The 55,907-nt window shown below is 72.4% G+C and carries 51 protein-coding genes, 1 tRNA gene, 2 rRNA genes and 1 pseudogene (2 of these 55 cut by a window edge); 43 read left to right on the top strand and 12 right to left on the bottom strand.

Going from position 1 to position 55,907, the window contains the following annotated elements:
* A 23S ribosomal RNA gene (locus AD017_RS01040) occupies positions 1-1,724 on the top strand; it begins 1,379 nt to the left of the window's first position.
* Positions 1,725-1,858: 134 nt separating this feature from the next.
* Positions 1,859-1,975, top strand: a 5S ribosomal RNA gene (gene rrf / locus AD017_RS01035).
* A 1-nt stretch (position 1,976) separates the two neighbouring features.
* Here rrf and AD017_RS33150 read toward each other — a convergent pair.
* Positions 1,977-3,641 (bottom strand): hypothetical protein, encoded by a 1,665-nt coding sequence (locus AD017_RS33150; RefSeq protein WP_082539051.1) that lies wholly within the window; start codon positions 3,639-3,641, stop codon positions 1,977-1,979.
* A 165-nt stretch (positions 3,642-3,806) separates the two neighbouring features.
* Here AD017_RS33150 and AD017_RS01030 point away from each other — a divergent pair, with 165 nt between their 5' ends.
* The 10 genes from AD017_RS01030 to AD017_RS00985 all read left to right on the top strand — a co-directional run bounded on the left by AD017_RS01030 (position 3,807) and on the right by AD017_RS00985 (position 15,337).
* Positions 3,807-5,186 (top strand): lipopolysaccharide assembly protein LapB, encoded by a 1,380-nt coding sequence (locus AD017_RS01030; protein ID WP_082539050.1) that lies wholly within the window; start codon positions 3,807-3,809, stop codon positions 5,184-5,186.
* On the top strand, positions 5,183-6,202 hold the full coding sequence (locus tag AD017_RS01025; protein ID WP_060572334.1) for an HAD hydrolase-like protein: 1,020 nt from the start codon (positions 5,183-5,185) through the stop codon (positions 6,200-6,202). The genes AD017_RS01030 and AD017_RS01025 overlap by 4 nt, the downstream gene beginning before the upstream one ends.
* 266 nt (positions 6,203-6,468) lie before the next feature.
* Positions 6,469-6,675 (top strand): hypothetical protein, encoded by a 207-nt coding sequence (locus tag AD017_RS01020; RefSeq protein ID WP_010226912.1) that lies wholly within the window; start codon positions 6,469-6,471, stop codon positions 6,673-6,675.
* A 2-nt stretch (positions 6,676-6,677) separates the two neighbouring features.
* Positions 6,678-7,502, top strand: a complete 825-nt coding sequence (locus AD017_RS01015; protein WP_060572332.1) for a TlyA family RNA methyltransferase — start codon at positions 6,678-6,680, stop codon at positions 7,500-7,502.
* Positions 7,499-8,410 (top strand): NAD kinase, encoded by a 912-nt coding sequence (locus tag AD017_RS01010; RefSeq protein ID WP_010226916.1) that lies wholly within the window; start codon positions 7,499-7,501, stop codon positions 8,408-8,410. The genes AD017_RS01015 and AD017_RS01010 overlap by 4 nt, the downstream gene beginning before the upstream one ends.
* 100 nt (positions 8,411-8,510) lie before the next feature.
* A complete protein-coding gene (gene recN / locus AD017_RS01005; protein WP_060576168.1) occupies positions 8,511-10,355 on the top strand; it encodes a DNA repair protein RecN in 1,845 nt (614 codons plus the stop codon).
* Between the two features lie 130 nt (positions 10,356-10,485).
* The gene (gene steA / locus AD017_RS01000; RefSeq protein ID WP_029239821.1) at positions 10,486-11,661 is read left to right on the top strand and encodes a putative cytokinetic ring protein SteA; all 1,176 of its coding nucleotides are present in this window, start codon (positions 10,486-10,488) and stop codon (positions 11,659-11,661) included.
* Positions 11,658-12,575, top strand: coding sequence for a copper transporter (locus AD017_RS00995; protein WP_060572330.1), 918 nt, complete (start codon positions 11,658-11,660; stop codon positions 12,573-12,575). Before steA ends, AD017_RS00995 begins: the two co-directional genes overlap by 4 nt.
* 24 nt (positions 12,576-12,599) lie before the next feature.
* Entirely contained in the window at positions 12,600-14,375 is a 1,776-nt protein-coding gene (locus AD017_RS00990) for a CTP synthase (RefSeq protein ID WP_075294904.1), read from the top strand.
* 323 nt (positions 14,376-14,698) lie between these two features.
* The gene (locus AD017_RS00985; protein WP_010241415.1) at positions 14,699-15,337 is read left to right on the top strand and encodes an NUDIX hydrolase; all 639 of its coding nucleotides are present in this window, start codon (positions 14,699-14,701) and stop codon (positions 15,335-15,337) included.
* Positions 15,338-15,352: 15 nt separating this feature from the next.
* On the opposite strand, the gene AD017_RS00980 is transcribed toward AD017_RS00985, so the two are convergent.
* Positions 15,353-16,342, bottom strand: coding sequence for a DUF1707 domain-containing protein (locus AD017_RS00980; RefSeq protein ID WP_060572326.1), 990 nt, complete (start codon positions 16,340-16,342; stop codon positions 15,353-15,355).
* A 109-nt stretch (positions 16,343-16,451) separates the two neighbouring features.
* Here AD017_RS00980 and AD017_RS00975 point away from each other — a divergent pair, with 109 nt between their 5' ends.
* From AD017_RS00975 to AD017_RS00890, 18 genes and pseudogenes are all read left to right on the top strand, one after another.
* A complete protein-coding gene (locus tag AD017_RS00975; RefSeq protein ID WP_010241418.1) occupies positions 16,452-17,444 on the top strand; it encodes an LLM class F420-dependent oxidoreductase in 993 nt (330 codons plus the stop codon).
* 4 nt (positions 17,445-17,448) lie between these two features.
* Positions 17,449-18,372 (top strand): site-specific tyrosine recombinase XerD, encoded by a 924-nt coding sequence (locus AD017_RS00970; protein WP_010241420.1) that lies wholly within the window; start codon positions 17,449-17,451, stop codon positions 18,370-18,372.
* Positions 18,373-18,425: 53 nt separating this feature from the next.
* Positions 18,426-19,109, top strand: coding sequence for a hypothetical protein (locus AD017_RS00965; protein ID WP_145982617.1), 684 nt, complete (start codon positions 18,426-18,428; stop codon positions 19,107-19,109).
* Positions 19,110-19,299: 190 nt separating this feature from the next.
* Positions 19,300-20,184, top strand: a complete 885-nt coding sequence (locus tag AD017_RS00960) for a ParA family protein (RefSeq protein WP_010241425.1) — start codon at positions 19,300-19,302, stop codon at positions 20,182-20,184.
* A gap of 2 nt (positions 20,185-20,186) precedes the next feature.
* Positions 20,187-21,056 (top strand): annotated as a pseudogene (locus AD017_RS35940) (ScpA family protein); the annotation flags it as partial.
* Between the two features lie 739 nt (positions 21,057-21,795).
* The gene (gene scpB / locus AD017_RS00950) at positions 21,796-22,587 is read left to right on the top strand and encodes an SMC-Scp complex subunit ScpB (protein ID WP_060576167.1); all 792 of its coding nucleotides are present in this window, start codon (positions 21,796-21,798) and stop codon (positions 22,585-22,587) included.
* Between the two features lie 4 nt (positions 22,588-22,591).
* The gene (locus AD017_RS00945) at positions 22,592-23,353 is read left to right on the top strand and encodes a pseudouridine synthase (RefSeq protein WP_010241431.1); all 762 of its coding nucleotides are present in this window, start codon (positions 22,592-22,594) and stop codon (positions 23,351-23,353) included.
* Entirely contained in the window at positions 23,353-23,715 is a 363-nt protein-coding gene (gene aroH / locus AD017_RS00940; RefSeq protein ID WP_010241432.1) for a chorismate mutase, read from the top strand. The genes AD017_RS00945 and aroH overlap by 1 nt, the downstream gene beginning before the upstream one ends.
* Positions 23,716-23,818: 103 nt before the next feature.
* Entirely contained in the window at positions 23,819-24,493 is a 675-nt protein-coding gene (gene cmk / locus AD017_RS00935) for a (d)CMP kinase (protein WP_033200533.1), read from the top strand.
* On the top strand, positions 24,490-25,179 hold the full coding sequence (locus AD017_RS00930; RefSeq protein WP_060572322.1) for a 1-acyl-sn-glycerol-3-phosphate acyltransferase: 690 nt from the start codon (positions 24,490-24,492) through the stop codon (positions 25,177-25,179). Before cmk ends, AD017_RS00930 begins: the two co-directional genes overlap by 4 nt.
* Positions 25,180-25,268: 89 nt before the next feature.
* Positions 25,269-26,678, top strand: coding sequence for a ribosome biogenesis GTPase Der (der, locus tag AD017_RS00925; protein ID WP_060576166.1), 1,410 nt, complete (start codon positions 25,269-25,271; stop codon positions 26,676-26,678).
* The gene (locus AD017_RS00920; RefSeq protein ID WP_227012627.1) at positions 26,678-27,667 is read left to right on the top strand and encodes a zinc-binding dehydrogenase; all 990 of its coding nucleotides are present in this window, start codon (positions 26,678-26,680) and stop codon (positions 27,665-27,667) included. The genes der and AD017_RS00920 overlap by 1 nt, the downstream gene beginning before the upstream one ends.
* A 13-nt stretch (positions 27,668-27,680) precedes the next feature.
* Positions 27,681-27,923: a hypothetical protein gene (locus AD017_RS00915; RefSeq protein WP_010231558.1), complete on the top strand. Its 243-nt coding sequence runs from the start codon at positions 27,681-27,683 to the stop codon at positions 27,921-27,923.
* 51 nt (positions 27,924-27,974) lie between these two features.
* Positions 27,975-30,998: an AAA family ATPase gene (locus AD017_RS00910; RefSeq protein ID WP_060572319.1), complete on the top strand. Its 3,024-nt coding sequence runs from the start codon at positions 27,975-27,977 to the stop codon at positions 30,996-30,998.
* Between the two features lie 95 nt (positions 30,999-31,093).
* Complete coding sequence (locus AD017_RS00905) at positions 31,094-31,825, top strand: DUF5995 family protein (protein WP_060572317.1); 732 nt, start codon at positions 31,094-31,096, stop codon at positions 31,823-31,825.
* Positions 31,822-32,595 (top strand): LuxR C-terminal-related transcriptional regulator, encoded by a 774-nt coding sequence (locus tag AD017_RS00900; RefSeq protein ID WP_227012626.1) that lies wholly within the window; start codon positions 31,822-31,824, stop codon positions 32,593-32,595. Before AD017_RS00905 ends, AD017_RS00900 begins: the two co-directional genes overlap by 4 nt.
* Positions 32,596-32,622: 27 nt before the next feature.
* Positions 32,623-32,696, top strand: a tRNA-Pro gene (locus AD017_RS00895).
* Between the two features lie 387 nt (positions 32,697-33,083).
* Positions 33,084-33,494, top strand: coding sequence for a hypothetical protein (locus tag AD017_RS00890; protein WP_202968962.1), 411 nt, complete (start codon positions 33,084-33,086; stop codon positions 33,492-33,494).
* 9 nt (positions 33,495-33,503) lie between these two features.
* On the opposite strand, the gene AD017_RS00885 is transcribed toward AD017_RS00890, so the two are convergent.
* Positions 33,504-34,049 carry a site-specific integrase gene (locus AD017_RS00885; protein WP_238592049.1) on the bottom strand — a complete coding sequence of 182 codons (546 nt, stop codon included), beginning with the start codon at positions 34,047-34,049 and terminating at the stop codon, positions 33,504-33,506.
* Positions 34,050-34,414: 365 nt separating this feature from the next.
* Positions 34,415-35,455 (bottom strand): hypothetical protein, encoded by a 1,041-nt coding sequence (locus tag AD017_RS00880; protein WP_060572310.1) that lies wholly within the window; start codon positions 35,453-35,455, stop codon positions 34,415-34,417.
* A 56-nt stretch (positions 35,456-35,511) separates the two neighbouring features.
* Between AD017_RS00880 and AD017_RS00875 the strand changes: the two genes are divergently transcribed.
* A complete protein-coding gene (locus tag AD017_RS00875) occupies positions 35,512-36,117 on the top strand; it encodes a TetR/AcrR family transcriptional regulator (RefSeq protein WP_060572307.1) in 606 nt (201 codons plus the stop codon).
* A 338-nt stretch (positions 36,118-36,455) separates the two neighbouring features.
* Complete coding sequence (locus AD017_RS00870) at positions 36,456-37,100, top strand: hypothetical protein (RefSeq protein ID WP_060572305.1); 645 nt, start codon at positions 36,456-36,458, stop codon at positions 37,098-37,100.
* A 485-nt stretch (positions 37,101-37,585) separates the two neighbouring features.
* Here AD017_RS00870 and AD017_RS00865 read toward each other — a convergent pair whose 3' ends face one another.
* Both AD017_RS00865 and AD017_RS00860 read right to left on the bottom strand, forming a co-directional pair.
* Positions 37,586-38,227 carry a TetR/AcrR family transcriptional regulator gene (locus tag AD017_RS00865; RefSeq protein WP_060572302.1) on the bottom strand — a complete coding sequence of 214 codons (642 nt, stop codon included), beginning with the start codon at positions 38,225-38,227 and terminating at the stop codon, positions 37,586-37,588.
* Between the two features lie 20 nt (positions 38,228-38,247).
* Positions 38,248-38,562, bottom strand: coding sequence for an ANTAR domain-containing protein (locus tag AD017_RS00860; protein WP_145982616.1), 315 nt, complete (start codon positions 38,560-38,562; stop codon positions 38,248-38,250).
* A gap of 301 nt (positions 38,563-38,863) precedes the next feature.
* On the opposite strand from AD017_RS00860, the gene AD017_RS34240 reads away from it, so the two are divergent.
* Both AD017_RS34240 and whiA read left to right on the top strand, forming a co-directional pair.
* Positions 38,864-39,067 (top strand): hypothetical protein, encoded by a 204-nt coding sequence (locus tag AD017_RS34240; protein ID WP_145982615.1) that lies wholly within the window; start codon positions 38,864-38,866, stop codon positions 39,065-39,067.
* Positions 39,068-39,226: 159 nt separating this feature from the next.
* Positions 39,227-40,183 (top strand): DNA-binding protein WhiA, encoded by a 957-nt coding sequence (whiA, locus tag AD017_RS00855; RefSeq protein WP_060572297.1) that lies wholly within the window; start codon positions 39,227-39,229, stop codon positions 40,181-40,183.
* 60 nt (positions 40,184-40,243) lie between these two features.
* Here the strand turns inward: whiA and AD017_RS00850 are convergent, their stop codons facing one another.
* Together AD017_RS00850 and AD017_RS00845 are read right to left on the bottom strand one after the other, a co-directional pair.
* Complete coding sequence (locus AD017_RS00850; RefSeq protein WP_145982614.1) at positions 40,244-40,447, bottom strand: hypothetical protein; 204 nt, start codon at positions 40,445-40,447, stop codon at positions 40,244-40,246.
* A gap of 7 nt (positions 40,448-40,454) precedes the next feature.
* Positions 40,455-41,078: a hypothetical protein gene (locus AD017_RS00845; protein ID WP_060572293.1), complete on the bottom strand. Its 624-nt coding sequence runs from the start codon at positions 41,076-41,078 to the stop codon at positions 40,455-40,457.
* A 296-nt stretch (positions 41,079-41,374) separates the two neighbouring features.
* On the opposite strand from AD017_RS00845, the gene AD017_RS00840 reads away from it, so the two are divergent.
* Entirely contained in the window at positions 41,375-42,187 is an 813-nt protein-coding gene (locus AD017_RS00840) for a serine/threonine-protein kinase (RefSeq protein WP_060572291.1), read from the top strand.
* A 289-nt stretch (positions 42,188-42,476) separates the two neighbouring features.
* Positions 42,477-42,818, top strand: coding sequence for a hypothetical protein (locus tag AD017_RS00835; protein WP_075294933.1), 342 nt, complete (start codon positions 42,477-42,479; stop codon positions 42,816-42,818).
* 454 nt (positions 42,819-43,272) lie between these two features.
* On the opposite strand, the gene AD017_RS00830 is transcribed toward AD017_RS00835, so the two are convergent.
* Positions 43,273-44,190, bottom strand: a complete 918-nt coding sequence (locus AD017_RS00830) for a hypothetical protein (RefSeq protein WP_060572287.1) — start codon at positions 44,188-44,190, stop codon at positions 43,273-43,275.
* Positions 44,191-44,205: 15 nt separating this feature from the next.
* Positions 44,206-44,535 carry a helix-turn-helix transcriptional regulator gene (locus AD017_RS00825; RefSeq protein WP_060572285.1) on the bottom strand — a complete coding sequence of 110 codons (330 nt, stop codon included), beginning with the start codon at positions 44,533-44,535 and terminating at the stop codon, positions 44,206-44,208.
* 315 nt (positions 44,536-44,850) lie between these two features.
* Here AD017_RS00825 and AD017_RS00820 point away from each other — a divergent pair, with 315 nt between their 5' ends.
* The gene (locus AD017_RS00820; protein WP_060572284.1) at positions 44,851-45,354 is read left to right on the top strand and encodes a carbonic anhydrase; all 504 of its coding nucleotides are present in this window, start codon (positions 44,851-44,853) and stop codon (positions 45,352-45,354) included.
* A 1,606-nt stretch (positions 45,355-46,960) separates the two neighbouring features.
* On the opposite strand, the gene AD017_RS00810 is transcribed toward AD017_RS00820, so the two are convergent.
* Both AD017_RS00810 and AD017_RS00805 read right to left on the bottom strand, forming a co-directional pair.
* Entirely contained in the window at positions 46,961-47,461 is a 501-nt protein-coding gene (locus tag AD017_RS00810; protein WP_060572280.1) for a polyketide cyclase, read from the bottom strand.
* Positions 47,462-47,578: 117 nt separating this feature from the next.
* A complete protein-coding gene (locus AD017_RS00805) occupies positions 47,579-48,802 on the bottom strand; it encodes a CdaR family transcriptional regulator (protein ID WP_060576165.1) in 1,224 nt (407 codons plus the stop codon).
* A 177-nt stretch (positions 48,803-48,979) separates the two neighbouring features.
* On the opposite strand from AD017_RS00805, the gene AD017_RS00800 reads away from it, so the two are divergent.
* From AD017_RS00800 to AD017_RS00780, 6 genes are all read left to right on the top strand, one after another.
* Positions 48,980-50,437 carry an AMP-binding protein gene (locus AD017_RS00800; protein ID WP_349675485.1) on the top strand — a complete coding sequence of 486 codons (1,458 nt, stop codon included), beginning with the start codon at positions 48,980-48,982 and terminating at the stop codon, positions 50,435-50,437.
* A 113-nt stretch (positions 50,438-50,550) separates the two neighbouring features.
* Complete coding sequence (locus tag AD017_RS00795; RefSeq protein ID WP_060572278.1) at positions 50,551-52,374, top strand: DUF3556 domain-containing protein; 1,824 nt, start codon at positions 50,551-50,553, stop codon at positions 52,372-52,374.
* On the top strand, positions 52,371-53,042 hold the full coding sequence (locus AD017_RS00790) for an SDR family NAD(P)-dependent oxidoreductase (protein ID WP_255358476.1): 672 nt from the start codon (positions 52,371-52,373) through the stop codon (positions 53,040-53,042). The genes AD017_RS00795 and AD017_RS00790 overlap by 4 nt, the downstream gene beginning before the upstream one ends.
* Complete coding sequence (locus tag AD017_RS37300; RefSeq protein WP_349675491.1) at positions 53,005-53,142, top strand: SDR family oxidoreductase; 138 nt, start codon at positions 53,005-53,007, stop codon at positions 53,140-53,142. The genes AD017_RS00790 and AD017_RS37300 overlap by 38 nt, the downstream gene beginning before the upstream one ends.
* A gap of 86 nt (positions 53,143-53,228) precedes the next feature.
* Entirely contained in the window at positions 53,229-54,641 is a 1,413-nt protein-coding gene (locus AD017_RS00785) for an NAD(P)/FAD-dependent oxidoreductase (RefSeq protein WP_060572276.1), read from the top strand.
* Positions 54,642-54,644: 3 nt separating this feature from the next.
* Positions 54,645-55,907, top strand: partial view of a PEP-utilizing enzyme gene (locus AD017_RS00780; protein WP_145982613.1) — the 5' portion only. Its footprint extends 237 nt past the window's final position; the window shows 1,263 of its 1,500 coding nt (coding positions 1-1,263); the start codon lies at positions 54,645-54,647; its stop codon lies off the right edge, out of view.

Raw genomic sequence — 55,907 nt, 5'->3', positions numbered from 1 at the left:
AGTGAGAATCTCTGCCGCCGGATGACCAAGGGTTCCTGGGCCAGGTTGTTCCGCCCAGGGTGAGCCGGGACCTAAGGCGAGGCCGTCAGGCGTAGTCGATGGACAACGGGTTGATATTCCCGTGCTCGTGATAGTGCGTCCATGCCGGGGCCGGTGATGCTAACCATCCGAACCCACCTTCGCTCCTTCGGGAGTGTTGTTTGTGGGGGAGCGTGGGATCCGATCCGGTAGTAGGCAAGTGATGGGGTGACGCAGGAGGGTAGCTCCGCCACGCGGTGGTTGTCGTGGTGTAAGCCTGTAGCCCGAGTCCTAGGTAAATCCGGGGCTCATTGAGGGTGAGAGGTGATGCGTAGCCGATTGAGGCGAAGAGGGTGATCCCATGCTGTCGAGAAAAGCCTCTAGCGAGTGCTGTTGCGGCCCGTACCCCAAACCGACACAGGTGGTCAGGTAGAGAATACCGAGGCGATCGAGCGAACTGTGGTTAAGGAATTCGGCAAAATACCTCCGTAACTTCGGGAGAAGGAGGGCCATCTGCCTTGAAGCCCCTTTGCGGGCTAGGGGTGGGTGGTCGCAGAGACCAGGCCCAAGCGACTGTTTACTAAAAACACAGGTCCGTGCGAAGTCGCAAGACGATGTATACGGACTGACGCCTGCCCGGTGCTGGAACGTTAAGAGGACCTGTTAGCTCCTTTGGGGGCGAAGCGGAGAATTTAAGCGCCAGTAAACGGCGGTGGTAACTATAACCATCCTAAGGTAGCGAAATTCCTTGTCGGGTAAGTTCCGACCTGCACGAATGGCGTAACGACTTGGGCGCTGTCTCGACCACAGACTCGGCGAAATTGCATTACGAGTAAAGATGCTCGTTACGCGCGGCAGGACGGAAAGACCCCGGGATCTTTACTATAGCTTGGTATTGATGCTCGGTTCGGCTTGTGTAGGATAGGTGGGAGACTGTGAAGTCGTCACGCTAGTGGCGGTGGAGTCGTTGTTGAAATACCACTCTGGTCGAATTGGGTGTCTGAACCTCGGGCCATGATCTGGTTCAGGGACAGTGCCTGGTGGGTAGTTTAACTGGGGCGGTTGCCTCCTAAAGAGTAACGGAGGCGCCCAAAGGTTCCCTCAGCCTGGTTGGCAATCAGGTGTTGAGTGTAAGTGCACAAGGGAGCTTGACTGTGAGACTGACGGGTCGAGCAGGGACGAAAGTCGGGACTAGTGATCCGGCACCTCCTGGTGGAAGGGGTGTCGCTCAACGGATAAAAGGTACCCCGGGGATAACAGGCTGATCTTGCCCAAGAGTCCATATCGACGGCATGGTTTGGCACCTCGATGTCGGCTCGTCGCATCCTGGGGCTGGAGTAGGTCCCAAGGGTTGGGCTGTTCGCCCATTAAAGCGGTACGCGAGCTGGGTTTAGAACGTCGTGAGACAGTTCGGTCCCTATCCGCCGCGCGCGTTGGAGACTTGAGGAAGGCTGTCCCTAGTACGAGAGGACCGGGACGGACGAACCTCTGGTGTGCCAGTTGTCCCGCCAGGGGCACGGCTGGTTGGCTATGTTCGGGAGGGATAACCGCTGAAGGCATCTAAGCGGGAAGCCTGTTCCAAGATGAGGTCTCCCACCACCTTGAGTGGGTAAGGCTCCCAGTAGATGACTGGGTTGATAGGCCGGAGATGGAAGCCTTGTGAGGGGTGGAGTTGACCGGTACTAATAGGCCGAGGGCTTGCCACAACATGTTGTTCGCATCCACTGTGTGACCCTGAGTCCACAACCCGTTGGTTGTGTGGTCTCTGTTTCCTGGGTCTTCTTGTGTCCCACCGTGGTGTGGGGTGTGAGGGGGTGTGGGGATGTAATTGGATAGTGTTGTCGGTGGTTATGGCGGTAGGGGAACGCCCGGTCCCATTCCGAACCCGGTAGCTAAGCCTTCCTGCGCCGATGGTACTGCACTCGACAGGGTGTGGGAGAGTAGGTCGCCGCCGACATTCAACCTCTGAAAGGGGAGTCCGCAACGGTGCTGTCACCGAGCGGGCTCCCCTTTTTTCTTGTGCGCGTCCGCTCCCGACTCGTTCGTGGAGCGGTTCGCCCGGTGCGGTCGGCGACCGCGGAAGCGACGGTGTTCGTTTGTACCCTGACCACGTGACGGACGGGGATCGTCCCGGCAACGGCGGGGGAGGCAACGAAGGTCGGCGGGGCGAGCGCTCGGCCGGTCGTGGAACGGGTACCGGCTCCGGGTGGTCGCGTCCCGACGACCGGCGACGGGGCGGCGACGCCGGCGGGGACCGCGGTCGGCGACGGGACGGCGACGACCGTCCGCGCCGCGACGACCGCGGCGGGGACCGGCCGCGATACGACCGTGACGGTGCGCGTGGCCGGGGCGGCGATCGTCCTGACGGCGGGCGCTCGTGGTCGGGGAGGCCCGACCGGGGTGCCGGCCGTGGCGAGCGCGACGACCGACGACCGCGCGACGACCGTTCGGACGGCGACCGGCGGGGACGGGACGACCGCCCGTCCGGTGACCGCCGGAGTGGCTCTGGCGGCCGATTCTCCGGCGACCGGGGCGGTAGCTCCTACCGTGGACGCGACGACCGTTCTGCGCGCGAGCGTGACGGTGCGGGGCGTCGGCCCGATCGCGATCGCGACGACCGCGGCGGTCGTTCGTACGACGATCGGGGACGGGGCGACTCGTTCCGCGGCGGCGACAGGCGTCCCTCCGGCGGTGACGACACTCGCCGTCGAAGCTTCCGTGACGACGACCGGGGCGGCCGTCCCGGTCGCGACGCAGGTGGCCGTCGGGACGATCGTGGTGGCTGGAACAGCGGCGACCGGGACGACCGGCGCGGTGCCCCCCGCAGCGGTGGACGGTCGTTCGGCGACGACCGTCGCGGCACCGGCCGTGACGACGACCGTGGCGGGCAGTCGTACCGGCCCCGTGACGACCGCGACCGCTCGGGCCGCTCCGAGGGAGGCCGGGACGACCGCGGTGGCCGTCCGTTCCGTGATCGTGATGACCGGGGCGGGCGTCCCACTCGTGATCGTGACGACCGTGGCGCGCGTCCCGGTCGTGACCGCGAGGACCGCGGTGGTCGGCCGGTCCGCGGCCGTGACGACCGTGACGACCGCGGTCGGCGCTCGTACGGCGACCGGGACGACCGCGGTGGCCGCTCGTTCCGGGACCGTGACGACCGGGACGACCGCGGTGGGCGTCCGTCCGGGTACCGCGACGACCGGGGTGCCGGCCGTCCGTCCCGTGACCGCGACGATCGGGGCGGTCGGTCCTTCCGCGGCGACGACCGTGGCGGCCGTCCGTTCCGCGATCGGGACGATCGTGGCGGCAGGCCGACCGGCGCCCGGGACGACCGGGACGACCGGGACGACCGGGACCGCCGTCCGTCCCGTGACCGCGACGACCAACGTGACGATCGTGGTGGTCGTCCGTTCCGTGGCCGCGACGACCGGGACCAGCGAGGTGGTCGCCCGTCCCGCGATCGCGACGACGCCCGTGGCGCCCGTCCGTTCCGCGACGGTGGAGACCGCGACCTGCGCGATGCACGGCCCGCCGACAGGGACGACCGTCCCGTCGAGGACCGCGCATCCGCGTCTCGGCCCGGCAGTGCCGACCGGCCGTCCGAGGGCGACCTCGGTGGCCACGCCGGGGCTGCGCCCGAGGAGAGGGCTCCTGCCGTCGAGGACGTCCCGGACTCCGCTCCGGCGATCGTTCCGGCCGTCGAGCAGGAGGCCGTCGCCACGCCCGTCGAGGACTACCGGGCGGTCGCGGGGGTACCGGACGACGGGGCCGCGGAGCCTGCCTCCGAGATGACCGACGTCCGGGCGGACGACGGTGCCGACGTGTCCCGCGGTCCGGAGCCCGGTACCCGTGACGACCACGTCGCCGACGACGTCCCGCCGGCGCGTGACCGGGCCGAGCGCCCGGCGCGCGGGCCGCGTGACGAGCGGCGCGGGGACGACCGGCGCGGGGACGACCGGCGCGGGGACGACCGGCGCGGGGACGACCGTCCGCGTGGCCGCCGCGACGACCGCTCGGGCGATCGCCGCGACCGGCCGGGTGCCGGCCGTGACGGCAGGCAGGAGCGCCGCCGGGTGATCCCCGAGTCGGCCGAGCGGACCTTCGTGGCCGAGCCCGACCTCCCCGCGTCGATCACGCCGTCGGACCTCGACGGCAGCGTGCGCCGGGACCTGCGCGGGCTCCAGAAGGAGACCGCGGAGTCGGTGGCGCGGCACCTGGTGGCCGCGGGCGTCCTCGTCGACGAGGACCCGGAGCGGGCGCTCGAGCACGCGCGGTACGCGCGGCGCCGGGCGTCCCGTATCGCGGTCGTCCGGGAGGCCGCCGGGATCGTCGCCTACCACGCCGGTGAGTGGAACGAGGCGCTCGGAGAGTTCCGGGCCGCCCGCCGGATGGGTGGTGGCCCCGGGCACGTCCACGTCATGGCCGACATCGAGCGGGCACTCGGCCGTCCCGAGCGGGCGATCGACCTCGCCCGGAGCCCGGAGGCGCGCGATCTCGGGGCCGAGGAGCGGATCGAGCTGCTCATCGTCGCCGCCGGAGCGCGGCGCGATCTCGGTGAGGTGGACGCTGCCGTCGTCGGACTGCAGGTGCCGGAGCTCGACGCCGCGAGGCGTGACCCGTGGAGCGCGCGGTTGTTCTACGCCTACGCCGACAACCTCCTGGCCGCCGGCCGGGAGTCGGAGTCCGTGCAGTGGTTCGTGCACGCGCACGACGCCGACATCGACGGGCAGACCGACGCGGCCGCCCGGATCGCCGAGCTCACCGGGGACGAGCTCCCCGGCGTCGACGACGACGGGATGACCATCGGCTGGGAGGACGTCCCCGTCGACGAGGTCGTCGAGGAGCCCGGTGCCGAGGATGCCGGTGTCGAGGACGCGACGGTCCCGGCGCCCGAGGCCGTCTCGGAGCCGGCGGCACAGGTCGGTGACACTGCGGAGGTCGGTGACACCGCGGACGTCGGTGACACCGCAGAGGCCGATGACACGGCGGAGGTCGGCGTCGCGGCGGAGGCCGAGGACTCCCCGGAGGCCGGCGACGCCCCCGGGATCGGCGACGGCCCCGGGATCGGCGACAACCCCGAGGGAGGCGACGACCACGCGGTCGACGGCACCTCCGATGCCGACGAGCACGACCGCCCGTCGGACGGCACCGAGGCGGACCGGCCGTGACCGACGACCTGCTGTCCCGGCACGACGTCCTCCTCGCCGACCTGGACGGCACCCTGTACCGGGGACCCGACGTGGTCCCCGGTGCGGTGGAGGCCGTGCGGAGCGCCGAGCTCCGCGGCGTCCCGACGGTGTACGTCACCAACAACGCCTCGCGCAGCCCGTCGACCGTCGCCGGGCACCTCGCGGACCTGGGGTTCCCGGCGCGCGTGGCGGACGTCCGCACCAGCGCCCAGGCCGGTGCCGCGATGCTGGCCGAACGCCTGCCGTCCGGGGCGACGGTGCTCGTCCTCGGTACCCCGGCGCTGGCCGACGAGGTCCGGGAACGGGGCCTCGTGCCGACCGGCACGGGGGAGGGGGCCGACGCCGTCGTCCAGGGGCACTCGCCGGACACCGGATGGCGGCAGCTGACCGAGGCCGTCCTCGCGATCCGGGCGGGAGCGCTCTGGGTCGCGACGAACGTCGACCTCACGCTCCCGACCGAGCGCGGCCCCCTGCCGGGGAACGGCTCGATGGTGCAGGTCGTGCGGAACGCCTCCGGTGTGGAACCGGCCGTCGCCGGCAAGCCGGGCGCGCGCCTGCTCTGCGAGGGGCAGGGCGACGCCGACCGGCCGCTGGTGCTCGGCGACCGGCTCGACACCGACATCGAGGGCGCGAACGCCCTCGGTGCGCCGTCGCTGATGGTCCTCACCGGCGTCAGCGGTGCCGCCGACCTGCTCGCCGCGCCTCCCGCACTGCGTCCGACCTACATCGGGGCCGATCTGGCTGCGCTCACCCGGCACCCGGACGAGCTCGTGCCCGGCGCCCGGGACGGCTGGCGGGCCGAGATCGACGGCGATGCCCTCGTGCTGTCCGGTGACGGCCACGGCGACGAGCCCGTCGTGGACGCGCTCCGGGTGCTCTGCGCCGCCGCATGGGAGCACGGCACGCACCGGGTCACCGCCTCCGGAGACGTGGCCGCGGGCGTGCTGCACGAACTGGGCCTCGCAGACCGGCGAGCGGACCGACGAGCGGACTGACGAGCGGATCGACGGTCGGCCCGAGGACCGGCCACGAGTGGTGGTCTGACGACCGCCCCGGCGACCCCTCGACGGGCGGCTCGATGGGCGGGCCGACGCGGCCCGGTGATCCACGGGCGGTGCCGCCGCGGCGACCGGATGCCGGTGCGCCCGAGGCCGTCCGGCGCACCGGTGACCGCGACCTGTCCGTCGGGTCGGCCGTCGCGTCCGGCCGTCGGTGGGGTCGGCTACCGTGACGACGAGTCCCCCGTCCCCGGAGATCATCGATGAGCGTCCCCACACCCGGCCCGCGCCCGGGTGACCCGCGTCCGCCGGAGCAGCGTCCGGTCGCCGACCTGCGCGCCGACGTCGACGAGGCCGTCGCCGGCCTCGACTCCCTCGCCGAGCGCCCGGTGTCCGAGCACCCGGAGGCGTTCGAGCGGGTGCACTCGGCGCTCGGCCGGGCGCTCACCGCCGGGTCGGAGCGGGGCTGAGGGTGGCGCCCACCCGATCCCGCCTGGACGCCGAGCTGGTCCGGCGCCGGCTCGCCCGCTCCCGCGGCCAGGCCGCGGAGCTGATCGCCGCCGGCCGCGTCTCGGTCAACGGCATGCCCGCCGGGAAGGCCGCCACCGTCGTCGACCGGGACGCGCCCGTCGTCGTCCGCCCGGACGACGACGGCGAACCCGAGTGGGCCTCACGCGGCGCGAAGAAGCTGCTCGGCGCCCTCGACGCGTTCACCGGCGTCGACCCCGCCGGTCTCCGCTGCCTCGACGCCGGCGCCTCCACCGGGGGGTTCACCGACGTGCTGCTCACCCGCGGTGCGCGCGAGGTGGTCGCCGCCGACGTCGGATACGGCCAGCTGGTGTGGCGGCTGCAGTCCGACGAGCGCGTCCACGTGCACGACCGCACCAACGTCCGCGCGCTCGAGCCGGACGCGATCGGGGGTCCGGTGGACCTGACCGTCGCCGACCTCTCCTTCATCTCGCTGCGCACCGTCCTGCCCGCACTGACCGCCTGCACCGCGCCCGGCGGTGATCTGCTGCCGATGGTCAAGCCCCAGTTCGAGGTGGGGAAGCAGCGGCTCGGGTCCGGCGGCGTCGTGCGCAGCCCGGAGCTGCGGACCGAGACGTTGCGCGAGGTCGCGGCCACGGCCGTCGACCTGGGGCTGGTCGTGCTCGACGCGACGGCCAGCCCGCTGCCGGGGCCCTCCGGCAACGTCGAGTACTTCCTGCACCTGCACCGCCCAGGCGCCGGAGGGGCCACGACCGCACCCGACCTGGAGCCGCTGCTGACCGGTGCCGTCGCGGGAGGGCCGGCATGAGGGAGATCCTGCTCGTCCTGCACACCGGGCGTCCGGCGAACCGCAAGACCGCGCTGAACGTCATGAACGAGCTCGCCCGGCTCGGGCTGCGGGTCCGGGTGCTCGCCGACGAGTGGGCGGAGCTGGGCGCCGATCCCGACGTGCCGGAGGACTTCACCCCGGTGCAGGTCCCGGGCAGTCCGGAGTGCGCCCGCGGTGCCGAGGCGGTGCTCGTCCTGGGCGGCGACGGCACGCTGCTGCGCGCCGCCGATCTCGCCCGCCCGGCCGGGGTGCCGCTGCTCGGCGTCAACCTCGGGCACGTCGGATTCCTCGCCGAGGCCGAGGAGGACACCCTCGACGAGGCCCTGGAGAAGCTCGCCGCCGGCGACTACGAGGTGGAGGAACGCACCACGCTGGAGGCCGTCGTCCGGTCGAACGGCACCGTCCTGGGCCGCACCTGGGCGTTGAACGAGGCCGTCGTCGAGAAGAACACCCGCGGGCGGATCCTGGAGGTCGTCCTGGAGGTCGACGGCCGGCCGGTGTCGTCGTTCGGGTGCGACGGGGTGCTCTGCTCGACGCCGACCGGGTCGACCGCCTACGCCTTCTCCGCGGGCGGGCCGCTGATCTGGCCGCAGGTGCAGGCGCTGCTCGTCGTCCCCAGCAACGCGCACGCCCTGTTCGCCCGGCCGATGGTCATCGCACCGGACAGCGCGGTGGCGATCGAGGTGTCCGCCGACGGCCCGTCGGCGGTCCTCGACTGCGACGGCCGTCGCACCGTCTCGGTGCCGCCCGGCTCCCGGGTCGAGCTCAGCCGGGCGACCGAGCCGGTCCGGATGGTGCGGCTCGCCGCGCAGCCGTTCGCCGACCGCCTGGTCCGGAAGTTCGATCTCCCCGTCCGCGGCTGGCGCGGCCGGGGATCGAACACCTGATCGACCGTTCGGCGCACGGAGCCGACCGCGCGAACATCCGTTCGGTCTCGTGGCGCGTCGAGCATGGTGCCCGTCGGTCTTCGAACGTATGGTCGCCCGCATGTTGTCCGAGATGCGGATCCAGGGACTCGGCGTGATCGACGACGCGACCCTGGAGCTCGACCCGGGCCTGACCGTGCTCACCGGCGAGACAGGGGCCGGTAAGACCATGGCGGTGACGGGGCTGAACCTGCTCGGTGGCGGTCGCGCCGAGTCGTCGCGGGTGTCCGCGGGCGCGCGGCGGGCCGTCGTGGAGGGGCGGTTCACGGCGTCCCCCGGTGCGCTCGCGCTGGCCGAGGAGGTCGGCGCCGAGGCGGACGACGACGGCACGCTGATCGCCGCCCGCACCGTCTCCGCCGACGGGGGGTCCCGCGCGCACCTGGGTGGCCGGTCGGTGCCGAACGGCGTGCTCGGCCGTCTCGCCGAGGCCCAGCTCGCCGTGCACGGGCAGAACGACCAGCTCCGCCTGCTGCGCGGCTCGGACCAGCGCGCGTTGCTCGACCGCTTCGCCGGTGACCCGGTCGCGACGCCCCTCGCCGCCTACCGGGCGGTGCGCGCCGAGTGGCTGGAGATCGTCACCGAGCTGGCCGAGCGCCGCGACAACGCGCGCCGGCTCGCCCAGGAGGCCGACATGCTGCGGCACGGCCTCGCCGAGATCGACTCCGTCGACCCGCAGCCCGGTGAGGACCGTGCGCTCGTCGACCAGGCCCGCCGGATGGTGGAGGCCGACGACCTGCGCTCCGCCGCGGAGGGGACCCGGATGGCGCTGTCCGGCTCCGACGACGGCGAGACCCCCGGGGCGGTCGGCCTCGCGGGGCAGGCCAAGGGACTGGCCGAGGGCAGCGACGATCCCGCGCTGGCCGGGCTGGGGCCGCGCCTGGCCGAGGCGATCGCCGTGCTGGCCGATGCGGCCGCCGAGGTGTCGGTCTACCTCGACGGGCTCGACGCCGACCCGGAGCGGCTGTCCCAGGTGCTCGCCCGGCAGGCCGAGCTGAAGTCGCTCACCCGCAAGTACGCGGCCGACACCGACGGTGTCCTGGACTGGGCCGCGACGGCGCGCGACCGGCTCGCCGGGCTGGACACCTCCGACGAGGCGCTCGCCGACCTGGCCCGCCGCCGCGACGAGCTGGCCCGCGACCTGGCCGGCCACGCCGCCGAGGTCACCGCGGCACGCACCGAGGCGGCCGGGCGGCTCGCCGAGGCGACGACCGCCGAACTCGCCGGGCTGGCCATGAAGGACGCGCAGCTGCAGGTCGGTGTCGCGCCCCGGCCCGCTGGTGACGGGGGGCCGTCCCTCGTCGTCGGCGGACGCGAGTGTCACGCCGGCAGCGGCGGGGTCGACGAGGTGGAGATCCGCCTGGTCCCGCACGCCGGGGCGAGCGCGCAGCCGCTGCACAAGGGCGCCTCCGGCGGTGAGCTCTCCCGGGTGATGCTCGCCCTCGAGGTCGCACTGGCCGGTTCCGACCCGGTTCCGACGATGGTCTTCGACGAGGTCGACGCCGGCGTCGGTGGCCGGGCCGCGGTCGAGATCGGGCGCCGCCTCGCCCGGCTGGCCGCCCGCCACCAGGTGATCGTCGTGACACACCTGCCGCAGGTCGCGGCCTACGCCGACCGGCACCTCGTGGTGCACAAGGCCTCCGGTGAGGAGGGTGTCACCCGCTCCAGCGTGACGCGGCTGTCCGAGGAGGAGCGGACCCAGGAGCTGGCCCGCATGCTCGCCGGGATGGACGACACCGACACCGGGCGCGCGCACGCCGAGGAGCTGCTCGCCGCGGCCACCGCGCACCGGCAGGCCGACCGCGCCGCCGAGCAGCCGGCGGACCTGGCCCAGGCCCGGTCGCGGCGGGCCGGCGCGACACGCGGCGGGAGCGGCACCCGGCGCCGGAAGGTCGCACAGGCCGGGTGACGGGCTCGCGTCGCCGTCGCGACAGGGTGTCCCGTCGCGGGTCGGGCGTCGTGCCTCGGGCGGTGACACTGTGGTCACGCTGCGGCGTGCCTGCACCGTCCCGGGCCTCCCGGGTGTCACAGTGCCCGCCATGAAGCTGTCCGGCCTGCTGCACCGAACGCGACCGGAGCTGCCGGGGCTGACCGGCCCGGCCCGCACCGACCGTCGTACCGAAGCCCTGCTGCGCCGGCTCCGGCCCGGTGACATCGTCGTCCTCGACCAGGTCGACCTCGACCGCGCCACCGCCGACGCACTGGTGGCCGCGCGGGTCGCGGCGGTCGTCAACGCGTCGCCGTCGATCTCCGGCCGGTTCCCGAACCTGGGCCCCCAGGTGCTGGTCGAGGCCGGGGTCCCGCTCGTCGACGACTGCGGCACCGAGATCATGCGTTCGGTCAAGGACGGCGCGAAGGTCCGGCTCCACGAGGGAGTCCTGTACTCCGGGGAGCAGCCGCTCGGCGAGGGCCGCGAACAGACCGAGGACACCGTCGCCGACGCCCTCGACGAGGCCAAGCAGGGGCTCACCCACCAGCTCGAGGCGTTCGCCGCGAACACCACCGAGTTCATGCGCCGTGAGCGGTCCCTGCTCCTCGACGGCCACGGGGTCCCGGAGATCGACATCGCGCTCGACGGGCGCCCCGTGCTCGTCGTCGCCGCCGGTTTCGAGTACGCGGGGGTGCTGAAGCGGCTGCGGGCCTACATCAAGGAGTACCGGCCGGTGCTGGTCGGCGTCGGTGCCGGTGCGGACGCGCTGGTCAACGCGAAGTACCGGCCCGACCTGATCGTCGCCGACCCGTCGGAGGTGTCGAACCAGGCGCTGACCAGCGGGGCCGACGTCGTCGTGCCGGCCTTCCCGGACGGGCACGCCCCCGGTCTGCACCGCGTGCAGGACCTCGGCGCGAGTGCGGTCACCTTCCCGTCGATGGCCAACCCGGAGGACCTCGCGCTGCTGCTGGCGCACCACCGTGGCGCCAGCATGATCGTCACCGTGGGGCTGTCGGCGTCGATGGCGGAGTTCCTCGACCGCGGCCGGTCCGGCAGCAACGCGTCGACGTTCCTGACCCGGCTGCAGGCAGGCGGGTCGGTCGTCGACGGCGAGATGATCGCGCAGATGTACCGGAGCCGGACGTCGTTCGCGCCGCTGCTCCTGCTGATCGCCGCGGCACTCGTCGCCGTCGTGGTGGCGGTGCTCGTCTCCGGCGCCGGGCCCGCGGTGCTGGAGTGGGCCGGTGGGCTGGTCGAGACCGTGCGGTCCTGGTTCCCGGCGTGATCTCGCGGCGCTACCACCGGATCGCCCTGGTCGCCGTCTTCGTGCTGGCACTGGCCGCCGGGGTCGCCGTCGCGACCGTCGGGCTGCCGCAGCGGATCGCGAGCACGGTCGCGTCGACCACCGGCACCGGTGAGATCGACCAGCTGCGCACCGAGCGGGACACGCTCGCGGCGCAGCAGCGGGCGAGCGACGAGTTCACCGCGCGCACCGCGCCCGGGCTGGTCAGGGAGAAGCTCGCCGGGGTTCCCGTCACCGTCGTCGCGCTCGGGGCCGACCCGGCCGACACGCGCGCCGTCGCCGAGCTGATCACCACCGCCGGTGGCAGCGTCGCGGGCGAGGTCGTGCTCACCCCGGCGGTCACCGACCCGGCCCGCGCCGACCAGCTGCGGGACCTGTCCGCGCGGCTGCTGCCCGCCGGGGCGCAGCTGCCGGCGTCGTCGGACGCCGGAGCGCTCGCCGGTGGCCTGCTCGGCTCCGCGCTGCTCGCCCCGCAGGGCGGGGCCGCGCCGGACCCGCAGCAGGCCGGTGCGGTCGTCGCCGGGCTCGCCGGGGGTGGCTTCGCCGAGACGCCGGAGGGGGAGCTGTCCGCCGGGCGGCTCGCCGTCGTCGTCACCGGCGGCGCGTTCGGCGGTGTCGACGCCGCGGGGTCCGCGGCGACCGCCGCCGGGCTCGCCGACGAGCTGGACCGCCGCGGCGCCGGGGCGGTGCTCGCCGGACGGGACGCCGGCCCGTCGTCGGCCGTGGGGGCCGTCCGCGCGGACGCCGGCCAGGGACCCGGACCGTCGACCGTCGACGGCGTCGGCACCTCGGCAGGCCGGGTCGCGACCGTCCTCGCGCTCGCCGAGCGCAACGCCGGACGGGCCGGTCAGTACGGCTCCGGCGCGGGTTCCACGGGCCCGGTTCCGACCCTCTGAGCGCGATCGGTAGGCTGAAGCTCCGTGCAGACTCGCGCCACCCGTCATCTGTTCGTCACCGGTGGGGTCGCATCCTCGCTGGGTAAGGGCCTCACCGCTTCGAGCCTGGGCCAACTGCTCACCGCTCGCGGGCTCCGCGTCACCATGCAGAAGCTCGACCCGTACCTCAACGTCGATCCCGGAACGATGAACCCGTTCCAGCACGGCGAGGTCTTCGTGACCGAGGACGGTGCGGAGACCGACCTCGACGTCGGTCACTACGAGCGCTTCCTGGATCGCGACCTGCAGGGCCGGGCCAACGTCACCACCGGCCAGGTGTACTCCGAGGTGATCGCCAAGGAGCGCCGCGGCGAGTACCTGGGCGACACCGTGCAGGTCATCCCGCACATCACGAACGAGATCAAGGACCGCGTCCTCGCGATGGCGGAGCCCGACGCGGAGGGCATCGCGCCGGACGTCGTGATCACCGAGGTCGGCGGCACCATCGGCGACATCGAGTCGCTGCCGTTCGTCGAGGCCGCCCGCCAGGTGCGGCACGAGGTCGGCCGGGACAACTGCTTCTTCCTGCACGTCTCGCTGGTGCCGTACCTGGCGCCGTCGGGCGAGCTGAAGACGAAGCCGACCCAGCACTCCGTCGCCGCGCTGCGCAACATCGGTATCCAGCCGGACGCGCTCGTGCTCCGGGCCGACCGGGAGATCCCGGGGGCGATGAAGCGCAAGATCTCGCTGATGTGCGACGTCGAGCTCGACGGCGTCGCGGCGTGCGCCGACGCCCCGTCGATCTACGACATCCCGAAGGTGCTGCACGGCGAGGGCCTCGACGCCTACGTCGTGCGCCGGCTCGGCCTGCCGTTCCGCGACGTCGACTGGACCGTCTGGGGCGACCTGCTGGAGCGTGTGCACCACCCGCAGGAGACCGCGACGATCGCGCTCGTCGGGAAGTACGTGGACCTGCCCGACGCGTACCTGTCGGTCACCGAGGCGCTGCGTGCCGGCGGGTTCGCCCACCACGCGAAGGTCGCCGTCCGCTGGGTCCCGTCGGACTCCTGCGAGACGCCGGCCGGCGCGGCCGAGGCGCTCGACGGCGTCGACGCCGTTCTCGTGCCCGGCGGTTTCGGCATCCGCGGCATCGAGGGCAAGCTCGGGGCGATCACCCACGCCCGCACCCGCGGCATCCCGACCCTGGGACTGTGTCTCGGCCTGCAGTGCATGGTGATCGAGGCGGCGCGCAGCATCGCCGGGCTCGACGGGGCGAGCTCCTCGGAGTTCGACCCGGACACCGAGCACCCGGTGATCTCGACGATGGCGACCCAGCGCGACGTCGTCGCGGGGGAGCGGGACATGGGCGGCACCATGCGGCTGGGCGCCTACCCGGCGGTGCTGCAGCCCGGCTCCGTGGCGGCCAAGGCCTACGGGGCGCGGGAGATCTCCGAGCGCCACCGGCACCGGTTCGAGGTCAACAACGCCTACCGGCAGCAGCTCGCCGACGCCGGCCTCGTGTTCGGCACGTCGCCGGACGGCACACTCGTCGAGTTCGTGGAGCTGCCGGCGTCGCAGCACCCGTTCTTCGTCGGTACCCAGGCGCACCCCGAGCTGAAGAGCCGTCCCACGCGGCCGCACCCGCTGTTCGCGGCGTTCGTGAAGGCTGCGCTGCGGTACCGCGCCGAGGACCGGCTGCCGGTCCGGCTGCCCGGCCGCGCCAACGGCGACGACGACGCCGAGCTGGTCGAGGGCGACGAGCCGGCCGGTTCCACCGGAACCAACGGCTCCGTGCCGGCGGAGAGCACGCCCGGCAGCTGATCCACCCGCGCCGACGGCGGCCGTCCCGGTCCGGGGACGGCCGCCGTTCGTGTCTCCGGGCGCCGCCCGCGTCCCCGTCGGCCGTGTCGGGCGGTCCGGGCCACGACCCGCGTGCCGGGCCGACTCGCGCCGGACGGCCGGGTGCGGCTGCCGCACCGGGCCGGGCGAGCCGCTACCCATCCGGCGCGTGCCGGGGACCGCCGGGCGGTGCGCGTCGCCGGCCGCCGTCGTCGGGAGCGCGGGAGGCGCCGCCCGGCCACTACTGTGCGAGGCGTGATCGTCTCGTTCAGCGTTCCCGCACCCGTGCGCGCGGCGGTGTCCCGGTGACCCGCCCCGGCGAGCACGACTTCCCGGTCCGTTCGGCCACCGACATCTACTCGGGCCGGGTCATGGCGTTGCGCTCCGACCGGGTCGTGATGCCCGGTGGCCGTGTCGCGACCCGGGAGATCCTGGAGCACCCCGGTGCGGTCGCGATCGTCGCCGTCGACGAGCACCGCCGGGTGCGGATGCTGCACCAGTACCGGCACGCCGTGCGACGACGGCTGTGGGAGCTGCCCGCGGGCCTGCTCGACGTGGCCGGCGAGGACCCCGCCGTCACCGCCGACCGGGAGCTGACCGAGGAGGCCGGGCTGACGGCGTCGGACTGGTCGGTGCTGCTCGACGTCGTCCCGTCGCCCGGGTTCTCCGACGAGTCCGTGCGGATCTTCCTGGCCCGCGACCTCGTCGAGAAGCCGCGCCCCGACCTGGGCGACGACGAGGAGGCCGATCTCGAGCTGCGCTGGATCGCACTGGAGGACGCCGTCGGGATGGTGTTCTCCGGCGAGATCGTCAACGCGGTGTCCTGCGCCGGGCTGCTTGCCGCCCGCTCGGTGCTGGCGGGCGAGTTCGAACCCCGGCCGCCCGGCACCGCGTGGACCGACCGGCCGGAGCGTTTCGCCCGCCGCCGCGACGGCGACGACTGACGACCGGCACCGCGGCTACGGCCGCAACGGCCTGCCGTCGGGATCGGTGGGGCTGCCCGCGAGGATCACGATCCCGTCGATGAAGCTCCAGATCGCGCCCAGCCCGAACGTGAAGATCATGACGAGCAGCTGGGCGATCGCGAGCCCGGTGTGGCCGGAGTAGAAGCGGCCGATCCCGAACGGCAGGAACAGCTGCAGCAACCCGGCGACGATCTTCTGCTTGTCCGAGTACGGCCGCCCGGACCAGGCCTCGCGGCCGAACGGTGCGGCCGGGTCGTAGCCGTAGGGGCCGTAGGCGGGCGGGCCCGCGTGCGGCGGGTATGCCGGTCCGCCCGGGCCCGGCGCCCACCCGGGAGCTCCCGGCGCCTGCCCGGGCCCGGGGCCGTAGCCGGGCTGGTATCCCGCGGCTCCCCAGCCGCCCTCGAAGCCGGCTCCGTAACCCGCGCCGTACCCCGGGGTGTCCGGACCGGGGGGCCCGTACCCCGGAGCTCCGTACCCGGGTCCGGCCGGGCCGGCAGGGCCGCCCGGTGCGCCGTACGCGTCGCCGCCGTGGGCCGGGGAGTCGTCGTACGCCGACCACGGCGAGCCCGGGTGCGGCTGCCCCGTCGTCGGGGAGGAGTCGGGGTAGGGGCCCGCGGCGGGGTGACCGGACGGGTCCGGCTCCGCCGGCGCGGAGAGTGTCGGATCCGGTGGGCGGATGCGGGCGGTCGCCTCCGCGCCCCCGGTGCCGGTGTCTCCGTCTCCGGCGCGGTCCGGGCTGCCGGTATCCGTCGGGGTGCCGTCGGTGGACGCACCGCTCGCGCCGCCGGTGTCCCGCAGGGCGTCCGGGTGCGGCTCGGGCAGGTCGCCGAACAGCGGTGCGAGGTCCGCGACCGTCGTCGCCGCGCGGGCCCGCCGGACCCGGTCGTCGAACGCGTCGACGTCCAGTCGTCCGCCCGTGTAGTGCCGGGACAGGGCCCGCACCGCGTCCTCCTGCTCGGCGTAGCCGATCGGTCGCGTGCTCATGGACGCGACGGTATCCGCCCGGACCGTCCACCGGCGACGTTCCGCGCCGGGCGACCCGCCACACCGTGGCGTGACGGACGGCGGCGGCCCGTCGCCCTAGGCTCGGGGAATGCGATTCGGACTCTTCGTTCCCCAGGGCTGGCGGCTCGATCTCGTCGGCATCGATCCCACCGCACAGTGGGACGTGATGCGCGGGCTCGCCGAGTACGCCGACCGCGGCGACACCTGGGAGTCGGTGTGGGTCTACGACCACTTCCACACCGTCCCGGAGCCGACCGACGAGGCCTGCCACGAGGCCTGGAGCCTGATGGCGGCGTTCGCCGCGACGACCGATCGGGTCCGGCTCGGCCAGATGTGCACCTGCATGGCCTACCGCAACCCCGCCTACCTGGCGAAGGTCGCCGCGACGACCGACGTGATCTCGAAGGGCCGGGTCGAGATGGGCATCGGCGGCGGCTGGTACGAGCACGAGTGGCGCGCCTACGGCTACGGCTTCCCGCGGCCGGGTGAGCGGCTCGGGATGCTCGACGAGGGCGTGCAGATCTTCGCGCAGGCGTGGCGGGACGGCCGGGCCACCCTCGACGGCAGGCACTACCAGGTCGACGGCGCCATCGTCGCGCCCCGCCCGCTGCAGGACGGCGGCATCCCGCTCTGGATCGCCGGTGGCGGTGAGAAGGTCACGCTGAAGATCGCGGCACGCTACGCGCAGTACACCAACTTCGACGGCACGCTCGAGGGCTTCCGGCACAAGTCGTCGGTGCTGGCCGGGCACTGCGCCGAGCTCGGCACCGACTACGACGCGATCGTCCGGTCGGCGAACTACAACGTCGCGATCGGCACCACCGAGGCGGAGGTCGAGGACCGGCTGCAGCAGCTCCGGGCCCGGCTCGAGCCGATCGTCGGCGCGGAGAAGGCCGAGGGCGCGCTGGGCGCGTTCCGCGGGCTGCCCGGCGTCGGGACCCCGGAGCAGATCGTCGAGAAGCTCTCCGCCCTGCAGGACGAGGGCATGAGCTACGGCATCTTCTACTTCCCGGAGGCCGCCTACGACCGGTCCGGCATCGAGCTGTTCGAGCGCGAGGTCGTGCCGGCACTGCGGGGCTGAGGGGATGCCCGCGCCGGAGCGGGTCGTCGAGGACTACCTCGGCCACCTCGCCGTCGAACGCGGACGTGCGCAGAACACCCTGCGCTCGTACCGCCTCGACCTGGACCGCTACGTCGCGCACCTGGCCGACGCCGGGATCGACGACCTGGGCCGGGTCCGTGAGACCGACGTGGCCGGGTTCGTGACGGCGCTGCGGACGGGGGAGCGGCCACTGGCCGCGTCGTCGGCGGCCCGGGCGCTCGCCGCCGTGCGCGGCCTGCACCGGTTCGCGGTCCTGGAGGGGACCGTGCCGGCCGACGTCGCGGCCGGGGTGGCGCCGCCGTCGCTGCCGTCGCGGCTGCCGACGGCGCTGACGGTCGACCAGGTGGACCAGCTCCTCGCCGGGTGCGTCGCGGACGGGCCCACCGGTCTCCGGGACCGGGCGCTGCTGGAGCTGCTGTACTCCACCGGCGGGCGGATCTCCGAGATCGTCGGCGCCGACCTCGACGACCTCGATCCCGGGGCCCGCACGATCCTGTTGCACGGCAAGGGGGACAAGCAGCGGATCGTCCCGGTGGGACGGCCCGCGCTGGCCGCCGTCGACGCCTACCGGGTGCGCGCCCGTCCGGACCTCGCCGGGCGCGGCACCGGTTCGCCCGCGTTGCTGCTCAACGCCCGCGGCGGGCGGATGTCGCGGCAGAGTGCGTGGCACGCGCTCCGGGCGGCGGCCGAGGCGTCGGGGCTCGGACCGGCCGTCGTCGCCGCCGTCTCGCCGCACACGCTGCGGCACTGCTTCGCGACGCACCTGCTGTCCGGAGGGGCCGACGTCCGCGTCGTCCAGGAGCTCCTCGGGCACGCCTCGGTGGCGACCACCCAGATCTACACCCACGTCACCGTCGACACCCTGCGCGAGGTCTACGCCACCGCCCACCCCCGCGCCCTGGGGTGATGCCCGGGCCCGCGTGCGGGGCCGCGAACCCGGACCGCTACGTTCCGGAACCGATGCGATACGGGGTGTGGGTGGTCGGGGCGGCCGCGGCGCTGGCGATGGCCGGATGCGGCGGGGCGGGACCGGAACAGCGGGAGAGCGTCACCGACCGGATCGACGGGGCGGTGACGAGGGTCGAGATCGACTCCGACGCCGGTGCGCTGCGGCTCGCCGCGGGGGAGCAGGCGTCGGTCGAGCAGGACCTGCGCTGGACCGGGGACGCGCGCCCGCAGGTCGAGCACCGCCTCGACGGCGACGTCCTGCGGATCACCGTCCGCTGCCCGGACGACGGCCGCGAGCGGTGCCAGGCCGGGCTGGTCGTGACCGTCCCGGCGGCGGCGTCCGTGCGGGCCGACCTCGCCGCGGGCGGGATCGACGTCTCCGGGATCACCGGTGAGCAGGAGCTGCGCTCGTCGGCCGGCGCGGTGCGGGGCAGCGGTCTCGGGCCGGGCGCCGTCACCGCGAGCTCGAGCGCCGGCGGCGTCGAGCTGGGCTTCGCCGCCGCCGCGCCGGACGTCACCGCCGAGTCGACGGCCGGGTCGGTGACCGTCCGGGTACCCGTCGGTCCGGTGTACGACGTGTCGGCGGAGACGACCGCCGGCTCGACCGACGTCGGAGTGCCCGACCAGCCCGGCGCCGACCACCGCATCACCGCCCGCAGCACGGCCGGCAGCGTCACCGTCGCCCCCGGCGGCTGACGACCGACACGCCGCGCCCCGGGCTCCGCGGGCCCGTCGTACCCCGCGGGTAAGGTGATCCGACACCAGTTCGCGCCGTGTACGGCGAGGCGCGTTGCCGCACGTGGGGGCGGTTCCTACAGTGCGGGTCCAGGATCGCCGCCACTGATCCGAGACCCGGTACGCACCCCACGAGGAGACCGGAGACCGCATGAATCCGACGCCGGAATCCCAGGGCCGGCTCGACGACGCGTCCGGCGAGCCGGACGCCACCGGGGGATCGCCCGGGACCAGCAGCCGCGCGCCCGAACCGGCGCCGCTCGACGTCCACGGCCCGGCCCGCGTGATCGCCGTCGCGAACCAGAAGGGCGGCGTCGGCAAGACGACGTCGACCATCAACCTCGGCGCCGCACTCGCCGAGTACGGCCGCAAGGTGCTGCTCGTCGACTTCGACCCGCAGGGAGCGCTGTCGGTCGGGCTGGGTGTGCAGCCGCACCAGCTCGAGTCGACGATCTACAACCTGCTGATGGAGCGCGACGCCGACCCGGACGACGTGCTGCAGGACACCGGTGTCGAGAACCTGGACCTGCTGCCGTCGAACATCGACCTGTCGGCGGCCGAGGTCCAGCTCGTCACCGAGGTGGGCCGGGAGCAGGCGCTCGGGCGCTCGCTCAAGCGGTTCCTGCCGGACTACGACATCGTGCTCATCGACTGCCAGCCGTCGCTGGGCCTGCTGACGATCAACGCCCTGGCCTGCGCCGACGAGGTGCTCATCCCGCTGGCCTGCGAGTTCTTCTCGCTGCGTGGGGTGGCGCTGCTGATGGACACGATCGACAAGGTCACCGACCGGCTCAACCCGGACCTGCAGCTGCTCGGCGTCCTCCCGACGATGTTCGACACCCGGACGCTGCACACCAAGGAGGTGCACGACCGGGTCGTCGAGGCGTTCGGCGAGAAGGTGTTCGACGCCGTCATCAACCGGACGATCAAGTTCCCGGAGACGACGGTCGCCGGGGAACCGATCACCTCGTGGGCGCCGACGTCGCACGCGGCCGCGGCGTACCGGATGCTGGCCCGCGAGGTCATCGCCCGGTGACGCTGCTCGCCGACGGGCCGGGCGAGGGTGCCGCCCTTCCGGAGAACCTCGACGACGGCGACGTCGCCTCCCCGCGCAGCCGCCGGTTCACCGTGCGGCTGGCGAACTTCGAGGGCCCGTTCGACCTGCTCCTGCAGCTGATCGGCAAGCACGAGCTCGACGTCACCGAGATGGCGCTGCACAAGGTCACCGACGACTTCATCGCCCACCTCGCGGACCTCGGCGACGACTTCGACCTCGACGAGACCACCGAGTTCCTGGTCGTCGCGGCGACCCTGCTCGACCTGAAGGCGGCCCGGCTCGTCCCGGGCGCCGAGGTCGACGACGAGGACGACCTCGCCCTGCTCGAGGCCCGTGACCTGCTGTTCGCGCGGCTGCTGCAGTACCGGGCCTACAAGCAGGCCGCGCAGCTGTTCGTCGAGCTGGAGAACGGTGCGCTGCGCCGCTTCCCGCGCTCGGTGTCGATCGAGGACCGGTACGCCGACCTCCTGCCCGAGGTGCTCCTCGGGGTGGACGCGCAGGCGTTCGCCGAGCTGGCCGCCGCCGTGTTCCGGCCGCGGCCGCCGGAGGAGGTGGGCGTCGACCACCTGCACGCGGTGCACGTGTCGGTGCCCGAGCACGCACAGCTGCTGCGCGACCGGCTCGCCGTCGACCGGGTCGCGAGCTTCGCCGACCTCACCGCGGACTGCGTGGCGACGATCGAGGTCATCGCCCGGTTCATGGCGCTGCTGGAGCTGTACCGGGAGCGGTCGGTCGCGCTGGAGCAGCCGGAGCCCTTCGCCGACCTGACCGTCACCTGGACCGCGGACCGTACCGACGACCCCGTCGCCTACGCGGCCGCACTGGAGGACGAGGCGGCGGCCGCGGAGGAGGCCGTGCGGGCGCGGAACCGGCGGCGGCGCAAGAAGAACCGCGTCGACGACGGCGGCGACGGCTCCGGTGCCGAGGGTTCCGCTCCGGGTGGTTCCGAGGACGTCGGTGACCCCGCCGCGGACGATCCCGACGGCGAGGGTCCCGGGGCGGACTCGGCCGCGGACGACCCTTGGGTGGACGACTCCGACGCGGACGACTCCGACGCGGTCGACTCGGCCGCGGACGACACCTGGGTGGACGACCCCGAGTACGGCGACTCCGACTCCGACCTCGTCGACTCCCACTCCGGGGACTCCGGCCCGGGCGACTCCGGCCCCGGCGACTCCGGTTCGGGCGGCGTGGGCAGGCCCGCCGTGGACGGCGGCACCGTGCACGGCGAGAGGGCCGGGACGACCGGTGACTGAGCCGGACGACCGCCCGGGGTCCGACGACCCGGAGGACCCGTCCGAGCTGATGCGCCTGATCGGCCGGACGGTGCCGCGCAGTCCCCACGCGGTTGCTCCCACCCCCGAGGCGGACCGAGCGTTGCGCCAGGGCTCCTCCGAGGACCCGGACGTCACGCTCGACGCCGGCCCGGTGGAGGATCCCGTCCCCGGTGATCGGGGTGCACGTTCCGGCCCTCGTCAGGGCCATGCCGTGCAGGTCGACGGCGGTGGAGAGAGCGAGCCGGGCGTGGCGGAGCCGGTCGACGGGGCGGATCGGGCCGACGAGGAGCGGGCCGACGAGGAGCGGGCCGAGATGGCTGAGCGGGCCGAGGTGGCTGAGCGGGCCGAGGTGGCCGGGCGGGCCGATACCGGGGAGCCGAGCGAGTCCGGTGCACCGAGCGACGAGGCCGGCCACGAGGACGCCGGGGCCGCCGGGCCCGATGAGGACGCCGACGAGGACGCCGCCGAGGAGGCCGGGGAGCCCGGCACCGGGGAGCCCGGCACCGGGGAGCCCGGCACCGGGGAGCCCGACGCCGAGGACCTCGACCCCGACGACCTCGCCGACGACACCGAGCTGGAGCTCGCCCTCGAGGCCCTCCTCCTCGTCGTCGACTCACCCGTCGACGAGGGTTCCCTGGCCACGACGCTGAACCAGACGCCGTCGCGGATCCGGCAGACCCTCAACCGGATGTCGCTGGCGTACACCGCGGACCGCCGCGGCATCGACCTGCGCCGGGTGGGTGAGGGCTGGCGGTTCTACACCCGCGACCGCTACGCCCCCTACGTCGAGAAGCTGTTGCTCGACGGCCAGCGTGCCCGGCTGACCCGGGCGGCGCTGGAGACCCTCGCCGTCGTGGCGTACCGGCAGCCGGTGACCCGTGCGCGGGTGGCCGCGGTGCGGGGCGTCAACTGCGACGGTGTGCTCCGTACGCTGCTCACCCGCGGGCTGGTGGAGGAGGCGGGAACCGAGGAACAGACGGGGGGGACACTGTTCCGGACGACCGAGCTGTTCCTCGAACGGCTCGGGCTCTCCTCGGTGCAGGACCTGCCCCCGCTGGCGCCGCTGCTGCCCGACATCGACGCGATCGACGACCTGGACGGATAGACGAATGAGTACCGCACACGACCCCGACGGCGTACGGCTGCAGAAGGTGCTGGCCCGCGCGGGTGTCGCGTCCCGGCGCGCCGCCGAGGAGCTGATCGCCCAGGGCCGCGTCCAGGTCGACGGCGAGACCGTCCGCGAGATGGGCCGCCGGATCGACCCGGAGACCGCCGTCCTGCACGTCGACGGCGCCCGGGTCACCCTGCGCGACGACCAGGTCTATCTGGCGCTGAACAAGCCGGTCGGACTGCACTCGACGATGTCCGACGACCTCGGCCGCCCGTGCGTCGGTGACCTGCTCGCCGACCGGGTCGAGCTGATGAACTCCGCGCAGCGGCTGTTCCACGTCGGCCGCCTGGACGCCGACACCGAGGGCCTGCTCCTGCTCACCAACGACGGCGAGCTCGGCCACCGGCTGATGCACCCGTCGTACGAGGTGCCCAAGACCTACCTGGCCGAGGTCGAGGGGAAGATCGCCCGCGACCTGGGCCGGCGGCTGCGGGACGGGATCGAGCTGGAGGACGGCATCGCCCGCGTCGACGCCTTCAAGCTCGTCGACGCCGTGCCCGGCCGCTCCACCGTGCAGCTGATCCTGCACGAGGGGCGCAAGCACATCGTGCGGCGGATGCTGTCCGAGGTCGGGCACCCGGTGCAGCGACTGGTGCGCACCGCCGTCGGCGAGGTCCGGCTCGGCAACCAGAAGCCCGGCAAGCTCCGTCCGCTGGACCGGGTCGAGGTCGGGTCGCTGTACAAGGCTGTGGGGCTGTAGTGGCGGTCCGTGCGCTGCGGGGCGCGACGCAGGTCGACGCCGACGAGCGGTCCCAGATCCTCGACCGTTCCGCCGAGCTGGTCAGCGCGGTGCTGGAACGCAACGAGCTCGTCTCCGACGACATCATCTCGATCTGGTTCACCGCCACCCCCGACCTGTCCGCGGAGTTCCCGGCCTATGCGGCGCGGCTGCTCGGGCTCACCGACGTCCCGCTGATGTGCGCCACCGAGATGTCGGTGCCGGGCGCGCTGCCGCGGGTGCTGCGGCTGCTCGCCCACGTGGACACACCGAAGTCGCGGGCCGAGATGCGGCACGTCTACCTGCACGGGGCCCGCGCCCTGCGCACCGATCTTCCGCAGTAGGCCACCCCGCCCCCGGTGCACCGCACCGGACCGGCGAGAATGCCCTGCGGAATCATCGGCTCGACCTCATGGGGGACAGGTGGCCTTGCGGGGCGTCGTCGCGATGGACGGTCCGTCCGGGACGGGCAAGTCGACCGTCTCCCGGCGGCTGGCGCAGGCCTGCTCGGCGGCCTACCTCGACACCGGCGCGATGTACCGCGCCGCGACCCTGGCGGCGCTGCGGGCCGGGCTGACCGAGGACACCCCCGTGGAGGAGATCGCGCGGGTCGCGACCGGTGCACGCATGGAGTCCGGTACCGACCCGGCGGCTCCGTCGATCACCCTGGACGGCGAGGACGTGTCGGCCGACATCCGCGGCCCGGAGGTGACCGGCTTCGTGTCGGCCGTGTCCGCGGTCCCGGAGGTCCGGGCCGAGCTGGTCGCACGGCAGCACGCGCTGATCCGGGCGGCGACCGGGGACGGCGGCGGGATCGTGGTCGAGGGCCGTGACATCGGTACCGTGGTGGTGCCGGACGCGCCGCTCAAGGTCTACCTGACGGCGTCGCCGGAGGTCCGTGCGGCGCGGCGCGGGCGGCAGGACGCGCGGGCCGGGCGGGAGTCCGACCTGCACGTCACGCTCGCCGACGTCGAGCGCCGGGACCGGCTCGACTCGTCACGGCGGATCTCCCCGCTCTACGCGGCGGCCGACGCGCTGGTGCTCGACACGGACCGGCTCTCGGCCGACTCGGTGCTGGAGCGGCTGCGCGAGCTCGTCGCGGAACGGGGGCTGGTCGGGTGAGCCCCGCCCGTGCGCTGCCGGAGCACGGGCTCGGGTGGCTGCACGACCTGGCCCGCTGGATCGGGACGTGGCTGTGGGTGCCGTTCTACCGGGTCCGGCTCCTGCACGGCGGGCGGATCCCGGCCGGGGGGCCGGTGGTGGTCGTCGCGAACCACAGCGCGTTCGTCGACGGACCGCTGCTGTTCGGCATGTTCGGGCGGCGCGCGGTGTTCCTGGTGAAGGCGGAGATGTTCGCCGGGCCGCTGGCGGTGCTGCTGCCGGCCATCGGGCAGATCCCGGTCCGCCGGGACACCGTCGACCGGCGGCCGCTGACGGCGGCGCTGGGCGTGCTGCGCGACGGCGGGCTGGTCGCGGTGTTCCCGGAGGGGACCCGCGGTACCGGCGACGTGGCCGCCGCCCGGCAGGGCGCTGCCTGGCTCGCCCGGGCCGCGGGGGCGCCGCTGCTGCCGGTGGCGGTGCGTGGCACCCGCCGTCCGGACGGGGGCGGGCGCCGGTTCCGCCCGCGGGTGGACGTGCTGGTGGGCGAGCCGCTGCCGGCACCGTCGGAGCCCGGGCGGGCCGGACTGGCCGCGGCGACCACCGCCGTCGCGACGGCACTGCGGACGTTGGTCCGCGAACTGGAGACGTCCCGAGAGGGACAGCAGAGCGGCCGGATCGATCCGGCCGGGGACGTGAGTGACAGGTGAACGAGAGCAGCGGACGCGGAACGAGCACCGGCGCAGGGGACGAGTACCCCGCCGGCGTCGAGATCGGTGACGCCGCCGACCGCGCGGAGATGGACCGGCTGGGCCTGGACCCCGCCGAGTTCGTGGCGGTCGACGAGGAGGGCCGCGTCGCGGCCGGAATCGACCCCGACGAGGTGCTGGCGACCCCGACGCTGGCCGTCGTGGGACGACCGAACGTGGGCAAGTCCACGCTGGTCAACCGGATGCTGGGGCGTCGCGAGGCGGTCGTGCAGGACGTGCCGGGGGTGACCCGCGACCGCGTCGTCTACGACGGGTTGTGGAACGGCCGCCGGTTCAAGCTGATGGACACCGGTGGCTGGGAGCCGGACGCGGACGGATTGCAGGGTTTCGTCGCCCAGCAGGCCGAGACGGCGATGCGGACGGCCGACGCCGTCCTGCTCGTCGTCGACGCCTCGGTCGGCGCGACTGCCACCGACCAGGCGGCCGCGCGGGTGCTGCGCCGCGCGAAGGTGCCGGTCATGCTGGCCGCGACGAAGGTCGACGACGACCGGCTCACCTCCGACACCGCCGAGCTGTGGCGGCTCGGGCTCGGCCAGCCGCACCCCGTCTCGGGCCTGCACGGCCGCGGCTCCGGTGACCTGCTCGACGCGATCCTCGAGGTGCTGCCCGAGACCCCGCGCGACGACTTCGGCGCCTCCGGTGCCGGTCCGCGCCGGGTCGCGCTGGTCGGCAAGCCCAACGTCGGCAAGTCCAGCCTGCTCAACAAGCTCGCCGGCGAGGAGCGGTCGGTCGTGCACGACGTCGCCGGCACCACCGTCGACCCGGTCGACTCCCTGGTCGACCTGGACGGCGAGGTGTTCCGGTTCGTCGACACCGCCGGCCTGCGCAAGCGGGTCAAGATGGCGTCGGGCATGGAGTACTACGCGAGCCTGCGGACGAGCTCGGCGATCGAGGCCGCCGAGGTCGCGCTGGTCCTCATCGACGCGTCGCAGCCGATCGCCGAGCAGGACCAGCGGGTCCTGACGATGGTCGCCGAGGCAGGCCGGGCGCTGGTGATCCTGTTCAACAAGTGGGACCTCGTCGACGAGGAGCGCCGCCACCAGCTGACCCGGGAGCTGGAGCGCGACCTGATCAGCGTCCGCTGGGCGGAGCGGGTCAACGTGTCCGCGCTGACCGGCCGGGCGACCCAGCGGGTCGCGCCCGCGCTGCGCCGGGCGCTGGAGTCGTGGGACACCCGCGTGCCCACCGGCCGGCTCAACCAGTGGCTCAGCGACCTGGTCGCCGCCACCCCGCCGCCGGTGCGCGGCGGCAAGCAGCCGAAGATCATGTTCGCGACGCAGGCGCAGACCCGTCCGCCGACGTTCGTGCTGTTCAGCTCCGGCTTCCTCGAGGCGGGCTACCGGCGCTTCGTCGAGCGGCGGCTGCGTGAGGAGTTCGGCTTCGGCGGCTCGCCGATCCGGGTCTCGGTGCGGGTGCGCGAGAAGCGCCCGCGCTCGTGATGCGCGCGCTCCGCGGTGGGACCGGGCCACAGTGGGACGTCGCCGAGGTGCCGGTGCCCGAGCCCGGCCCCGGCGAGCTGCTCGTCCGTGTCCGGGCGGCCGGGGTGAACCGGGCCGACCTGCTGGCGCTGGCGGGCGGTTACCCCGTCCCGCACGCCGATCCGGACGGCACGTTCACGGCCGGGATGGAGCTCGCCGGCGAGGTCGTCGGCGCGGGCCCGGGAACCGCCGGCCGCGGACTGGGGGACCGGGTGCTCGCGACGGCGCCGGCCGCGTTCGCCGACTACGCCGTCGTCGACGCGCGGCGGGCGCTGCCGGTCCCCGCCGGGCTGGCCTGGACCGACGCCGCCGCACTCCCGGTCGCGCTGGAGACCGTGCACGACGCGCTGGTCACCCAGGCCGGGTTCGACGGTGGGGCGGTGCTGGTGCTCGGCGGGACGACGGGCGTCGGCCAGGTCGCGATCCGGCTGGCCGCGGCACTCGGTGCCGCCCCGGTGCTGGCGACGACGACCTCCCCGGCGAAGGCGGGCTCGCTTCGGTCCGCGGGCGCCGAGCCGCTGGTCGGTACCGACGGGCTCGCCACTGCCCTGCGCGAGGCGACCGGTGGGGCCGGCGTCGACGTCGTCCTCGACCTCGTCGGTGGCGACCACCTCGCCGCGGCACTGGGCGGCATCCGGATCGGCGGCACCGCCGTCCAGATCGGACGCCTCGCCGGGCCGGCCGCGACGCTGGACCTGAACACGCTGTCGTTCCGTCGGCTGCGGCTGATCGGCACGACGTTCAGCGTGCGTGGCGCCGACGAGCGCGCCGCCGTCGCCGGCGCGCTCACACCGGTGCTGGACCTCGTCGCCGACGGCCGGGTACGCGCCACCGTCGACCGGGTGGTCCCGCTCGCCGAGGCCGCCACGGCGGCCGACCTGCTCCGGTCGGGAGAGGTGACGGGGAAGGTCGTCCTCGACCTCTCCGACGCCGCCGCGGCACCGCTGTAACCGATCGGGGGCCGTGGCCGAGACCGCTCCCGTGACGGTGGTCGAGCGATGGTGGATCTGGCGCGTACGCGCGGCGTGCGAGATCGCGCTGGCCCACCGTGGCGGTGACGAGCTGGTCGACGACGCGCGCACCGAGGCGTCCTGGTACGCCGACATGATGCACCCGTGGGACGGGCGCGGCTGCGAGCCGGACGCCCGCGTGCTGGCCTGGCTCAGCATCCTCGTCGCCCGGTGGGTCGTGGCCGACACGGCATGAATCGGACCGACGGGCTGGATCGGTACATGCCCTCTCACTAATCTGTGCACCGTGAGCGACACTCCGGCCGAGCGGACCTTCCACGGCCGCGGCGCCGAGCTGGAGCTCCTGCGCGCCGCGCTGGCCGGGACCGCGGAGCGCGGCGCGTCGGCCGTGCTGCTCGGCGGTGACGCGGGCGTCGGCAAGACCCGCCTGGTCACCGAGTTCGGGCGGGCGGCGGCGGCCGAGGGCGCGGTCGTGCTCACCGGCCGGGCGCTGGACATCGCCGACGCGCCGTCGTTCTGGCCGGTCGTGTCGGCCCTGCGGGCGCACGCCCGTTCGGTGCCGGGGCCGCTCGCCGGGGTGTTCACCGAGGCGCTCGACCGGCTCGACGACACCGGCCGCGCCGTCGGGGACCGGGTCGGGATGCTCGCGCAGCTCTCGGCGCTCGTCGGACGGGCGGCCCGCCCGGGGCCCGTGGTGCTCGTCGTCGACGACCTGCACTGGGCCGACCGGTCGACCCGCGACCTGCTCGCCTACCTGCTGGCCGGCCTCGCGACCGAGCCGGTGCTCGTCGTCGGCACCTACCGCGACGACCCCACCGGCGGGACGCCCGCCGTACTGCTGCCGCTGGTGACCGAGCTGCGCCGGCACCGCACGGTCTCCTTCTCCCAGGTCGGGCCGCTCCCGCGAGCCGAGCTGGCCGAGCTGGTCGGGCGGTGGATGCCGGACCGGCCCGATCTCGAACCCCTGGTGTGGGCGCACTCGGCGGGCAACGTGTTCCTCGCGGAGGAGACCGTCCGCGCGGTGCAGGACGGGGACCCGACCGGCGTGCCGCAGACCGTGCGCGAGCTGGTCCGGGCCGGGGTCGCGGGACTGTCGCCGCAGGCACAGGACGTCGTGCGCGCGGTCGCCGCGGGCGTCGGCGACGTCGAGCACGCCCTGCTGGCCACGGTGCTGGACGCACCGGGTGCCGAGTTGGCGACGGCCGTACGGGAGGCCGTCGACGGCGGGTTCGTCGTGGTCACCGCCGCCGACGGCTACGCGTTGCGGCACGGACTGATGGCCGAGGTGGTCGCCGGCGACCTGCTGCCCGCCGAGCGGGTGGAGCTGCACGGGCGGTACGCGCGGGCCGTCGCCGGGTCCGTGGCACGGCCCGGCACCGCGGCCCGGCTGGCGCACCACTGGCAGCGGGCCGGGCGCCCCGCCGAGGCGCTGGAGGCGACGCTGGCGGCGGCGGAGGAGGCCGAACGGCTGCGCGGGTACGCCGAGGCGCACCGGCACTGGCTGCGGGCCGCGACGCTGCCCGTCCCCGGGGCGGACGGCGCCCGCGGTGGATACCTGGAACGGGCGGCCGCGGCGGCGGACCTCGCGGGCGACCACGACTCCGCGGTCGCGCTGCTGGCCGAACGCCTCGCCGACCCGGACGGCCCGTCCGGGCTCGACGAGGCCGTGCTGCGCGCCCGGCTGGGCCGCTACCTGATGTCGGCGGGGCAGGCGGGGGAGGCGGAGGAGGCCTACCGGCGGGCAGCGGCCGCGCTCCCCGAACCTCCCGGCCCCGACGCGGTGCCCGGGGACCCGGCCACCGCGCCCGGTGCCCGCGCGGACGCGCTGCCCGTCGACCCGGCCGACGGCGCCCGCGCCGAGGTCCTCGCCGGGTACGCGTCGGCGCTGCTCGCGCGCGCCGACTACGTCGCCGCCCGGGAGATGGCCCACCGCGCGCTCGTACCGGCGCGGCGGGTCGGCGAGCCGCGGGCGCTGGCGTCGGTGCTGGGGGTGCTCGGGTTCGGCGCGGCGCACTCCCGCGACGGCACGGCCGGGATGGAGGCGCTGTCGGAGGCCGTCGGCATCGCCGAGGCGACCGGCGACCCGGCGACGCTGGGGGAGTGCCTGCTGCGGCGCGCGGCACTCCTGTCCGGCCCGCTCAACGCCCTCGACGACGGCGTCGCCGAGGCCCGGGCCGGTGCCGACCGCATGACCGCGCTCGGCCTCGGCCGCACGGCGGCGGTGTCGCTGCGCGCGGAGGCCGCGAACGGGCTGTTCCGCAAGGGGGCGTGGGACGAGGCCGAGCACGAGGTCGCGACGGCCTGGGCGGCCGCACCGGCCGGCTCGGAGATGATCGAGCTCCGGCTCGCCCGTGCCCGGCTGCGGATGGGCCGCGGGGACCTCGACGGCTCCGACACCGACCTCGCGGCCGTCGAGCTCGTCGCCGGATCGACCGGCCTGCCGAAGCTGCGCCTCCCGCTGCTGATCCTGCGCGCCGGCCTCGAGATGTGGCGCGGCCGCCCCGGGACGGCGTTCGACCACGTCGGGACCGGTCTCGACGTCGTCGACTCCGGCATCGACGACGTCTTCGCGGTCGCGCCGCTGCTCTGGCACGGCGCCCGGGCACAGGCCGAGGCGTTCCTCGCCGGGCACCCCGTCGACGCCGGTGCGGTACGACGGCTGCGCCGCCACCGCCGCGAGCTCACCGCCCGCGGCGAACGCTCCGACCCGGCGCTGCGCGGCGTCCTCGCCACCTACGAGGCGATGTGCACCGCGGAGGACGCCCGGACCACCGCCGGCGCCGACCCCGGCACCTGGGGCCGGGTGGCCGACCTCCTGGAACGGCTGGGCCAGCCCTACCCGACGGCGTACGCACGGCTGCGCAGCGCCGAGGCCCTCCTCACCGGCCGGCGGGCCACCGGTGCCGCCGAGCTGGCCCGGGCCGCGGCGGGGGCGCGGGCGCTGCGCGCCGAACCCCTGCTGGCCGAGATCGCCACCGTCGCGCGGCGGGCCCGGATCGCGGTCCCGGACCTGCCGGACCCGTCCGCGGGCAACGGCGGCCCGGTCGCCGTGCCCGGGCCGTCGTCGCCGGTGGACCACCCCTTGGGCACGCTCACCGGGCGTGAGCTGGAGGTCCTCCAGGTCCTCGCCGCGGGTGCGACGAACAAGGAGATCGCCGCCCGGCTGTTCATCGCGCCCAAGACGGTCGGTGCGCACCTGGCACGGATCTTCGCCAAGCTCGGCGTGACGAACCGGACCCAGGCCGCCGGCGTGCTGCGGCGGCACCTCCCGGAGGCGGGCGTCGTCGAGCACGGGGGCGTGCCGGATTAGGGCGCTCCCGGACGCGGTCTAGGGCATACGCCCGATGGCGGCGGGCGACCACCGGTCGATGCTGGTCTCCTCGCCGATCCCGCCGGGAGGCCCGGATGACCACCATGACGGAGCGCCCGCCGGGCGTGCCGGGGGCCGGCCCACCACACCTCGCCCCGCGGATCGGCCGGCTGCTCGCGACCGTCCCGGACGACGTCGACGGCGTCGTCCGGCACCTCGAGCGGCTGCAGGAGATGCTCGTCGAGGACCACGGCCGCCGCGACGGCGTCGCCGCCTTCAACCGGCTCCACCTGCGGATCACCCGGGACATCAGGGCCCAGCTCGACGACGACCACGTCCCCGGCAAGGACTTCCTGGCCCGGCTGGACGTCGAGCTCGCCCGCCGCTACCTGCAGGCGCTGCGGGCCTCGGTCGCCGGCGGCGTCCCGCCGCGCTCCTGGGCGGTGCTGGTCGACCGGCGGTCGCAGCGGCGGATCTCCCCGGTGCAGCTCGCCGTCGTCGGGGCGAACGCGCTGGTGAACCTCGACCTGCCGGCCGCGGTCGTCCGCACCTGCACGGTGCTGGGCCGCGGCGCGCCCGGAGCGGCCGAGCGGGCCGACTGCCGGGCCGTGCACGACGTCGTCACCCAGCACCTGGCCGCGCTCACCCGGGACGGCGCGAGCTGCTGCATCGCGATCGTGCTGCCCCGGGAGATCGCGTGGCGACAGGCCCTCGAACTGTGGGACCGGCGGTCACGCCCGACCGCCTACGAGCGCGAGCTGGACGCCCTGGACCGGCGCACCGCGCTCCTCGGACGGGGACTCCTGACACCGGGAGCCCTGACATGACACCCGCCCGTGTGGGGGACGGGCGGGTGTCGTGGTCACGACCGCCCGACGGCGGTGGCGGCGCGCTCGCCAGCGGCGCCGTGCTGGTGCTCGACGACCACCAGCTCGTCGGCACCTCGCTGGCGACGGCACTGCGCCGGGACGGCGAGGACGCGCACTTCGTCCCCGCGCACTCCGAGATCGACGTGCGGCGGGCCGTCGACGGCGTCGTCCCCGGCCTGCTCGTCCTCGACCTCGACCTCGACCTGGGCCGCGACGAACGGGGCCGCCGGGTCGACACGATCCCGCTGATCCCCGAGCTGCGCCGCGCGGGCTGGCGGATCCTGGTGCTCTCGGGGAGCTCCAACCCGCTGCGGATCGGCGCGGCCCTGCACCACGGGGGATTCACCTGGGTGCCGAAGTCGGCGGCGATGCCCACGCTCCTCGTGAACATCCGCGAGGCCCGCGCGGGCCGGTCGTTGCTGAAGCCGACCCAGCGCGAGGAGCTCGTCCGCCGGTACCTGGAGTGGGACGCCCGCCAGCAGTCGGTCCGGGGCCGGCTCGCGGCGCTGACCCGGCGCGAGCGGGAGGTGCTCGACCTCCTCGCCGGCGGGATGCGCGCGCAGGCCATCGCGAACCACTTCGTGGTGTCGCTGCCGACCGTCCGGACGCAGGTCAGGGCGGTGCTCGGGAAGCTCGAGGTGGGGTCGCAGCTGGAGGCCGTGGCGCTGGTGCGCAGCCTGGACCCGGGGGACGACACCCCCGGAGTCCCGGCGCCGGGGGTGAGGTAGTGTTGCTCTCGCTTCGCGAGGGGCGGCCGGGACGTGGCGCAGCTTGGTAGCGCACTTGACTGGGGGTCAAGGGGTCGCAGGTTCAAATCCTGTCGTCCCGACAGGCCGGAGGCCGGTATCCGAGAGCATCGGGTACCGGCCTTTACTCGTTTGACCTGTGGATTCGTGATCGTGCAGTGGTCCCTGGACGGTCCCCACGGCTGTCGCACCCGAAGTTTCGGCCAGTCCCGCGAACCGCTGAGTGACTAACTGAGTGTCTATGGGCGGGAGGCCGATGCGCCATGATCGTCGCTGTCGAGGGCCCCAGCGCCGCGGGGAAGACGACGTGGTGTGCGCGGTTCGGAGGGGATGCGGTGGTGCCGGAGTACGCCCCGACAGGGTGCGAGCCCGACGGTAAGGACTTGGAGGCCCAGGCGGCCTTCTGGGTCGGGGTGAACACGGGTCGATGGGTTGCGGCGAGGGTGATCGAGTCGGCGGGTGGTGTCGCGGTGTGCGACAGCGACCCGCTGAAGCTGCATTACAGCTGGTGTCTGGCGCGGATCGGAGCGGGTTCGATCGGGCGGTGGGAGCGTGAACTGCGCGCAGTGCACCGGGCGTTCGAGGCCGGTCAGCTGGGGTTCGCCGATCTCGTGCTGGTGCACGTCCCCGATCTGGCGACGTTGCGGGCGCGGAAGGCCGGCGACCGGACGAGATCGCGGCGCAGCTTCGAGCTGCACGCGCGGCTACGTGAGCCGTTGCAGGAGTGGTACCGAGCTGTGGACGGACTGGAGCCGAGGCGTGTGTGGTGGGGGCTGCCGGGGTCGGGCGTGCCGACGGGCATCGAGCCTCGCCAGGACCGGTCGGATCCCGCGCTGCTCGATGCCCTCGTCGACCTACTTCCCGGACTCACCACTGGGTGATCCGATGAACTAGCGGTCCACGACCGGGAAGATGTCGTCCATTGCTGTCGCGCCGTGTTCGAGAACGGGTCGGAGCTGCTGTCGGTACACGGCCTCGGTGATGCCCGTCCCGCTGTGCCCGACCAGCCGGGAGATGTCCTCCAGAGGCATCCCGGAGTCCGAGAGCAGCGAGACGAAGCTGTGCCGCATCTCCCGAGGTGTCCACTCGGCCGCGTGCAGGCCGGCGGCGGCTGCGATCTTGCGGAACGAGCGGCGGACGTTGTGCGCGTCCATCTCCGATACAGTGCGGGTGGCGAAGACGAGCGAGTCCAGTGCACTTTCAGCCCCGGGCCGTTTCGCGTGGTCACGGAGCACGGTGACGCAACGCTGTGGCATCCCAAGACGACGGCGGGACTTCCGCGTCTTGGTGTCTCCACCGATCCGCACCGATCTGACGACGGAGATCGACGGCGGGAGCGGCGGAGTTGCGTTCGGAGTCCCGTCGAGATCCACGTCGCCCCAGCGCAGTGCGCGCACTTCCTCGGTCCGAGCCCCGGTGAGAAGAGAGAGGACGATATACGCCCGCAGCGGACTGGACTCGGCGGCCTGAGAAAGCGCGGTCGCCTGATGGCACTCAGAAGGCGCGGGGGAGCGGGCTCGCCCCCGGGCTACCCCCGGAATTCAACGGCAGAAGCCGACGGCGGACCGTTACCGGTGGAGGGCGCGTCGGTGAGTCCGCGCAGTGCACGAGGGGCGACGGCGAACGTCGAGAGTCGCCGGAAGTAGTGGATCTTGTCTCCGCGGATTTCGAGTTGCCCGGTGGCATCTCGCTGCGCGCTGCCGCTTGGGTGAGTTGTCAGTGCCGGTAGGCGTGCAGTGCAGTCGACCTCCGCAGGGTCCTCGATGGGGGAACGGTTGGTGCGCAGCGTCTCGTCGAAGCTTCAGGTCTCGGGTCGGACGGTCCGCGTCCGGCCGTACTCGGCCAGTGCCGAGAAGGCTGCCTTTGGCTCCCATGGCATCCCTGGGTAGGCGTTGCCGGTGCGTCCGTCGGTAAGGGGCTTGACGATCCCGAAGCTTCCCAGGTCGAAGTCTTGCTCTGGCTGGTCGGAGGTCGGCAGGTGTCTGGAGGCGAAGGTGTACACGAACGCCGTGTCAACGCCTCCCGAGTCGTAGAGGTGGAGGAGATCCAGGAGGTAGGCGGCTTGTTCGGATTCGTTGCGCTCGACGGTCTCGGTGAGGTGCGTTGCGTGCCCTGTCCGGTCGTCGTAGCCGATGATGTCGCCCCGGCTGCCCCGATCGGCGGCTCCGGTGAAGGCTGCGCAACCGAACTCGGTCACTGCGAACGGTTTTCCGTGCGAGGTCATGGCGGCGAGGTTCGCGGGTAGGGTGTCGGTGTTGCCGGCATCGCGGTAACCCGCGTCGGTCGCGATGAAGTCGAATGGCGTCCAGTCCACTCCCTCCAGGGGGAGTGACGCGTAGCCGATGAGGCCTCCGAATCGCTCGCGTGCCCCCTCGACTGCTCGGGCCAGTAGTGCGTTGGTCCTGCGCTGCACTCCCGGGAGGATTTCGCGAACACGCGCCGGGTCTGCGAGTACCGCGGATCGTTCGGCCAGCGTCTGCCCGGGCATCAGGCCGATCGTCATGATGCTGATCTCCGAGCCGGTGAGGAACCGGATGTCCGCACCTTCCTGTCGGATGCGCTCCGCGCGCTCGGCTGCGTCCAGTAGGAATGCCAACAGCTCGTCGGTGGTCAGGTCATGGGTGAACGGGCAGTACCAGACCTCCAGGCCGACGGCTGCCGCGTGCCGCGCGGCGGTCTCCAGGCGGTCGGCGACTCCGCCGGTGATCCGTACGGCGTCGGCGAGAAGCTCTTCACGGATGATCCGCATGTCCTCGGCGACGACCGCGGGGTCGTACGGTTCGTGTGTCGTGCTTCCGCAGCTGGTGAAGCCGGTGTCGTAGGTGACGCCCCATGCTCGCATCGCAACCTCCATAAGGTACGAGCAGTACCGTAGCAGGTGGAGGTACGCTCCGTACCGTGACAGGGGGGCGGCGGCGCGGTGCGGAACTGGAGCAGGCGATCCTGCGTGCGGCCGCCGATGAACTCGTTGCTTCCGGCTACGCCGGTATGACGATGGACAAGGTCGCGCTGCGCGCCGGCACGAACAAGAACGCGATCTACCGGCGCTGGCCCGGGCGCGCTGCGCTCGGCGTCGCCGCCTACACATACGTGGCAGACGCTCACACTCCGGCCGCGGACACGGGAAATCTCCGCAGTGATGCCCTGGAGCTGCTGCGGCAGGTCAACTCGACCTGGTCCTCGCCTCGCGGGGAGATCCTGCGTGATCTCCTGGCCGCGGCCGCCGACGAGCCCGCGCTGCTGGAGCTGCTGCGCGAGCAGGCCGGAGGGGGCGCGCTGGACGCCGCCTGGGTGGCGATCGTGGACCAGGCGGTGGTGCGCGGCGAAGCTTCGCCGGAAGCCGTGCATCCGAGGGTGGCGGCGCTCCCTATGACGGTGTTGCGTGGCGAGTACGCCTTGCTCGGTGTTCCGGCCGTACCGGACGAGGTCCTGATAGAGATCATCGACGAGATCTTCATACCGCTCATCCGTGGACGGTGTCTTTACAAGTGCGGGCTGACGTAGGGGATCTCGTCTCCCCGGATCCAGGGCGCGGCACCGAGGTGACCACGGTCTGCTTGATCAACTGCCTGCGGACGCCCAGGGATGAGACGGGCACACTGGATGGGCATTACCCGCCCGTCTGCCTGACGCTCTGGTTTTTTCACACGGAAGAAGTCGTGATCGGGAACCGCAGTGCTCGGAGCGTGCAATTGGCGTGCAACTACCGGCGGTCAACCACGGTCAGCCGCGGGGTGCGCAGTCCGCTGTTTTTACAGGTCAGTGACGGAGAACGCCAGTCTTGCGAGGCCTTCCAAGCTGGGTGTCCAGGCGTTGGCCCGAGTGTCTAATGGAGTGGCGAGGTGCAGGTCCTCGCCACGCTCATCAGAAGTGGTGACTACTCGGCGGACGTCGTAACCATCGCTAGGCCACCCGCGACACGGTGTGCAGGCCCCCAGCGCATGGCGGTCGGTGTCGCGAACCGGGAGGCAACGATGGGTATCGGCCGCTACGTCCTTGCCGGCGTGATCGCTACTACTCTCGTGAGTGCCGCGTGCACCGCAGCGTCGGGTGCCGACCGAGTCGCTGCCGAGTCGACGACCCCGTTGGCGGTCAACCAGTCCGTACCTGCCGCCGCGCTGCTACCCCGTCTCGATGCGGGGTCGTCCAGCCTGAGTGCGACCGTGGCCGGAGCGATCGAGGCAGTCCGCAGGGAGGTTGACCGAGCTGCGGCGGCCGAGAAGAAGGCGGCCGAGGAGAAGGCGCAAGCGCAGGAGGCGGCCAGGCGCGGCCAAGTCCGACAGCCCACTGACAAGACTCGGGAGACGAGGAAGTCTGGGGGTAACTGCGCGCAGCGGGCGATCGCTGCCGGGAAGTTCGACCCGTCGTGCTCGGCCTACCAGGGATACCTGGACCCGGGCACGTTGGCTGGCCGTGCGCCGACCAGCGGTGAGATCCAGATGCAGTACGCGTGCGAGCAGGGGCTGGTTCCCAAGAGTGACTGTTGACGCGGTCCGATGTCGCGTCGGTCCCATCATGGGTCGACGGCCCGTCCTTAGAGGTCGCGCCGCGACCAGACTGTCCGTTGCACCGGTGATGCCTACGTGTTCGCGGAGTGATCGGGCCACGTGGTGAACGCCAGGCTCAGCCCGTCGTCGTGGTGGTGCGCGTGGAGCGCACTGACGAGCCTGGTCGCCAAGTGGCGAAGCAGCCGGTACCAATCCGGTACAAGCCAGCCCGACCAGTGACGTCAAACGACGACCCGTCTCGACCAGCGAATCAGCAGGTCGGCGGCCGGATTGGTGGTGTTTCGGGTGGTCGGCTTTTCCCCAGCGGCAGTACATGTCCAAGCATCGGTGGTCTCTTGGTTTGCCGGGACTCAAGCCGGAATCGGCCGTCGCGAAGTGCCGAACCCGGTGGGGCTTGGACTTCCAGCGGCATTGTGATCTGGGCTTTCAGGAAGACACATTCTTGGGATGTCATCGTCTCGTCCTTACAGGTGGCGGCTCACGGCGAGGGTGATGAGGACGAGTTGGGCCTGGGTGATTTCGGATGTGTCTTGCTGGGAGGTCGTGTCCGATGTGGTGGTGAGGTGGGCGAACACTGTGCTGGAGATCAGTAGATCGGCGGCCGCGGTGGCGGGATGTTCCGGTGTGCCTGCTGTGGTGAGGCGCTTGATGAGTGTGTCGCGGAGGGTGCGGACTGGCGGCTGGGGCCAGGGCATCGAGACCAGGACGGAGGCCAGTCCGGGGTGTTCGTCGAGTACGGTGTTCAGCCGTCGGGCGCTGTGGTCGAGTGCCGCGGACGCTTTCGTCAGACGAGGAGCATCCTCTGCGCTGTGGGGGTTCTGGCTCGTCTGGTTGGGCGAGTGAGTCGCTGCGGCGTCGGTGTGTCCGGGTTCCTCGTTGCCGGCGAAGGCATCGGCGATCATGGCTTCGAGGAACGCGTCGTGATTCGAGAAGTACCGGTAGAACGTCGAGTATCTGATCCCGACTTTCGTGGTGACCTGTCCGATGGAGAGCCCGTCGATGCCGACGTGCCAGCCTGCTTCCAGTAGTGCGGCGCGGCTGGTGATCGGCGGTCTGCCGGTGCGACGTTGCCGTCCCTGGCTGGGTACCGGATCGGGCTCGGGCATAGTTTCCGAGGGTAGCTCCGTTACACCGTGTTGATGCTGTGGGCTGCGTGATCGGCCGGAGTGTCTGCTGTGGACGAATCGCTGCGCGGAGAGTTGGCGCTGTGGAAGTGATGGAGGTGGAGGCGACGCTCGACGGTCGCCTCTGCCACCTCGAGGTGACCGATTCCGGCGGTGGCGGCGTATCTGCGCAGTCGTGCCAGCGCGTCGCGGCAACTGATACCCAGATGCGCTGAGATCATCCCGGTGGCTTGGTGGACTTCCGCCGGTTCGCACAGCGCGTCCAGGTCGGGCATGGCCTTGTGGCGCATGGGGGAGAGTTCCTCACGGTCGGGCATCGCTGTCAGCGTGGCTGTGTGCGTACTTCGCGACCGGGGTCCAGGGTCTGAGGGGAGGCTAACATTCCGGGGCGCGGAGCGTCAGCGTTGTCCGACGGACGACGCGTCCAAGGTGCCTGGTGGGCATCGTGGTCGCTGCGGCGGGGCCTGTGGTGGGTAAGGTCGCATCGGGTGTTACCGCCGGTATGGTGTACGCTGTGTGACTACATCGACGTTGATCTTCACGAATTCTCACGCTCTGTGCCCGTGTTGGCTGCCCCGAAGTCTGGTGGGGCCGCATGGGGGTGTCGGGAGGGGGCCTATGACGGCAACGATGAATGGGGCGGCCGGCGAGTCTCGCTCGGGCGTGGGTCAGCTCGCACCAAAAGGTCCCGAGGCGAAGGCGCACGGCTGTGTTTGTTCGGTGCTGGCCAACGCCGCGTATCGGGCCGGGGTTGATGATCACGCGTGCATCGATCCTCTGTGCGGGCTGCATGTCGCAGCCGGCGCGGCGACCGAGACCTGATCGGCATCACCTGAGAAGCCTGCGCTGAGAGTGGCTCATAGCCGCGATGGGGCGGGAGGGGTGGGGGCCGCGTCATCACACCCCGGACAGGTCGGGTGAGGTGACCTCACCTGGCCGGTAGCAGCGGTGCCCGTTGCGTGTTGTGAGGAGGGGGCTGGGGTGTTCGATCCCGAGGGACTGACTGCGGAGTTGCATCGGGAACTGGCCGGTGTGCGTGAGGACCGGCCGGTGGTCCGACACGCCATGGCCGCAACGATGCTGCGCCTGGGTGGGGACGTGCGGGTCGAGCAGACCCGTACGGTTCTGCGGGCCGAGCTGCGCGATCCCGAGGCCGCCTTTGCGCTACGCCGCCAGGTCGCCGCGATCTACGGTCGTCCCGTCGAGTCCGACGTTGTCACGACCACGGGTTGTTCGCTGCGCTACACGGTGTGTGTCACGGCGCCGGGCAGTGACCTGGCCCGAGTGCTGGGGCTGGTGGATCGGCGTGGTCGGGCCGTGGTGGGGTTGCCGCCGTCGGTGATCGCTGGCGGTCCGCTGGTGGCTCCGGGAATCTGGCGAGGTGCGGTGCTGGCCCGCGGCCGGATGGTGGCCTCGCACGGGCTGTTCCGGCTGCACGTCACGTGCCCGGAAGCGCTGGTTGCGTTGGCGTTGGTCGGGGCTGCGCGGTCGCTGGGGGTAGCCGCCGTGGCCCAGGAGACGTCGGTCGGACACCGGGTCGTGGTCAGCGACATCAGCGGGGTGAGCGCCCTGCTCCGGACAATCGGAGCACCGGCTGCCGCTGGCGCTGTTGAGAGATCGAAGAGGTCGGCACGGCCGTCGCCGACGCGCAACCCGGCGTTCGAGAGTGTGAATGCCCAGCGCGCGATGGTGGCGGCCGAGGCGACCGCGGCCCGCACCCGGTGGGCGTTGACGGTTCTGGGGCAACGGGTGCCGGAACACTTGCAGCAGATCGGCCGAATGCGGGTGGAGTACCCGACCCTGTCGCTGTCCGAGCTCGGTCACCTCGTCGATCCGCCGTTGAGCAAGGACGCCGTAGCCGGGCGGCTGCGTCGACTGTGTCGCCAGGCAGACGAACTCGTCGAACCGAGCACCGATCAGCCCTCGACAGCGGTCTGAGAACTGGCCGGTGCAGGCGGGGAGCGCGCATCGCGACGGGGCAGCCGTGCTGGGGTCCGGTCAGTTCCAGAGCACGGTGATCAGCAGCATGGCGACCACTAGCGTGCAACCCAGGACGAGCAGTATCAGCCATGCGGTGTATCCGCTGGCACGGGCCGGGGAATGCTCGGGCAGCTGGTCGCGGAGCCGGTGACGCCCATTAGTGAGGTCGGGTTGAATGACCTGCCGGTCAACTATGGGCCCGGTCGACTCGTTCGCGTTCATGTTCACGTCAGAGGCAACGATTCGGCCGGCGGATCGATAGGATCTGAAGCCGGATCGTGTTGTTCGGGGCGCACGCGCCTACGCACAGTTGGTGCACATGCGTCGGCATGTGCGGAACCGTCGGAGCGTGACGGGGCGACGCGCGCCGACCCGACTTGTCGACGGCACCCGATCTGTTGTCCAGCGCGTCGAGAGTGTTGTCGAGTACATCGAGTAGATATCGGCTTCTCGCTGCACGATCGGTTCCGGTGGGTGTCTGGGCGAAGCGGTGCAGCAGGGCGAGCGTGCGGCGGAACGAGTGGTGCGGGATCGCTCGGTAGGAGCGCGGATACGCGGCGTAGGTACGGCAGCCCAGGTGCAGTGCCCACAGCCACAGCAGCGAGGTGCCGACGTCCGCGCGGTCGCGGTGGAAGCGGATCATCGCCTGTGTGGCGTGGGCGATGACGGTTTCGGCCACAGCGGGAGTGGAGGGGCCGTAGCGAGCCAGGGCGGGTGCCCGGTGGGCGAGCATAGCGCGGGTGTCGTCGTCGACCTGGTCGTTGATGATGCGTGCCAGAGCGGCCAGAGCCCAGTGGGTGCAGGCAGGGTGGTCGGTGAACGGCCCGCCGGTCAGTACCGAGACGTACTCCATGACACACGCACCGTGTTCGGGGCGCTCGTGTCGACCCGGCCCAAGAACCGGTACTCCGTCCACGACAGACACGGGCGGGGGCATAGCTGTGTGTGGACGCGACATGGAGCCTCCCTGACCTGGTACGCCCGAGAATGCGTCCGAGTAGCGGTTGACGCAAGTCCTTGTGGCGCAGCGATCTCCTGTCGTCGCGGGTCGAACGACCGGACTCGTTGGAGGGCACCGCGGCTCCCGGAGGAGTGAACAACGGCGGTCGGGCTGGACAGGGACGGTGGCGATGCTGAAACCGTCTGTGCATGACGGCGATGCGCTCTCCGGTCCCGGAGACCGATGTGATCGCGGGGCGCTACATTCTCGCCACCCACATCGGTATCGGATCCACCGCGACGGTCTACCGTGCCTGGGATCCCGAAACCGATCGTGCGGTGGCGCTGAAACTCTTCGTCAATGGCTGCGACGTCACCGGCCTGAACCGGCAACGTCGCGAGCTGCGGGCGATGACCCACCTGCATCACCCGTCTCTGGTCCAACTCCACGGCGGAGGAGTCGACCACGGCCGCCCCTACCTGGTCTCGGACCTGGTCGAGGGCGAAACACTGGCAGAACGACTCTCCCGACGGCCACTGCCGCCTGAGCAGGCCTGCGGGATCGGCGCCGAGGTCGCCGGCGGGCTCGCCCACATTCACGCCCGGGGAGTTGTGCACCGCGACGTCAAACCGTCCAACATCCTGCTCTGCGCCCGTACCGGCCGCGCCCGGCTGACCGACTTCGGTATCGCACGTGTCATGGGCTATGCGTCCCTGACCCAGACCGGCACCATCCTCGGCACGGCCGCCTACCTGGCACCCGAACAGGCCAGCGGCGACTCGGTGAGCCCCGCCGCCGACGTCTACGCCCTCGGGCTGCTGCTGATCGAAGCACTCACCGGGCAGCGCGAATACCCCGGAACCCCCATCGAGTCCGCGGTGGCCCGGCTGCATCGCAGACCTCGCGTGCCCGCCACACTGCCCAGCTTCCTGCAGGAGGCTCTCCGGGCGGCGACCTACACCCGCCCCGACGACCGCATCCTCGCCGCAGACCTGTCCATCCGACTCGCCCACCGTCAGTGACACCAACCGACCGACTACCCAAAGGCGTACCTCCGTCGAGTGGTATCCCGAGCTCTCGGTGATCTGATGCGGCCGACCTGATCGATCTGGACGCTGAATGATTGGCCGTATCGGAGGAGTAACCGAACTGTCAGTAATATGTTCCCTCGATAGGCTTGCTCAGATTGAATCGATCCTGAACGACCGGAAACATGTCCAGCAGCTGGCATGGGCTCCCACCTATTCGATATGTCGGCAAGAGTGGGTCAGGCCCGTGCGGGTGTGACCGGGACACAACAGGAGAAACACTGTGTTGAAGAAGGCTGGAATGGTCGTCGCCGGATCCGTGGCGACGCTGCTGGCGGTCAGCCCGATGGCGTTCGCCGCCGACGGGGGTATCGACAAGGACGCCGACGGCCTGATCGCCGGGCTCAACGGCAACAACGTCGACGTGCCGGTCCAGGTCTGCAACAACAACGTCCCGGTCAACGTGCTGGGCGTGCAGGTCCCGGTCGAGGACGCCGCGGCGGGCAACGGCCTCACCGGCGCCCTGGGCATCCTCGGCGACGCCAAGTCGAAGTCGGGCGACTCGGTCACCGACCAGTCCGACAACTGCGCCCAGGCCGGCGGTGCCGGCGACAGCGTCGACTGATCACAGTCCACGCCACAACGGCGGCCCCTGCGACAACGAGTCCGGGGGCCGCTGTCGTCATCGCCCTGCGCCAGCTAGGCAGGCTCATCACGTCACGATCGCCGGCCGACGACCTCACATCCTCGATGCGGTGGCTACCGAGGTCCCGGAAGGCGTGATGGCTCCTGCTTGCCGCCGTCGCCGACGAGCACAACGCCCTCATGATCGTCCTCGGCGCCCGGCGCGGACTTGATGCCGCCTTCGGTCACTTGCTCGGTGGCGGTTCGGCTGCTGGTCCCGCGCCGCTGAGAGGTGGACTGTCGAGGGGCACGGGCCACGGTGGCCTGCCGGGCGTCTCAGCCCGCGTTCGGCGGCACATCCAGGCGCCGACATCGACCTAGTGATACCAACGACCGCACGGCGGGTCGCACGGTCATCGTCGCTGATTCCTGAACGACCACACGATGTTCCACAGTCAGGGATCTACTATGCGGGGATCGAGGCCTCGTCTGACTGCATCGGCCACCGCCTTCGTGACTGCCTCACCACGCTGGTCCCCGGCCAGGCCCGGCCACGGCATCGTCAGCGGCAGAGACTGTGCCAGTGCTTCGGCGCACCGGCGCAGAAGTGGCAACCGCACCTGGATCGAGGTGGGAGGTGATTCCAATGCGACCCTCAAGATCCCCGGGGCGACCAGCGTGCGGGCATCGAGCCCGGTCGGACGGATGACCGCTCCGTCGGCGAAGTTTTGGGCGATCAGCGCAGTTTGGACCGCCGGAGCGGACCCTTGACGGACGTCGATGACGACGTCGGCCAGATCGCTGGTCCGCTCGAGGGAGATGGTCTGTCGATCCTGGTCGCTCCAAAAAGTCTGGTGATAGAACCCGGCGAGCATCAGTAACGGCCCGAGATCAGGCATCAGGTGCGCGCCGGCCAGCAGGACCCGGCTCTCCAACGGTGTGCGTTCGGTACGGCGTAGGTGCGCCAAGGCTGAAGCACACAGCACCGTCATACTCGCCGCCTGCTCCGAGAGCACCAGGGGCAGGTCCGCACGTGCGTGGACCGCGTCGAGGAAGTCCGAGGGGACCCTGGTCCGGGTGAGGAAGACCGCGCGGTAGCGGCGCGGCAGTTTCTCGAGCGCGTCCAACAAGCCGGCGACGTCGAGGGAGCCGTCGGTCGAGGCGGGAAGAACGACCGGATCGGCCGCGAAACCTCCGAGGCCGGCCACGATCTCGGCGTCGGTGGCGAGCGCCTCGTTCAGCGATCGTCGGCTGGTGTGCTGGCTGTGACGGCTACCGTCGCTGACGACCGCGACCGCGGTACCGGTTTTGTCGGCCGGGCCGCCGATGCCGGAGCCGTCGGCGGAATCGGCCTCAGATTGGTTGGCTTCCACATCGCTCCGTGATGCTCATGGAGCAGACCGCAGTTCTTCGAGAAGTTCCGCCTGGTCCGAGTACATCCCGGTCAAGATCGACCGCGCGACCACCAAGAGCTGGGCGATCTCGGGACTGGTGATGGAGTAGTACACGGCGGACCCCTGCTTACGGGATCGAACGACACCGGCATGGCGGAGAACGGCGAGCTGCTGGGACAGAGACGCTGGCTCGATCGCGACATCGGCACGGAGCTCGGCCACCGCGTGCTCGCGCTGGCTGAGCAACTCCAACACCCGAATCCGGACCGGGTGTCCCAATGTCTTGAAGAACTCAGCTTTGACCTGATAGAGGGGGCGGCTCATCACCCCATCCTGCAGGCATGGAGGGGGATCGCGCCGCAGCCCGGCCGTGTCCAGACGAGTCACGTGCTTCACCACCCCCGCATTGCACTTGCAGACTTTCGCAAGTCTATAAGTTCGCATCCGGTGCGGCCACAGGGGGTCGGAAAGCTCCCGTTCGCCGTCAGGGCGGGTTCCCGTCCGCGTCAATCCGAGCCGCGTCCGCCCTGCTGGCTGCCCGTCCTGTGGCGCGCCGCGGGCACGCTAAGCGTGCTCCGCCCACCTGGGCTGTGCGCCCTCCTGCGGCCGTCCACCGCGGTGCCCGGCTAGGTTGAGCGGGTGAGCAACGAAGAGCTGCTGCGCCGCTACCAGGCAGGTGGCGGCCGGCTGGCTGCCTCGAACGCACAGGGGCTCGCCGTTCCCCCGACCTTGAAGACCGCCGTCGTGACGTGCATGGATGCCCGCATCGACGTCTTCGCCCTGTTCGGGCTCGCACTCGGCGAAGTACACGTGCTGCGTAACGCCGGAGGAGTGGTCACCGACGACATCGTGCGGTCGCTGGCCATCAGCCAGCGCAAGCTGGACACGCGCGACGTCGTCCTCGTCCAGCACTCCGGGTGTGGGCTGGCCACGTTCACCGACCACGAGTTCACCGAGGAGCTCGCCGAGGAGACCGGCCGCCGGCCTCAGTGGCGGACCCATGCCTTTGCCAGCCCGGTCATCAGCGTCCGGCGGGACATCGTGCAGCTGCGCCACGAGACCTTTCTCCATCCCGACACCGTCGTCCGAGGGTTCGTCCTCGACATCGAGCAGTTCACCCTCGAAGAGGTGTTCACGCAGTGAGTCGACCTGCCGGCCGCTCTGCCACACCCGACGCCGCTCACCAGGCGGCACTCCCGGTCGCTGATGTGCGAGGGACAGGGGTCTGAGGTGTTACCCGCGGTGTGTCGTCGTCTCTGTGACGACGACGGGGCCAGTTCGCGCCTCATGTCACGCTCGGTGCATACGAGAGGGCTCCAACAGAGTGGGTTGGTCGAGATGTCGGCCTCCGGGAGATCCATGACGTCCGCTACGACCTCGCCGCCGGCACGCAGAGTCCTGCGCCAGAAGCGCCGGGGGCCGGGTAGCCCGGTGGCGTAGGCGCAGGGTTGCGCCTGCTCGGTGTTGGCCAACACCGCCTATCGGGCCGGGGTCGACGACACGCCGTGTGTCGATCCGCTCTGCTGTCTGCACGGCGGCCCGGACATCTCAGAGGTCTGACTACCAAGCCGAGGACGTAAGACCGAGAGTTCCACGGGCCGTAGGGCCCACCAGCCACGATGACGCGGGACGAGTTGGGGGCCGCGCCATCACGCCCGGACGGGTGGGGTCATGTCGGGGGATGTGACCCCACCTGGGCCGGGCGGTCGATGCCCTCGTCCCCCTGGACGAACAGGAGGCGGGTGTGGTCGATCCTGAACAGCTAACGGTGGAGCTTCATCGTGAGGTGGCCGGTCTGCGAGACGATCGGCCTGCTGTCAGGCACGCGGCGGCAAGCCGGCATGGGCCGACCGTACAAGCCGCGCTGGACTGGATACTGAACCACGAGTGACCGGCGAACACTGCAGGTCTCGAATATCGCACCTGTGCCAGTCAACGGGCGCTGGCTTCGTTCCATGCAATTGGCGTGCAACTAGTGGCAGACAACGACGGTCAGCCGAGGCTCAGTGCGCCTGTGGTTCCTCCTGCTCAGTGTCGACGAGCGCTGGTTCGGTGAGGCCTTCCAAACTGGCTACGTTCGCAGCAACGTTCTGCGGTCCTGATCCCCTCCTGGGATCGGCGCTGTGGTTCGCTACGAATGCGGGGGCTGTGGGGCGCTACTGGAGCGCGACGATCAACGCTGCGGACAGTGCACAGCCCTAACCGAGCGATCTACGCCGACGTCGACGCCGCCGTCGGCCTGGATACGCGAATCAACACGCAGGCCCGGTACGGGGCGCCCGGTCAGATTAGGCCACACCGCAGGACCTACGACGAGATCCGGTCGAGTCATGATCGGCACCGTGTGGAAAGACGGATCATGATCACAGACAACGAGAACGACTACTATTTGCAGGAGTGGCGAACCCTAGACACTGACCAGGTCACCTGGCGTAAGGAAGGCAAGCTGAGCGACCCAGCGCTCCACGGAGAGTCTGCTCGTCGCTCGGAGCCGCCCCCTGCCAGAGTGAGTGACTAACTGAGTGACAACCGCACTAGCGATCGCCGGACGTCGACGGATGTCACCGGACGGTTGACCAGCACGGAGTCTGCGCTCAGCGCAGCTCTAAGACCCGCCGCCGGTGCCTGGGGTCAAGGGGTCGCAGGTTCAAATCCTGTCGTCCCGACAGGCCGTACGACAGCCCGTTGATCTGGACATGTTCCAGGTCAACGGGCTGTTTCGTTCTCCGGGTGGACGACACCGTGTGGCTCAGCGCCGGTTCCGCTCGGCGAGCTCCTTGAAGTTCAGCAGCTGCCGTCGGGCCATGACAAGGTCGCCGACGGACAGCCCGACGCCCACCCAGCGGTTGACGTTCATGACGACCTTGAGGAGCAGGCGCGTCGTGTCGTGGTCGTGTGGCACGAGCACATAGGACATGACGGCGCCGATGACGGTGCCGGTCAGCTGTCTCCCCGGATCGACCGACACGATCCGGCCCATTCCCCGCCCACCGGCGGTGGTGAACCGTTCTCCGGCGCGGGGGTCGGGAAGGCCCACCAGCTCGCGGGGCGAGCGCCGGCCCAGGTTGTCGATCCAGTCGTACGAGTACGGCGCCAGCCTGACCTGCGCGACCCACGGCCACAGAGCCTCGGCGGGCGCGTCGACGGTCACGCCCCGCCACACCTGCACCGTGGGGGAGGCGACGACGTCGTCGCACGGGTAGGGGCGTGCGACCTCGTGGTCGCTCACACCCCACCGGTCACCGAGCATGCCCCGATCCTGCACCATCGTCGCCGTCCGACGGGCGGGCGCGCTCCGCCCGGGCCGCGGGCTGGGCCCGCCCCGCCGCGCCCCGTCGCGCAGGACGGCGAAGCGCTCGTCCTCGCGTCACGGACGGGTACGCAGCAGCGACGCGGCGAGCAGGGCGACCTCGACCTGCAGCCGGTCGTCGCCGAGCGGCCGGCCCCGCAGGTCCTCGGCCTTGCGCACCCGGTAGTGCACCGTGTTCTTGTGCAGGTGCAGCCGGCCGGCTGCCTGCGTGTAGCTGCCCCCGGAGGCGAGGAAGACCCGCAGCGTCTCCCGCACCTGGTCGACACCGGGCTCGTCGGAGTCCAGATCGGACAGTACGCGGGCGACCCAGCGGCGCAGGTCCTCGGTCCGTTCGGTGAGCAGGGCCGGGATGGCGACGTCGTCGAACTCCGTCACCGGCGGGGTGAGGACGGAGTTCTCGACGACCGCCCGGGCCCGGACCGCCTCGGCGAGCGACCCGCGGAACCCCGACAGGCCGGCCGCGGGCGCTCCGAGCGCGACACACACGTCGCCCGGCATCCGGGCACGGAGGAGCTCGACGTCGAGCGCCGGTGCGGTCGGTCCGGAGTGCCACGCCCACAGCGTGCGGCTGTCGGCCAGCACCGTCAGAGGGGGCCGCCCCGCCGCGTCGTGCAGCAGGCGGGCACCGGCCTGGAGCAGCCCGTCGTCGTCCGCGGCGTCCGTCGGCCCCGACACCCAGAGCACGGCCGCCCGGTGCCAGCCGCGCACCGGCAGCCCCAGCAGCTCGTCGGCGGCGCTGTCCGAGAGCGGATCGGTGTCGAGGACCATCCGGATCCTGGCTGCCAGGCCGGCGCCGGAGCGGGTGCTCCACCGGCGCCGCTCGGTCTCGTAGATGTCGATCAGCCCTTCGACCACCTGGTCGATGTAGCGGTTGGTGCGCTCGGACAGCGACGCCACCGCGGCCAGGACGACGTCCGGGTCGCGTCGATCGCCCCGGCGCAGCGAGTCGAGCGCCCACTGCCCGAACCGGTGCTCGCCGAGCCGGTAGGCGCGCAGCAGGGCCTCCAGGGACAGCTCGTGCTGGGCGAAGCGGCGCGCGTACTCCGCCGCCGCCGGCGGGACCGCGATCTGCTCGACCGGGATCGCGTGCGCCAGGAGGTCCACGATGCCCACCAGGTTCGCCGAGGTGCTGGCGACCATCAGCTGCCGCACGGCCTCGTCGTGCCGGAACTCCGGGATCATCTCGACGAACCAGTCGGTGAGCTCGACGGTGAGTTCCGGCAACCGGGCGTCGATGTCACGGGCGACGGTCGCCACGACGTCGTCGACGTGGGCGGACATGCCGCCGAACCTATAGCGCCCGACGACCGCGACCGACACCACCCGCGACGTTCACCTGTCCGGGGCCGGGCTTGTGCCGTGCGCACAACGGCGGTCCGCGACTTCATGACGTGCGCCCATGGTGACCGTCACACCGCGGTCCTACCTTTCCTCCACCCGACAACGACCGTCCGGAGGATGGCCCCGATGCACATCGCCGTGCTTCCGCAGGAACGGGCAAGGACCGCACCGCACTCACCGTGCGTCGCCGACGACGCCCGGGCGCTCGACAACTCCGCGTTCGCGCACGCGGTCCTCGGCGCGGCGGCGGCGCTCCGTTCCGCGGGCGTGGCACGCGGCGACGTCGTCGCCGTGATGCTGGCGAACCGGGTGGAGTTCGTGGTGACGCTGTTCGCCGCGTGGCACCTCGGCGCCGTCGTCACCCCGGTGAACCCCGCCCTGACCACCGACGAGGCCGGCTTCCAGATCACCGACGCCGGCGCGGGCGTCGTCGTGGGGGAGCGGGCCGCCTCGGACCTGGTGACGCTGGACGTCGCCGAGCTCGACGCCGATCCGGACACCGCTCCCGCGCCCTCCACGGTGGAACCGGACGGGCTCGCGCTGCTGATCTACACCAGCGGGACCACCGGGCGTCCCAAGGGCGTGATGCTCGACCACACGAACGTCGGGGTCATGTGCGAGACGATCGTCGCCGCCCTCGGGCTGGACGGCTCGGACCACAGCCTGCTGGTCCTGCCGCTGTTCCACGTGAACGGGATCGTCGTCTCGGTGCTGTCGCCGTTGCTCGCCGGCGGGTGCGCGTCGATCGTCGGCCGGTTCCGCGCCGGCTCCTTCGCCGCCGAGCTGGAGCGCGTCCGTCCGACCTACTTCTCCGCGGTCCCCGCGATCTACGCCATGCTCGTGGCGCTGCCGCGCGAGGTGCAGCCGGACACGAGCTCGTTGCGCCGGGTGATCTGCGGCGCCGCACCGATGCCTGCCGGGCTCATCGCCCGGTTCGAGCAGCGCTTCGGGGTCCCCGTGATCGAGGGGTACGGCCTGTCCGAGGCGACCTGCGCCTCGACGCTCAACCCCCCGTCCGGACCGCGCAAGCCGGGGACGGTCGGCCTGCCGCTGCCCGGGCAGCGGATCGCGCTGGTCGACGCCACCGGAGCCGTCGTCACCGACGGGCCGGGGGAGGTGGTGATCTCCGGGCCCACCGTCATGCGCGGCTACCTGAACCGTCCGGAGGAGACCGCAGCGACGATCAGGAACGGGTGGCTGCACACCGGTGACGTCGGGCGGTTCGACGACGACGGCCATCTCGTCCTCGTGGACCGGATCAAGGACATGATCATCCGTGGTGGGGAGAACCTCTACCCCAAGGAGATCGAGAACGCGCTGCACGCGCACCCGGCGGTGAACGAGGCGGCGGTCGTCGGTGCACCGGACCCGGTCCTCGGCGAGGTCCCGGTGGCCCACGTCGCCCTGCTCCCCGGGAGCTCGGCGACACCCGACGACCTGACCGCGCACTGTGCCGGCCGGCTGGCCCGGACCAAGGTCCCGGCGCGCATCACGATCGTCGGGTCCCTGCCGAGGAACCCGGTCGGAAAGATCGACAAACCGGCGTTGCGCCGGATACCCGAACCGGCCGGCTGACCCGCTCGGCCCCACCTCCTCCGCCCGCGGACCCGACGGTCCGGCGGGCGGCCCCACCGTGCCGCAACGAGCGGCTCCGCCGACGACGACGTCTCGCTACAAGGGGTTTCACCATGGGTTTCACGACGGGGAAGTTTCCCCCGGTCGATCCGGACACGTTCCTGGACGAGCCGCTGTCGGAACGGACGAGGACGCTCGCGCTGCACTGGGTGCAGTACGGGTTCGGATCGCCGGCGATGATCCCGCTCGTCTACGTGCTCAAGCTGCTGTTCCTCTACATCCTGGCCGGGACGGCGCTCATCACGTGGACGTCCGGTGTCGGCCCGTTCTGGGACGTCGCGGGCTGGTGGGACGAGCCGATCGTCTACCAGAAGCTGGTGCTCTGGACCGCGATGCTCGAGGCCGTCGGGGTGGCCGGCTCCTGGGGCCCCATGGCAGGCAAGTTCACGCCGATGACCGGGGGGATCCTGTTCTGGGCACGACCGGGCACGATCCGGCTGCGCCCGTGGAAGGCGGTCCCGGGCACCGCCGGCGACACCCGCACGGTTCTCGACGTCGCGCTCTACCTCGCGTTGCTCGCCTCGCTGCTGGTCGCGATCGTGCTTCCCGGCGTGCCGTCGGCGTCGCTGAGCGCCGTGCTGCCGGACGACACCGCAGGACTCGTCGCTCCCTGGCTGATGATCGCTCCGGTCGTCCTGCTGGTGCTGTGCGGCCTGCGCGACAAGACGATCTTCCTCGCGGCCCGGAGCGAGCAGTACCTGCCGGCCATGCTGTTCTTCGGTCTCCTGCCGTTCGTCGACATGATCGTCGCGGCGAAGCTGCTGATCTGCACCGTCTGGATCTGCGCGGGCATCTCCAAGTTCGGGCGGCACTTCACCAACGTGATCCCCCCGATGGTGTCCAACAGCCCGTGCATCCCGTCGACGTGGATCAAACGGATGCACTACCGGGACTTCCCGCGCGACGTCCGCCCGTCCCGGCTCGCGACGTTCATGGCGCACGTCGGCGGCACCACCGTCGAGATCATCACGCCGCTGGTGCTGCTGTTCTCCACGAACCACTGGCTGACCCTGGCCGGGGTGGTCCTGATGGTGGTGTTCCACCTCTTCATCACCTCCACGTTCCCGCTGGCGGTCCCGCTGGAGTGGAACCTGCTGTTCGGCTACCTGACGATCTTCCTGTTCCTCGGGTTCCCGAACGAGGCGGGTTTCGGGCCCGCCGACATGTCCTCCCCGGCTCTGACCCTGGCGATCGTGGCCGGCCTGGTGGCGTTCCCGATCCTCGGGAACCTGCGCCCCGACCTGGTGTCGTTCCTCCCGTCCATGCGCCAGTACGCCGGAAACTGGGCCTCGGCGCTGTGGACCTTCACCCCGGGTGCCGAGGCGAAGCTCAACGGCCTGCCCCACCGGCCGACGAAGAACCAGATCGACCAGCTGCAGGCGTCCGGCTACGCCCCCGCTGCCGCCGAGATCACCCTGCAGCAGACGATCGCCTGGCGCTCCCTGCACTCCCAGGGCCGCGGCCTGTTCTCGGTCCTCGGAGCCCGGCTCGACGACATCGAGTCGCGCACCGTGCGCGAGGCCGAGTTCGGGTGCAACTCCGTCATCGGGTTCAACTTCGGCGACGGGCACCTGCACGACGCCGACCTCATCGACGCCATCCAGAGGAGGATCGGGTTCGCACCCGGCGAGTTCGTCGTCGCCTGGGTCGAGTCCCAGGCCATCCACTCGAAGGTCCAGCACTACCAGCTGATCGACGCCGCGCTCGGAGTGATCGAGACCGGGTACTGGAACGTCGCCGACGCCGTCGCGGAGCAGCCCTGGCTGCCCGACGGCCCGATCCCGCTCACGGTCACCTGGCGTGCACCGGAGCGCGCCGACGAGGCCGGCACCGGGAGCGCACCCGTCCTGACCACCGGTTCCGAGGAGGAATCATGACCGGAGCGCTGCAGGGCCGGGTCGCGGTCGTGACCGGCGCCGGGAAGGGGCTCGGCCGGGCCGTGGCCGAGCGGTTCGGAGCCGAGGGCGCGACCGTCGTGGTCTCCGACATCGACGGGGACGCCGCGGAGAGGGTGGCCGCCGGGATCCCGGGGGCCTCGCACCGGCCGTGCGACGTCCGTGACGAGCAGCAGGTCCAGGACCTGGTCGCCGCGACCGTGGACCGGCACGGCGGGCTGCACGTGCTGGTGCCCAACGCCGGCGTCGGGAAGGCCGAGGCACTGCTGCAGATGGATCTGGCGGCCTGGCGCGCGGTCACGTCGGTGAACCTCGACGGTGTGTTCCTGTCGATCCGCTACGGCGCCCCCGCGATCATCGCCTCGGGCGGGGGCACGATCGTCACCCTCGCCTCGGTCACCGCGACGACCGGGTCCGCCCTGGTCGGGCACTACGCCGCGGCGAAGGCAGGGGTGGTCAACCTGACCAGGACCGCGGCCACCGAGCTGGGGCCGCACGGTGTGCGCGTCAATGCGTTGCTCCCCGGCTTCGTCGACACCGATCTCGTCACGTCGGCCGCCCCCGACTTCGAGGCGGCGCTCGGTCTGCCCCCCCGGCGGGTTCGACGGCCTCATCGAGCAGAAGCAGGGGCGCTACGGCACGCCCGGTGAGATCGCCGAGGCGGCGCTGTTCTTCGCCTCCGACCGCTCCGCCTTCTGCAACGGCAGCGGCCTCGTCCTGGACGGCGGCCTCCACGCCTCCCTCCTCTGACCCCCGGCGTTCCCGATCCCCCAGGAGTACGACATGACCCCACTGCCGTGGGCAGGACCGTCCTGCCAGCCGGCCGAGGCGGGCGGATGAGCACCGCGACCGTCGTCGGGGCCGGGCCGAACGGCCTCGTGGCGGCCGCCGTCCTGGCCCGGGCCGGGGTCGAGGTGACCGTGCTGGAGGCCGCCGCCGAGATCGGGGGCGGCACCCGCACGGTCGAGGGCATCGTGCCGGGCCTGCTGATCGACCACTGCTCGGCCGTGCACCCCATGGCGGTCGGTTCGACGGTGCTGCGCGAGCTCGGCCTGGAGCGGCACGGGCTCCGATGGCGCCTGCCCGAGATCGACTGCGTCCACCCGCTCGACGGCGGCGACGCCGGTGTCCTCCACCGGTCGGTGGAGGACACCGCGGACGGGCTCGGGCCCGACGGACGGGTGTGGCGGGCGCTGCTGGCCGGCCCGTCGCGCGGCTACGACACGCTGGCCGAGGACGTGCTGGGTCCGCTGCTGCGGGTGCCGGCGCACCCGCTGAGGCTGACCCGGTTCGGGGCCCCGACGGTGCTCCCGGCCGAGGTCCTCGGCCGGGCGTTCCGTACCGAGCGGGGCCGGGCGCTGTTCATGGGTACTGCGGCGCACGCGTTCCGGCCGTTGAACCGGCCCCTGTCGAGCGCGATCGGGATGGGGATCCTGACGGCCGGGCACCGGCACGGCTGGGGGGTCGCCGAGGGTGGCTCCCGGGCGATCACCGACGCCCTCGCCGCGTCGCTGGGCGAGAGCGGCGTGACGATCGAGACCCGGACCCCGGTGAGCTCGGCCGACGAGCTGCCGCCCACCGACATCACGATCTGGGACGTCGGTCCCGACCGGCTCCCCGCGCTGCTCGGCGACCGGCTCCCGCCACGCATCGCCCGCGCCTACCGGCGCTTCCGGTACGGGCCGGCCGCGTTCAAGGTCGACTACGCGGTCCAGGGCGGCATCCCCTGGACGCGCCCGGAGGCGCGCCTGGCCGGCACCGTGCACGCCGTCGGCTCCGCCGGGGAGAACGTGCACGTCGAACGCGAGGTGCACGCCGGCCGGATGCCCGGGCGACCGTTCGTCCTGGTCGGACAGCAGTACCTCGCGGACCCGACCCGCTCCGCGGGCGACGTGCATCCCGTCTACGCCTACGCCCACGTCCCGTACGGCTACACCGGCGACGCCACCGAGGCGATCACCGCGCAGATCGAGCGGTTCGCGCCCGGGTTCCGGGACCGCGTCGTCGGGACCCTGCGCACCGGGCCACGGGAGTTCGCCGGGAACCCGAACTTCGCCGGGGGCAACATCCTCACCGGCGCCAAGGACGTCCGGCAGCTGGTGTTCGGGCCGCGGACGACGCTGCAGCCCTACGACACCGGGGCACCCGGTCACTACCTCTGCTCGGCGTCGACGCCGCCCGGACCGGGCGCGCACGGGATGTGCGGGGCACACGCCGCCGCGCGGGCGCTGACGCGGCTGGGGCGGTGAGCGGTGTCCGGACCTGCCGGGGCGTCCCCGCCCGACTCCGTGACGGCCCGCGCGCCGGCGCGCCCGGTACCCGCCACCTCCGCGTCCGCTCGCGAGGGCACGACCCTCTGGCGCTCGGATCTGCTGTCGGACTGGGCCCGCTTCCCCCTGACACCGCTGGCCCGGACGATGGGGCCGATCGCCACGGCCGACGCCGCCTGGTCCGAGCTGGCGGACACGACCACCGGTCGCCCGGCGGTCGTCGTCCGGGACGGTCAGGCATGGCTCGACGCCGACGTCGCCGGACCGCGGCGGGCGGGCCGGCCGGTCACGGACGGGCTCCGCAGCCTGCACACCGAGGTGGACGCCGTGCGCGAGCGGCTACCCCGGATCGGACGGTCCGCCCAGCGGTCCGGTCCCACCGCGAACCGGTGCCGCGACCTCCTCGTCGAAACCGTCGCGCTGTCGGCGCCGGCGGTCCGTGCACTCGCGCACGCCGAGTACCGGCTGCTCGCAGCCGGCTCACCGGCGCCTCAGGTCGACGAGTCGCTGGTGGGCGGCCGCTCGTGCCGGCTGCTCGACGCGCTCTGGGAGGTCAGCCGGGTCGTCGCCCGCAGCTCCGACGGCGCGCTCCTGCTGAGCCGCGGGTTGCCGGGCCTCGGCGGCCGGCTCGGCACCGACCACCCGGGACCCGCCCGCGAGGTGTTCCGCGCCGTCCGGTCCCTGCTCGACCACCACGGGCATCTCGGCGCTGCACCCTGGGACCTCGGCGTGCCGAGCTGGCGGAGCGACCCGTCCGGGATCCTGGCCCTGATCGACCGGCTCCGGACGGTCCCGGACGACCACCCGCCTCCCGTCGTCCGGCGGCCGAGCACGCCCCCCGCCGCGGCGGGGGAGCTCGGCGGCTGGGCCACGCTCCGAGCCGATGCCATGGACATGGTCTCCCGCATCGTCGCCGTGCAACGGACCATCGTGCGGCAGGCCGGGCGGGCCCTGCAGGAGGACGGCCTGCTGTTCGACGCGGCGCACGTCGCCATGCTCGACGGCGACGAGCTCGTCGGCTGCGTGCCGGAGGACGTCTCCCTCCGGACCTACGACCACAACGCGCTGGACCTGTGGCTCCCGCCGCGGGAGATCGTCGGGCCGGTGCCGGCGGCCGTGCGGTGGATCCACGCGCGGGACGTCCCCCGCCTCGGGCCGGGCGAGGTCGTGCACGGCAGCGGGACCGGCGGCCGTGTCCGGGGCCGGGCGACCGTGCTCCGATCACCGGCCGGGGCGTCGCGCGTC

It is taken from the genome of Pseudonocardia sp. EC080619-01, assembly GCF_001420995.1.
GTDB lineage: Bacteria > Actinomycetota > Actinomycetes > Mycobacteriales > Pseudonocardiaceae > Pseudonocardia.
Note: the sequence above shows the minus strand (reverse complement) of the source record. Positions and strands in the feature narration are given on the sequence as shown.

Excerpts from the sequence above, each read along its gene's own strand:
- AD017_RS00800 (WP_349675485.1), top strand. The coding sequence starts at position 48,980 with ATGGCCCCGATGCACATCGCCGTGCTTCCGCAGGAACGGGCAAGGACC.
- AD017_RS00965 (WP_145982617.1), top strand. The coding sequence starts at position 18,426 with ATGCGATACGGGGTGTGGGTGGTCGGGGCGGCCGCGGCGCTGGCGATG.
- AD017_RS00945 (WP_010241431.1), top strand. The coding sequence starts at position 22,592 with ATGAGTACCGCACACGACCCCGACGGCGTACGGCTGCAGAAGGTGCTG.
- AD017_RS00840 (WP_060572291.1), top strand. The coding sequence starts at position 41,375 with ATGACGGCGATGCGCTCTCCGGTCCCGGAGACCGATGTGATCGCGGGG.
- AD017_RS00920 (WP_227012627.1), top strand. The coding sequence starts at position 26,678 with ATGCGCGCGCTCCGCGGTGGGACCGGGCCACAGTGGGACGTCGCCGAG.
- steA (WP_029239821.1), top strand. The coding sequence starts at position 10,486 with ATGAAGCTGTCCGGCCTGCTGCACCGAACGCGACCGGAGCTGCCGGGG.
- AD017_RS00810 (WP_060572280.1), bottom strand. The coding sequence starts at position 47,461 with ATGCTCGGTGACCGGTGGGGTGTGAGCGACCACGAGGTCGCACGCCCC.
- AD017_RS01010 (WP_010226916.1), top strand. The coding sequence starts at position 7,499 with ATGAGGGAGATCCTGCTCGTCCTGCACACCGGGCGTCCGGCGAACCGC.
- AD017_RS00850 (WP_145982614.1), bottom strand. The coding sequence starts at position 40,447 with ATGAACGCGAACGAGTCGACCGGGCCCATAGTTGACCGGCAGGTCATT.
- AD017_RS00785 (WP_060572276.1), top strand. The coding sequence starts at position 53,229 with ATGAGCACCGCGACCGTCGTCGGGGCCGGGCCGAACGGCCTCGTGGCG.
- AD017_RS00970 (WP_010241420.1), top strand. The coding sequence starts at position 17,449 with ATGCCCGCGCCGGAGCGGGTCGTCGAGGACTACCTCGGCCACCTCGCC.
- AD017_RS00860 (WP_145982616.1), bottom strand. The coding sequence starts at position 38,562 with ATGCCCGACCGTGAGGAACTCTCCCCCATGCGCCACAAGGCCATGCCC.
- AD017_RS00975 (WP_010241418.1), top strand. The coding sequence starts at position 16,452 with ATGCGATTCGGACTCTTCGTTCCCCAGGGCTGGCGGCTCGATCTCGTC.
- AD017_RS00795 (WP_060572278.1), top strand. The coding sequence starts at position 50,551 with ATGGGTTTCACGACGGGGAAGTTTCCCCCGGTCGATCCGGACACGTTC.
- AD017_RS00845 (WP_060572293.1), bottom strand. The coding sequence starts at position 41,078 with ATGGAGTACGTCTCGGTACTGACCGGCGGGCCGTTCACCGACCACCCT.
- AD017_RS34240 (WP_145982615.1), top strand. The coding sequence starts at position 38,864 with ATGACGGCAACGATGAATGGGGCGGCCGGCGAGTCTCGCTCGGGCGTG.
- scpB (WP_060576167.1), top strand. The coding sequence starts at position 21,796 with ATGGCTGAGCGGGCCGAGGTGGCTGAGCGGGCCGAGGTGGCCGGGCGG.
- der (WP_060576166.1), top strand. The coding sequence starts at position 25,269 with ATGGACCGGCTGGGCCTGGACCCCGCCGAGTTCGTGGCGGTCGACGAG.
- AD017_RS01030 (WP_082539050.1), top strand. The coding sequence starts at position 3,807 with ATGACCGACGTCCGGGCGGACGACGGTGCCGACGTGTCCCGCGGTCCG.
- AD017_RS00805 (WP_060576165.1), bottom strand. The coding sequence starts at position 48,802 with ATGTCCGCCCACGTCGACGACGTCGTGGCGACCGTCGCCCGTGACATC.
- AD017_RS00960 (WP_010241425.1), top strand. The coding sequence starts at position 19,300 with ATGAATCCGACGCCGGAATCCCAGGGCCGGCTCGACGACGCGTCCGGC.
- cmk (WP_033200533.1), top strand. The coding sequence starts at position 23,819 with ATGGACGGTCCGTCCGGGACGGGCAAGTCGACCGTCTCCCGGCGGCTG.
- AD017_RS00905 (WP_060572317.1), top strand. The coding sequence starts at position 31,094 with ATGACCACCATGACGGAGCGCCCGCCGGGCGTGCCGGGGGCCGGCCCA.
- AD017_RS00865 (WP_060572302.1), bottom strand. The coding sequence starts at position 38,227 with ATGCCCGAGCCCGATCCGGTACCCAGCCAGGGACGGCAACGTCGCACC.
- AD017_RS01020 (WP_010226912.1), top strand. The coding sequence starts at position 6,469 with ATGAGCGTCCCCACACCCGGCCCGCGCCCGGGTGACCCGCGTCCGCCG.
- AD017_RS00880 (WP_060572310.1), bottom strand. The coding sequence starts at position 35,455 with ATGCGAGCATGGGGCGTCACCTACGACACCGGCTTCACCAGCTGCGGA.
- recN (WP_060576168.1), top strand. The coding sequence starts at position 8,511 with ATGTTGTCCGAGATGCGGATCCAGGGACTCGGCGTGATCGACGACGCG.
- AD017_RS00900 (WP_227012626.1), top strand. The coding sequence starts at position 31,822 with ATGACACCCGCCCGTGTGGGGGACGGGCGGGTGTCGTGGTCACGACCG.
- AD017_RS00790 (WP_255358476.1), top strand. The coding sequence starts at position 52,371 with ATGACCGGAGCGCTGCAGGGCCGGGTCGCGGTCGTGACCGGCGCCGGG.
- AD017_RS00980 (WP_060572326.1), bottom strand. The coding sequence starts at position 16,342 with ATGAGCACGCGACCGATCGGCTACGCCGAGCAGGAGGACGCGGTGCGG.
- AD017_RS00825 (WP_060572285.1), bottom strand. The coding sequence starts at position 44,535 with ATGAGCCGCCCCCTCTATCAGGTCAAAGCTGAGTTCTTCAAGACATTG.